This window comes from Streptomyces sp. NBC_00887, assembly GCF_045207585.1.
Window position 1 is genome coordinate 5,543,242 of the sequence record NZ_CP108788.1, and the last position, 54,929, is coordinate 5,598,170.

The window sequence follows — 54,929 nt, forward strand, 5'->3', positions numbered from 1 at the left end:
CCTGCAGCACCTCCCCGCCTGCTGTCCTGATGCTTTCGAAGGTGGCGTCGCAGTCGTCGGTGGAGAAGATCACGCCGCGCAGGTTGCCCTTGGCCAGCAGCTCGGCCATCGCCTGCTTGTCGGCCTCCGAGGCGTTGGGGTCGGCGAGCGGCGGCTCGAGGACGATCTCCACGCCGGGCTGCGTGGGCGAGCCGACGGTCACCCAGCGCATTCCCTCGAAGGCCACGTCCTTGCGTACCTCCAGGCCGAGGGCGTCGCGGTAGAAGGCGAGCGCCTTGTCGTGGTCGTCGACTGCGATGAAGCACTGCGAGAGGTTGATGTTCATGGCGTCGACGCTACGAGTCGGCGGCGGGATTCGCTTCTCCGTTCCTGACCGGTCTCGTGATGATCTTGGCGACGCACGCCGGGATCGCGGCGCCGGCCTCGTGGGGGCGTGCCCTGTAGGCACTGGGGCTCTCGCCGACCAGCTCGGTGAAGCGCGAGCTGAACGACCCCAGCGAGGTACATCCGACCGTGAAGCAGACGTCCGTGACGCTCAGATCGCCCCGCCGCAGCAGCGCCTTGGCCCGCTCGACACGGCGGGTCATCAGGTAGCTGTAGGGCGCCTCCCCGAAAGCGGCACGGAAGCTGCGGGAGAAGTGTCCGGGCGACATGAGGGCGACGTTCGCCAGTGCCGGAACGTCCAGCGGTTGCGCGTAGTCGCGGTCCATCATGTCCCGGACGCGGCGCAGCCGCACCAGGTCCTCCAGGGGGGTCATGCTCACCAGCATGGCACGGCGGATGTGCTCCGTCCCGGCGTTCGGCTCTCCTGGGCAGGGGTTCTGCCGACAGGCGATCCGCGGGTGCCGTTCCAGGTCCTGGATAGGCTGCGCCCATGAGTGAGGTCGTGCCGCTCCTGGTTCTCACGGGGGCACTCGCCGCGGTCCTGGGTTTCTTCACGTGGCTGGCGTCCCGTGTCCGTCGCCGCGGTGTCGCCGGCGCGGCGATCAGTGCCGCCATGGCCTCGTACGACGAGGCGTTCAGGGTGACCGCTCACGACGCCCACTACGAGATCCGGGCGCAGGCGGAGCGCAAGGTGCCGCTCCTGTCGCCCGACGAACCGTGGAGGCGCCGACGCGACGAGGGTCCGGGCGGGGCCGGTCCGCAGGCGTCACCGGTGCGGCCCCGCCGTCCGCGGCGCGGCATCCGTCGCCGCATCGGACGCCTGTGGCGCAGCCGCTGATCCGGACCCCTCGGAACCGGTGGGAAAACGACTCGAACGGGCCGGACCGAGCTCCTACGCTGCACTCATGCCCCATGGGAAGACCTCGTTCGTGTGCCTGCCCTGCCGGGCCTCGTACAAGCAGCCGTACGACAGGGACCGGGAGCGCGTCTGTCCGCGCTGCGCCGGGACGCTGATCCACGTCGGGTCCGCCTTCGCGCCGCCGCGACAGCGGGACATCGCGGCGTGGCGTGCGCTCTCGGTGCTCCTGAACGCGGGGATCCGCTTCCACAAGAGCTGCTGCGGCGGCCCTGGATACCGCCCGCGCACCCTGCGCGAGGTGAAGGAGCGGGTGGCCTACGCGGAGGCGAGCGGAGAGCCGTTCGCCCGCGCCCTTATTCGAGGCGCGATTCCCTAGCCGGCCGGACCCCGGACGACTAGTGCGTCTCTTCCGGACGATCCACCACGGAACGAATTGTTACGCTGGCTGACATGACCGCCATGACGCCCGCCCGCACCGCACCCGACCTCTCCTTCCTCCTCGACCACACCAGCCACGTCCTGCGGACCCGCATGGCCGCCGCCCTCGCCGAGATCGGGCTGACGGCACGGATGCACTGCGTCCTGGTCCACGCGCTGGAGGGGGAGCGCACCCAGATCCAGCTCGCCGAGATCGGCGACATGGACAAGACCACGATGGTGGTGACCGTGGACGCCCTGGAGAGCGCGGGGCTCGCCGAGCGGCGGCCGTCCAGCCGTGACCGGCGGGCCAGGATCATCGCCGTCACCGAGGAAGGCGCCCGGCTCGCGGAGCGGAGCCAGCAGATCGTCGACCAGGTGCACAAGGACGCCCTGTCGACCCTTCCCGACAGCGACCGCGTCGCGCTGCTGCGCGCCCTGAACCAGCTGGCCGAGGAGCACCTGGCCACCCCCGTCGAGAACCCCCGCCCGGTCCGGCGCGCGCGCCAGGGCCAGAGTTAGGCGCACCCAGTAGGGCCGTTAAATATAGTCTGCAACAAAACCATCTGCTACGGTCACTCCTGTCGACCCGTTCCGACAGGAGAAGACCGATGAATGTCACTGCGCCCCTTCCGCCGTGCGATACCGCCGGGCCCACCACCCGCACCCGCCGTCTGGCTCTCGGAGTGATCGCCTCCGGGATGCTGATGATGACCCTCGACGGCTCGATCGTGACCGTGGCGATGCCCGCCATCCAGCGCGACCTCGGATTCACCTCCGCCGGCCTCAGCTGGGTGGTCAACGCCTATCTGATCGGGTTCGGCAGCCTGCTCCTGCTGGCGGGCCGGCTCGGCGATCTGATCGGCCGCAAGCGCATGTTCGTCGCCGGGACCGTGGTCTTCACCGCGGCCTCCCTGCTGGCAGGCGCGGCAGTGACCCCCGGGATGCTGATCACCGCCCGGTTCCTGCAGGGGATCGGCAGCGCGATGGCCTCCGCCGTCGGCCTCGGCATCCTCGTGACCCTGTTCACCGAACAACGGGAACGCGCCAGGGCCATCGCCGTGTTCTCGTTCACCGGGGCGGCGGGAGCGTCGATCGGGCAGGTGCTCGGCGGCGGTCTCACCGACGCGCTCGCCTGGAACTGGATCTTCTTCATCAACCTGCCGATCGGCGTCGCGGCCCTCCTGATCGCCCGCCGCGTCCTGCCCTCCGACCGCGGCATCGGCCTCGCCGCCGGCGCCGACGTCCTGGGCGCGGCCCTCGTCACCGCAGGTCTGATGCTCGGTATCTACACCGTGGTCAAGGTCGAGGAGTACGGCTGGACCTCCGCGCCCACGCTCGGCCTCGGCGCACTCACCCTCGTACTCCTCGTCGGGTTCGTCGTCCGCCAGGGCACCGCCCGGACGCCGCTCATGCCCCTGCGGATCTTCCGGTCCCGCAGCGTGGCCGGAGCCAACCTGGTCCAGGTGCTCATGGTGGCCGCCCTCTTCTCGTTCCAGATCCTCGTCGCGCTGTTCCTGCAGAACGTGCTCGGTTACGGCGCCGCCGAGACCGGTCTCGCCATGCTTCCGGCCGCCGCCGTCATCGGAGCCGTATCGCTGGGCGTCTCGGCGAGGCTGAACGCCCGGTTCGGTGAACGCGCCGTCCTGCTGGCCGGGATTCTGCTGCTGATCGGCGCCCTCGGACTCCTCACCCGGGTTCCCGTACAGGCGCAGTACGTGACCGATCTCCTCCCCGTGATGCTCCTGGCCGCCGGTTTCGGGCTCGCCCTCCCGGCACTGACGGCGCTCGGCATGTCCGGCGCGGGGGACGACGACGCCGGGCTCGCCTCGGGCGTCTTCAACACCACGCAGCAGATCGGCATGGCCGTCGGCGTGGCGGTGCTGTCCACACTCGCGGCGGGCCGAAGTGAGCTGCTGCTGGCCGAAGGCCACAGCAGGGCCGACGCGCTGACCAGTGGTTACCAACTGGCCTTCGCCGTCGGTACGGGCCTGCTCGTCGCCGCCTTCGCCCTCGCACTCCTCGTCCTGCGCCCCACCTCCACCGCCGCCCGTCCCTGAAAGGTGAATTCCATGAACTCGGTCGAGACACCGAAGCCGAAGAGCGGGCCCGCGCCCCGCGTCCTCACCGACGAGGAGCTCTCCCGAATCCTGCAGGAGCAGCCGTTCGGCGTGCTCGCCGCCGTCCGCGCCACCGGGCACCCGCACCTGTCGACCGTGCTGTACCGCTGGAACAGCGAGGACCGCACGGTACGCGTCTCCACCACCGCCGACCGCCTGAAGGCGCGCATGCTGCGCCGGAATCCGCACGCCTCGCTGCACGTCCGGGGCGGCGACGACTGGTCGTTCGCGGTGGCCGAGGGCGAGGCGGAGGTGTCGCAGGAGTCGGTGATGGCCGGTGACGCGATCGGCCGTGAACTACTCTCCCTGACGCCGGGCTTCGACGACCCGGCGGACGAGGCCGCCTTCCTGGCCCAGGCCGTGGCGGAACGCCGCGTGGTGATCCGCCTCCGGGTCTCCCACCTGTACGGAACGGCCCTGGACATCCCCGCGGCGGAATGAGACCGGCCATGCAACTGCCCGGAAAGTACGTGCTGTTCGATATCGACGGCACCCTGATCGACGCGCTCGACAACCAGCGCGGGGTCTGGAGCGCATGGGCGCTGCGGCACGGCCTCGACCCCGACGAGGTCTACCGGACGGCGCTGCGCACGCGGCCCGTGGAGACCTTCGCCGAGGTCGCCCCGGACCGGGATCCGCGCGTCTGCCTGGACCTCCTGCACGAACTGGAGGACGAGGACGTCCGTACCGGCGACTACACCGCGTTCGACGGCGCCGCGGCACTGCTGGCCGCCCTGCCCGTCGGCTCCTGGGCCCTGGTCACGTCCAACTACGAGCACCGGGTCCGCGGCCGGTTCGCCCGTACGGGACTGCCGGTGCCCGAGGTGATCGTGGACGCCGCGTCGGTGCGGGAGGGCAAGCCGTCCCCGGTGCCGTACCTGCTGGCGGCCGAGCGGCTCGGCGCCCGGCCCGAAGACTGCCTGGTGATCGAGGACGCTCCGTCCGGGGTGCGGGCGGGCCTGCGGGCCGGGATGACGGTGTGGTCGGTCAACGCCCCGGCCGCCGGCAGCACGCAGGCGGGCCCGGCCGCCCCGGTCACGCAGCCCGGTCCGCACCGGCGCTTCGCCGCACTGGGCGATGCGGTACGCGACATCCTCGCGTTCGCCGCCGCTGCGCGGGAACCGGCCGACCGGCCCTGTGACGCGGTGCTGTGCGACCTCGACAACGTCATCCGCTTCTACGACACGACGCACCTGGCCTCGCTGGAACGGGCCGCGGGCCTCCCGGAAGGCACCACCGAGGACATCGCGTACGCCCCGGCGACCGACCTCCCGCTGCTCCTGGGCCGGATCTCCCCGGACGAGTGGGTCGAGGCCATCGTGTCCGGACTCGTCGGCCGGGTGGACGAGGCCCGGGCCCGTGAGCTGGGCCGGGCGCTCGCCCGGGCGCCGTTCCGGGCGGACGAGGAGGTCGTGGCCATGCTGCGACGGGTCAGGGCCCGGGTGCCGCTCGTCCTGGTCACCAACGCGACCCTCCGACTGGAGGACGACCTCGCCGCGTTGGGGATCGGCGACCTGGCCGACCACGTCGTCAGCAGCGCCGTGGAGGGGGTCGCGAAGCCCGACCCGGAGATCTACCGGATCGCCGCCGCACGCGCGGGGGTGCCACCGGACCGGTGCCTCGTGGTGGACGACCGCCAGGAGAACGTCGACGCGGCCGTCGCCCTCGGGATGACGGGAGTGCTCTTCCGCGAACCGGCGGATCTGCACGGCCCGTTCGGGTTCGCTCTCACCCCGGCGGAGGCGTGAGCGACGAGGGGCACCCCGTCAACGGCTGACCTGCTCCAGCCCCGTCCTCAGCTGGACGAAGGCGTTCTCGGCCGCCGCCACCGCGCCCCCGTACACCTGCCCGGCGCTCTCTCCGGCGTCGATCCGCCGCCAGTTCGCCTCGGCGAGGATCCGCAGGACGGCAACGATCTGCCCCGCCGCGAGCCGCGCCGGCATCCCGTTGCCCAGGGCGCGGGCGAGCGCCTTCTCGGAACGCCCCCGGTACGCGTGCAGCCGGGCGACGAGGGACGGGGTGCCGTACAGCAGCCGGTGGAACGCCAGCACCGCCGGGGTGTCGCAGAGCCCCGTCACCGGGTCGCGCCGGTCGAGACCGTCAAGGTGGTGGCGGCGCAGCGCGGCCAGGGGCGATTCGCCCGGGGTCCGGCCGGATACCACCCGGGCCGCCTCGTCCTCGTGCTCGGCGTACCGGTGCAGCACCAGGTCCTCCTTGGCCGGGAAGTACCGGAACAGCGTCGGCTTGGAGATGTCGGCCGCAGCCGCCACCTCGGCCACGGAGACCTTGCCGAAGCCCCGCTCCAGGAACATCTCGATCGCGGCATCGGAGACCGCCTCGCAGGTCAGCTGCTTCTTGCGCTCGCGCAGACCTGTGGGCACGAGCGCCACCGGGCCGGTCTTCTCTCCGCTCATGACCATGAAGCGTACGCCCCGGACCTCAACCGGACTTGATGTCCTGGCCCTCGGTGCGCTGCCGGTGGATCAGGGCCTCGGTCCCGTCGAGCAGCCGTGCGAGCCCGAACACGAACTCGTAGTCGGGGTCGTCCGGCTCGCTCATGACACCGCTGCCCATCAGCCGGGCGAGCGCGGGATGCCGTACGGGATCGACCAGCCGGCCCATGGTCCGCTCCCACCGCGCCATCACCTCGTCGGCGGGCACGCCCTTCGCCGCGACGGCCGCGGCGATATCGCTCATCAGCAGCGCCTCGTTCCGTACGAAACCGGAGACGAGGAGGATGGTGGAGATCTTGTCGCCCTCGCCCAGTCCGCTGTTCTCCAGCGCCTGGAGGCCCTGCTCCCACCAGGCCACCGAGTTCGGGCTGGCGGGCGGGCCCGAGATCGGCATGCGCAGCGCCCACAGGTTGCGGTGGAACATCTCCCGCTGGGCCCATGCCCACTGACCGATCGCCTCCCGCCAGCCCTCCCCCGCCTCCAGGGCGGGCAGCCGCGGGGGCTCGCCCATGGCCTCCTCCTGCATCAGGAGGTAGAGCTCCTCCTTCGCGGAGACGTACCGGTAGAGCGACATCGTGGACGCGCCGAGATCCTTGGCGACCCGCCCCATCGAGACGGCCGCGAGCCCTTCCGAGGCCGCCACGGCCACGGCCGCGGCGACGATGCGCTCCAGGGTCAGCCCGGGCTTCGGCCCCTTGACCGGGCGGTCCCGCAGACCCCAGGCGGCCTCGATGCTGGCCGGGAGGCCCGTGCCGCCCGATGCGCCGTTCTTCTCCGTCACCCGAAGCCGCCTCTCCCAGTCCTGCCTTGACCTTCATCCTAAGTTTGCGTAATGCTTACGCAGTAACGCGTATGCCATACGCAGAAGGGTGGACCCCCATGCCCGGCGCAATGATCGAGGCCCACGGCCTCACGAAGTCCTACGGAAGACCGGCCGCCCGGGTCCGCGTCCTGGACGGCATCGACCTCCAGGTCGCCCACGCCTCCGTCCTCGCACTGCTCGGCCCCAACGGCGCGGGCAAGACCACGGCCGTACGCATCCTCGCCACCCTCACCACCGCCGACTCCGGCACGGCACGCGTCGCCGGGTACGACGTCGTCGCCGACCGGAGCCGCGTGCGCCGCGCGATCAGCCTCACCGGGCAGTTCGCCTCCGTCGACGAGACCCAGACCGGCGAGGAGAACCTGCGGATGACGGCGAGACTGGCAGGCCTCTCCCGCAAACAGGCCAGGCAGCGGGCCGAGGAGCTCCTCGTCCGCTTCGACCTCAGCGAAGCCGCCCGCCGCCTCGCCCGCACGTACTCCGGGGGCATGCGGCGCCGCCTCGACCTCGCGGCGGGACTGGTCGGCTCGCCCGAGCCCGGCGTCTTCTTCCTCGACGAGCCCACCACGGGCCTCGACCCGCGCAGCCGCCGGGAGCTCTGGCAGGTCGTCGGCGACCTCGCGGGCCGGGGGGCCGCGGTGCTGCTCACCACCCAGTACCTGGAGGAGGCCGACAAGCTGGCCGACCGCATCGCCGTACTGGACAAGGGCCGGATCGTCGCCGAAGGCACCCCGGACACACTGAAGTCGCACACCTCCGGCCACCGCCTCGACGTGGTCCTCACCAGCCACGAGGCCTACCTCCGGCTCGCCACCGGCGCCGTCCACCACTCCCCCGGGACGCTGACCCTGGGCCTGCCCACCGACGGCACCGCAGCCCATGTCCGCGCACTGCTCGACGAGATCGACCCGCACCGCACGGAAGTGGACCGCTTCTCCGTGCACAGCGCGACCCTCGACGACGTGTTCCTGGCCCTCACCGCACAGACCACGGAGGCACCGGCCCATGTCTGACGCACCCGGAGTACTGACCCACGCCGCGGTCATGACCGGCCGCAGCCTGCGCATCAGCCGCCGCAACGTCGACGCCGTCATCACCTCGATGATGCTGCCGATCATGCTGATGCTGATCTTCGTCTACTTCTTCGGCGGCGCGATCGACACGGGCGCCGCCTACGACTCGTACGTCATGTACGTCGTCCCCGGAGTCCTGCTCCTGTGCGCGGGATTCGGCGCCTCCACCACGGCGGTCGCCGTGAGCGAGGACATGAAGGGCGGCATCATCGACCGCTTCCGCTCCCTGGACGTCGGCGGCACGCCGGTGCTCGCGGGGCACGTCGTGGCAAGCACCGTACGCAATGTGGTCTCCACCACCCTCGTCCTCGGCGTCGCCGTCCTGATCGGTTTCCGCCCGGCGGCCACCCCGGCCGGCTGGGCGGCCGTCGCCGCCGTGCTCCTCGCCTACATCACGGCGCTGTCCTGGATCTCGGCGGCCATCGGCCTCCTCGCCAGAACCCCGGAGGCGGCCGGCGGATTCACCTTCTTCATGTCGTTCCTGCCGTACCCCAGCAGCGCGTTCGTCCCGGTCGACAGCATGCCCGGCTGGCTCCACGGCTTCGCCGACCACCAGCCGATCACCCCGGCCGTCGAATCGCTGCGCGGCCTCCTGCTCAACCAGCCGGTGGGCAACACCCCGTGGATCGCGCTCGCGTGGGCGACGGGGATCCTGGTGCTGGCGGTGGGGCTCTCGGGGGTGCTGTTCAGGGTGCGGACGCGGTGACGGCGGGGCGCGACCCGAACCACTCCTCGTAGGCATCCATGACCTGCCGGCGCGTGAGGGCGGCCTGCGCCGCGAACAGCTGCTGCGCGGCCACCAACACCTGATGGACCTGCTCGGCCACACCTCGGAGCAGGTACCGGTTCGGGCCTGAGGTCCGGCACAGCCACCGCCCCTCAGAACACATCCGGGCACCACGGCCGCCGCGCCGTACGGAACACCGTCTCCGCCGTCGCCACGGCCCCCGCCCGGTTCTCCTCCACCTTGCCCAGCGCGGTGAGCCGCAGCGCCGACTCGTCGCCCAGGTACAGCGACGCCAGGTCCCGTACGTCCAGAGCGAGGTCGGCGCTCCGGGTCGTCGGGGTGCAGGAGGCACCGGACGGGGAGACGTCCAGCAGGAAACGGCCGCCCGCCGGCCCCGTCCCGTCGTGCACGTCCAGGACGAGCGTCTCCTCGGTCGCGTACGTGCGGGCCTCCAGGGCCCTGGGTACGTCCAGGAGACGCAGCCACAGCCAGTCCGCCTGCGTCACGGTGCGGGCCGCCCGGGGGTCCGGGAGGAGCAGGGGGAGCAGGTCGTCGGGGGCGCGGTGACCGGTGCGGACCGTGGTGATCCAGTCGATCGAGCAGACGTAGCTCCACAGGGCGCGTTCCGCCGCCGGGGTCACGGCGATCAGGCCGGAGACGGTGGCCTTGTTGAGCGGCTGCTTCGAGTCGCTCCATTCGGTGCCGGCGCGGTAGACGACCAGCCCGTCGACCTCGCCGTCCGCCGTGCGGTACACCCCGTAGAACGGCTCCGTCCACGCTTCGTGCGCCGGTACGCCGACGCCGGTGTGCCGCTCCCACCAGCGTTCGTCGCGGCTGATGACGCCCGGCTGCCGGGCCGCCAGACGGGCATGGAGCTCGGGGCCCAGCTTGCGTACGTCCGCGCCGTGGACGAGCGCGACGCTGCCGCCGTCCGCCTCGGAGAGCGCGGGCCGGTGCGGGTCCAGGCCCGCCCGGGGGACGTCGATCTCCCACTCGGTGGTCCAGGTCGCCGGTCCGAAGCCGTACCGCCCGTAGATCGGGTACTCGGCCGCGATGAGCGAGGCGACCACGTCGCCGCGCTCCTTCGCCGCCGCCAGGTCGGCGGCCATCATCCGGCGGAGCAGTCCGCGGCGGCGGTGCGTGGCCGTCACCGTCACGGCGGAGATCGCGTCGGCCCGCACCGTGGCGCCGCCCACGACGGTCAGCTCCTGGGCGAAGGAAAGGAAGGTGGCCACACAGCGCCCGTTGTCGAACACGCCCCGGACACGGGACAGATCGGTGTGCGCCAGACGCTCCGTGACCTCCTGCTCCGTGTCCGCGAGCGGCCGCAGGAACCCGTTGTTCACGGCGCGCAGCCAGTCGGGGTACTCGGACGCGGTGACGGTACGGAGTTCGGGGCTCATACCCACCACGCTAGGCAGACCGTGTCGGGAATGTCGCGCGGATTTCGGCCCTCTCGACGGGCCGCCCCTCAGAACGCCCCTCAGAACGCCGCGCGGATCCGGCCGACCTCCGCGGCACCGCCCAGAAGGGGTGCCCTGCCGATGCGGGACACCACCGGGGCGTCGACGCCGAGCATGTCCAGCGCGCGGGCCAGCACCGGGCCCAGCGCCCGCGTCGAACCGTCGTCGATCTTGAAGGCCATGGCCCTGCCGTCCGGGAGCGCCACCGCCTGGACCGCCTCGGCGCCCATCTTCGAGAGGGTTCCGGGCACTTCGCGCATCAGCCAGGTGTCCGGGCGACGCGTGCCGGCGACGAACTCCGGGTGCGCCCGCATCGCGTCGGCGACCCGTCGCTCCGCGGTGCCGGGCTCCGCCAGGACGAACGTGCGGAACGCGCGGGCCAGGCCCACCAGGCCGATCGCCATCAGCGGGGCCCCGCAGCCGTCCGTGCCGACCGCCGCGACCGGCTCGCCCGCCGCTTCCGCGACCACCTGGCCGACGAGCTGCTGCAGGGGATGCGCAGGGTCGAGGTACGTCGAGGTGTCCCAGCCGTTCTGTACGCAGACGGCGAGCATCGCCGCGTGCTTGCCGGAGCAGTTCATCGTGAGCGGCTCCCGCACCCGCCCGGCGGCGAGGTACGCCTCCGCCTCCACCGGGTCCAGCGGAAGGTCCGGCGGGGTCTGGAGGTCGTCCGGCTTCAGTCCGTGCTCGGCGAGCATCGTGCGGACGAGGTCGAGGTGGAAGTCCTCCCCCGAGTGGCTCGCGGCGGCCAGTGCCAGCCGCTCCCCCGACAGGTCCAGTCCGGCCCGCAGGATCGCGGCGGCCTGCATCGGCTTGTTGGAGGAGCGTGGGAAGACCGGGGCCGCAGGGTCTCCGAGCGCGTACTCGACACGTCCGTCGGCGGCCAGGACGACCAGCGATCCCCGGTGGTGGCCCTCGATGAAGCCGGACCGTACGACCTCGGCCAGGACCGGGAGCGCGGGGGACGCGGCGGGGGATATGGAGGTCATGGTGGCGGGTGGCCTTCCGGGGGCGGGGCGGGACCTGCCCCCGGAAGGGTCGCTTCAGGCGAGCAGATCGTCTACTTGTGCTTCTCCGTCACGGTACCTGCGGGCGATCTCCGCACTGCAATCGTCAACGGTGCGCTGGAGCCGGTGCCGGCGCCGGGAGACCTGCTGTTCGTAGCGGACGAGCCGTCCCATCGCGGTGAGCAGCTCTTCGTCCGTCCGGGCTTCGAGGTCGGACAGCTCGACCTCGGCGAGTGTGTCCGCGGCCAGCTGCCGGTACTCGTCGCTGCGCGGCGTGGTGAGGGTGACGTGCCGCGCCGAGGAGCGGTGGACGGACGGGGTGTCGGCGAGGATCTCCGAGAGCCGGTCCACCACCGGCGACTCCGGCCCGGAACGGCCGGCGAGCTCGGCGCGCAGGATGTCGATCCGGCCCTGGACCAGACGGCGTACGTAACTCAGGTCCGCCTCGTCGCGTTGCGCGTCACGGCGGAGCGTGCGCAGTTCCGGCAGCCTCAGTCCGCGGAACTCGGGCTGCGGACGCACCGAGGCGAGTCCTTCCCCGGCCCCGCCGCTCCCCGTCTGTCCCGGTACGGACACGGGTCCGGTCATCGTCGCGGGCAGCTGCGCGGGCAACGGGCCCTGTCCGGGCGACGCGCCGGTCCGCTGTACGGGCGGGCACACGGTACCGGCAGTACACGTCGGTACGACTCCGGGTGATGGCCCGGTTCCCTGTGTGGTCATGATGTTCCGTCCCCTCGACCGGTGCGTCGGCACACCGACATCGTGCATCGTGCCACTACGCACGGTGCTCACGCAGGTGCTCTGTACCCGTTCAGCCCAAGATAGGTTGGTCTGTATGCGTGCAGTGATACAGAGAGTGGACGGCGCGAGCGTCGCCGTCGCGGGGACCTCCGACGATCCGTCGGGGACGGGAACCGTCGGTGAGATCGTCGGCGAGGGACTGTGTGTGCTGGTGGGGGTCACTCACGGGGACACCGCGGAGAAGGCGGCGCAGCTCGCCCGCAAGCTCTGGACTCTGCGGATCCTGGAGGGCGAGAAGTCCTGCTCGGACGTGAATGCACCACTTTTGGTCATTTCGCAGTTCACCCTCTACGGGGACGCGAGGAAGGGCCGCAGGCCCACCTGGAACGCCGCCGCCCCCGGCGAGGTCGCCGAACCGCTGGTGGACGAGGTGGCGGCGCAGCTGCGCGCGCTCGGCGCCCAGGTGGAGACGGGCCGTTTCGGGGCGGACATGCGTGTCTCGCTCACGAACCACGGCCCGTTCACCGTCCTGATCGACGTGTAGCAGCGCGGGTGGACAGCCGCGCGTAGGGGGTCTACGGCTCGACGACCGTCTCCTGGGCCGCGGCGGTGTCACCCGCCATCAGTTCCGCGTCCACGGCCACGTTCCGCTTCACCAGTGCCAGGGCGATCGGGCCCAGCTCGTGATGGCGGGCCGACGTGGTGATGAAGCCGAGCTGACGGCCCTCCTCCCCGTCGGCGGCCAGCCGGACCGGCGTTCCGTGGCCGGGCAGGAACACCTCGCTGCCGTCCAGGTGCAGGAAGACGAGGCGGCGCGGCGGCTTCCCCAGGTTGTGGACACGGGCGACCGTCTCCTGCCCCCGGTAGCAGCCCTTCTGCAGGTGCACGGCGGTGCCGATCCAGCCCAGCTCGTGCGGGATGGTCCGGTGGTCGGTCTCGAAGCCGAGGCGCGGGCGGTGCGACTCGATGCGCAGCGCCTCGTACGCCAGGATGCCGACGGCGGGGCCGTTCCCGGCGGCGTACGTCTCCAGGTCGGCGCGCGGCAGGAAGAGGTCACGGCCGTGCGGCGTCTCCCGTACGGCGACGCCGTCCGGGACCTCGGCGATGGAACCGGCCGGCAGATGGACGACGGCGAAGTCCTCGGTGCGGTCGGCGACGTCGACCCGGTAGAAGAACTTCATCGACTCCAGGTAGGCGATCAGCTCGCCCTGCGTCTCCGGTTCGACGTGCATCCACACCGTCGTGCCGTCGTCGACGAGGTAGAGGGCGTGCTCGATGTGCCCGTTGGCGGAGAGGATCAGCGCCTCGGTCGCCTGGTTCGGCGCCAGGTCGCTGACGTGCTGGGTGAGCAGCAGGTGCAGCCAGGTCAGCCGGTCGTCGCCGGTGACCGTGACGACACCCCGGTGCGAGAGGTCGACGAGGCCGCGGCCGTCGGCAAGCGCGCGTTGCTCGCGGAACAGGTCACCGTAGTGCGCGGCGACACCTTCGTCGCGCCCTTCGGCGGGGACGGCGCCGGGCAGGGACAGCAAGGGGCTCTTCATGCGACCAGCGTACGACTCGGCTACGGCTCGCTACGGGGTGCCTCCGCCGGAGCGGCCCCCTCGGACCCGGCCTCCGCCCCGTTCGCCCCGTCCGCCGCCTTCGCCGCGCAGTCCTCGCACCGGCCGAAGATCGCGAAGTGCTTCATGTCGGTCTCGAAGCCGAACGCGCCGCGGAGCTTCGCGGTGAAGTCGGCGACCACGTCGACGTCGGCCTCGATGACGTTCGTACAGTCCCGGCAGACCAGGTGGATGTGGTGGTGGCGGTCGGCCAGGTGGTACGTCGGGGCCCCGTGCCCCAGATGCGCGTGGCTGACGAGCCCGAGCTCCTCCAGGAGCTCCAGGGTCCGGTAGACGGTGGAGATGTTCACGCCCGACGCGGTCCTGCGCACCTCGCAGAGGATGTCGTCGGGCGTCGCGTGCTCCAGCCGGTCGACCGCCTCCAGGACGAGCTGACGCTGCGGCGTCAGCCGGTAGCCACGCTGCCGAAGATCGGTCTTCCAGTCGGTGCTCACCACAGGCCCAGTGTAGGGCGGGGCCGGGCACCGGCACGTCTGTGCCGGAAAGCCGGTCAGCTCCTACTTGAAGAAGGCGATGCCGTCGTCCGGCAGGTCCCCGAGGCCCCTCGCCATCTCGGCGACCTCCTCCGGGGTGACGACCTTCTTCAGGTGTGCCGACATGTACGGCCGCAGCTCCACATCCGGGGTGGCCTTCTCGCCGACCCACATCAGGTCACTGTTCACATAGCCGTAGAGCCGCTTGCCACCGCTGTACGGGCCGGAGGCCGCGGTGCGGGCCACCGCGTCGGTGACCAGGTCGATCTGCGGCTTCTGCTTGGCCAGCTCGCCGTACCAGATCTCGACGATGCCCTGGTCGCGGACCATGACGATCTCGACCTTGCGGTCCTTGTCGACGCGCCAGTAGCCGGACTCGGTCTCCAGCGGCCTGACCTGCTTGCCGTCGGCGTCCAGCACCCAGGAGTGCGAGACGTACTCGAGGAAGTCCCGGCCGTCGTGGCTGAAGGTGACTTCCTGGCCGAAGTTGCACTTCTCGGCGCCGGGGAAGTCGGAGACGCCCGCACCCGCCCAGTTGCCGAGGAGGAAGGCCAGCGGCACGAGGTCCGGGTGGAGGTCGGACGGAATCTCGATCATGAGCGGCTCAGTCGATCTGTGAGGTGTGCGGGCAGGTGTTCGGCGAGGGTCAGCGCTGGCCCTGGTAGAGCTTCTTCACGGTCAGTACGGAGAAGGCGAGCACGCCGACGCAGACCAGGATCAGCAGGGCGGAGAAGAATGCCTCAAGCACGGGGAGCTCCTCGGGACTAACGACGTGACGGCGGTACAGGACCGGGCCCCCAGCCTAATGGGTGGGGGCCCGGCACGGCGGTCCGGGGTTTCCCCCGGGCGCGGTCAGCCCAGCAGCTGGTTCTGCAGGGCCACGGTCTGGTGGAACGGAACGGCCTCCGTACCCGCCGCGCCCTTTCGCGCGTGGACGACGAGGGCGACGGTGTCCCCGGCCAGGACGTACGCGTGGCGGACCTGCTCCGCGCCGTACGGCTTCGCCTCGGAGTACACGCGGGGCGTGGTGTACTCCACCCCGCCCGTACCCGGCCATTCGTCGTCGGTGGCGGCCTCGGTGAGCCCGGCGAGCGGCTGCGGGTACGACTCGTTCCCGAAGAGCTCGTCCTGGAACTCGGTGGAGTACGCGACCGAGTTGAACTGGAGCAGGTAGACGCGGGACGACGTGCCGTCCGGCATGGTCCAGCTGCGGGCCGCGATGTGCCGCAGGGCGGAGTCGTCCAGCCGCTGGGTGAGGTCCGCCCGGTCGTCCTTCGGGTACTCGGAGACGTACTGCGCGGTGGTGACCCAGCCGTCGGCCTTCTCGTCCACCTTCGCACCGGCCGGGGCCGGCAGGAGGAGGCGCCGCAGGTCGGCGTGGTGGACCTCCGCGGTGTTGGCGTCGCTGAACGGGCGGGGCGCGTCGGCCGGGAGCGCGGGCAGGGTCAGGCGGGGGTAGTCCCAGCGCCCGTCGCCCTCGGTGGCCAGTCCTGGTACGTCGGTGCGCTTCATCGACGTGATGCCCGCGGCCGTGCCCGCGCCGAGACCGCCGAGGACCAGCACGGCGGCGGTCCACCGCGCGACGGCCCGCAGCACCCGGCGCGGCGGCCGGGGCGGGGCGAGCGGGAGAGGCTGCTGCGCGAGGTCCTGCTGAGGTGCCTGCTGAGGTGCCTGCTGCGGAAGGTCCTGCGAGGGCGGGACCTGCGGCACCGGAGGCGGGGGCAGCGGGGGCAGCGGGGGGAGGTCCGCGGCGGGGGCGGGGGCGGCCTCGTCGGTCGGTTCCGCCGTCTTCTCGGTCATATGTACTCCCCCGGGGAGGTGATGTGCTCCAGCTGGTCCTTCAGCAGTTCGGCGACGGCGGCCTTGTCGAAGGGCTTGATGCCGGCCGCCGAGACGCTGATGACCAGCTCGCCCTCGTACGCCGTGCAGACCATGTTCTCGAGCTTGTCCTTGCTGTCCACGGGCATCAGGAAGCACGTGGCCTTGCGCGTCTGCCCCTTGATCTTCGGCCCGTCGCGGAAGATCCCGATGGCGTCGAAGAGCCCCTTCTTGAAGGTGTAGAGATCCCGGACGGCCTTCTTGTCCTTCATCCGCATGATCTGGGTGTCCACGACCAGGTCGTTGGACTCCGACACGTACGAACGGGCGGCGAAGCCCTGCACGCGGAGCTTGTCCACCCGCTTGTCGAGCTCCCGGCGCTGCTTGCCCGCGAGCCCACGGTTGGACTGCTTCATCGCGGCGGCGGCCTCCTTGCCGCTGACCTCGCCGTCGTTGCCGAGATCCTCGACATCGGGTCCGAGCCGGTAGCCGGCGGGAACGGGCAGCATCAACTTGCTGAGTTCGGTGTCGGCCCGGCCCCGGCCGGTGTCGGTTGCCGGGTCCTTGAGGGGCCCGTGATCGGCCACGTCCCAGACGGTCGTCTCCACGGTCCGGTCCGCGCCGTCGACCGTGATCGTCGTGTACGTGGCCGCGCCGCCGACGGCACCGATCACCAGGACGGCGGGAAGCGCGGTGAGAAGGATCCTGCGGACCTTCCCCGGTCGTGCAGGGGCGTCCTGGAGCGGAGGCGCGGCGGGCGCGGCGGGCGCGCCGGCAGCGGGCGGGAGGACGTCGTTCACAGGAGCTCCAGCTGTCGCTCGGCCAGCGTCCGGATGTCCCTCTTGCTGATCGGCTCGGTGTCGAACATATTGACCTCGATCATGATGTCGCCGCGGTGCATGACAGCCCTGGCGCGGTAGGACGGCATGTAGCCGGGCTCCCGGTCGACGGGGTACACGTAGTAGCGGCCGCTTCCGCTGCCCTTGACCGGGTCGCCGTCGTTGCCGGCGCCGTTCTCCTTCGAGGGCATGTACGAGCGCTGGCCGTCGGCGTACGACGACGCCTCGGCGAACTCCCCGGAGCGGAACTGGACGAGCCGCACGTTGGCCTGACGGTGCGCGCCCTTCTTCCAGGCGGCGGCCGCGATCCGGCGGACGTCGGACTCCAGGAGGTACTCGAGCTGGGAGTCCTCGTTCTTGTAGTCCCGCGCGTAATCGTCCACGCTCACCCAGCCGTCGATCAGCCAGTCCGTGTCCTTGTCGTCGCTCCAGCCGGCCGGCCGCTTCATGATCAGCTTGCGCAGATCGCCGTCCGTCCGCACCTGGCGGTCCTGCGAGGCGGGCAGGGGGGCCGGGACCTTGTCCGCGGGCAGCGACGTCGCCGGGTAGGCCAGCTCCGCCTGCGACAGCGCGGGCAGCGCCGTCGGGGGCCGCTCGGCCTGGACGCCGTAGCCGACAGCCGTGCCGCCCGCGATGCCCAGCAGCGCCGCCGCGGCGATCAGCAGGGTCGTACGCCCGCGCGGGCGTACGCGTACGGACAGGGCGGGCGCGGCGGGCGCGGCGGGCGCGGCGGGCGCGGCGGGCGCGGCGGGCGGGGCGAAAGGATCGGCGACGTCGGCGGGCACGGCGGCCAGGGCGGGTGCTGCGGGCGCTGCAGGGGATGCCCATTCGGCAGCCCCTGCGGGTCCTGCAGGCACTGCCGGTTCGGCAGGCACTGCGGGAACGGTGTCGTTCGCTTCCAAAAGGGTCCCCCCATAGAGACCTGAGGCGCAGGTTCCATTACCTGCGCACACAACTGACCCACAGGTCCCGGGGGAGGTTGCCCGCCCGACGATTACAGTTCGGTACATGTCGAAGAAGCTCGTGATCAAGGTGACCGCCGGGGCCGATTCAGCCGAGCGCTGCTCACAGGCCTTCACCGTGGCGGCCGTGGCCGTCGCCAGTGGGGTCGAGGTCTCGCTCTGGCTGACCGGCGAATCCGCCTGGTTCGCGCTGCCGGGTCGTGCCGCCGAGTTCGAACTGCCGCACGCCGCGCCGCTGCCCGATCTGATCGAGTCGATCATGGCCGGCGGCCGGATCACGCTCTGCACACAGTGCGCGGCCCGGCGCGACATCACGGAGAAGGACGTCCTGGAGGGCGTACGCATCGCGGGCGCCCAGGTGTTCGTGCAGGAGGCCATGGCGGACGGCACGCAGGCCCTCGTCTACTGATCCTCGTACGGAAGCACTGACTCGCGCGGAAGCGGTCCGCGCCGGGAGCGGGGCGCGGAGCGGCTCTACGGGCGGTGCTTCTTGTTGTCGAGTTCGTCCCACCACTCGTCCGACTTCGGATCACCGGAGGGATCGTCCCACCAACGGTCATCCGGCCCCCGCCGGTTGGCGACCATGGCCGCGACGGGCGGGATGACCATGGCGACCACGCACATGCCGACCGCCGCGGGGACGGACCAGAGGCGCACGAAGGCCCAGGCGGAGACGAAGAGGACGAGGCATCCGCCCATCAGCAGGAAGTAGGCGCGACGGCGTCGGGCGTACATGCCTCCAGCGTAGAACGGATCCGGCCGTCCGGCGGGAGCCCGGACGGCGCGAAGGGCCGCACCCCTGCTCAGGTGGCGTCCAACCCCCTGGGGTGCGGCCCTCCGGCCGGTCGTGAGCGTGAACTACACGGCGATGGCGACCTCGGCGAGGCCACCCGTCTGCGCCACGACCGTGCGGTCGGCGGTGCCGCCCGGGACCAGGGCGCGGAGCGTCCACGTGCCCTCGGCCGCGTAGAAGCGGAACTGTCCGGTCGCCGAGGTCGGAACCTCTGCGGTGAACTCACCGGTCGAGTCCAGCAGACGGACATAGCCGGTGACGGGCTCGCCGTCACGGGTCACGCTGCCCTGGATGGTCGTCTCGCCCGGCTTGATCGTCGAAGCGTCGGGGCCACCGGCCTGTGCTCCACACATGGTGTTCTGTCCTTCTGGTCGGGTGCTGATCAGGTCCTGCGGACTTACTTGTTGGCGCCGAGCTCGATCGGCACACCGACGAGGGAGCCGTACTCGGTCCACGAACCGTCGTAGTTCTTGACGTTCTCCTGGCCGAGCAGCTCGTGCAGCACGAACCAGGTGAGCGCGGAGCGCTCACCGATGCGGCAGTAGGCGATGGTGTCCTTGGACAGGTCCACCTGCTCGTCCTCGTAGAGCGCCTTGAGCTCGTCGTCCGAACGGAACGTGCCGTCGTCGTTGGCGTTCTTCGACCACGGGATGTTGCGGGCGCTCGGCACGTGGCCGGGGCGCTGCGACTGCTCCTGCGGGAGGTGCGCCGGGGCGAGCAGCTTGCCGCTGAACTCGTCGGGCGACCGCACGTCGACCAGGTTCAGGCTGCCGATGGCCTTCACGACGTCGTCGCGGTAGGCGCGGATCGACTCGTCCTGGGCCTTGGCCTTGTACTCGGTGGCCGGGCGCGTCGGGACGGCGTCGGTCAGGTCGCGGGAGTCGAGCTCCCACTTCTTGCGGCCGCCGTCGAGCAGCTTGACGTTCTCGTGGCCGTACAGCTTGAAGTACCAGTACGCGTACGAGGCGAACCAGTTGTTGTTGCCGCCGTAGAGGACGACGAGGGTGTCGTTCCCGATGCCCTTCTCGGACAGGAGCTTCTCGAAGCCGGCCTGGTCGACGAAGTCACGGCGGACCGGGTCCTGGAGGTCCTTCGTCCAGTCGATCCGGATCGCGTTCTTGATGTGGTTCTTCTCGTACGCCGAGGTGTCCTCGTCGACCTCGACGATGGCTACCTGCGGGTCGTCGATGTGGGCCTCGACCCAATCGGCGTCGACCAGAACGTCTGCGCGGCTCATGTGTTTCTCCTCCGGGGCAGTCTGCGGCGGGGTGGTGCGTGTGCGAAGTGCGAGGTGTACGCGCAGGTGCTGGGAGCGGACGCGTACGGGAAGGCACGGGGTTCGGCCCTGACGTCGTCGAAGGGCCGGGCGAAACGGGAGAACGTCCCGCTCAGAAAGTGCGACAGAGCATGGCGGCGACGCGGCACAGGTCTACTGCCCGCCGCTTCGTGAGGTCCGCCTGTCGCTTCATGTGTCCGATCGTAGGGAGGTACGGGCGGAGATGTCACCGTCGTGTCGGATGATGAGACACGATCGTCCGCGATGCGAGACGAGGTATCGATCAGCAGCGCGCCGGACGGGTGTACGGGCGGTTCGGGCCGCACAGTCATCTACGGGTCGGACGGGGCCGTCTCAGTATCTGGATCGGCCGTCACATCCGCCCGGGGTCCCCCTACCCCGCCCGCCCGCGGCTGTCCGCCGCTGTTCCAAGTGGGGCCGTCACCCGGCGAGTTCGACGTCCGAGCCCGTCACCGAGATCTTCAGGCCGTCCTCGGCCACCTCGATCTTCTCCAGCTTCAGCCCGGCAGGCAGACCGCCGATCTCGCGCTGAAAGTCGGTCTTCCTGCGGACCAGCTCCTCCAGACCGGGGATGCCCTCACCCGGTACCTCGTCCGCGCGCACCTTGACGGTGTCGCCGTCGACGAGGGTGACGGTGGAGAGGACGCTGCGCGAGACCGAACGGCCCAGCAGCGGGATCTCGACGGAGCCGGAGACCTTCACCTTGCCGTTGCCGCCGTACGCGACGGTGACACCGTTGTCCGCCGCCTCGGTGAGGTCCTCGTACGAGACGACGGCCGTCCCGGTCGCCCTGGAGGCCGTCGCACTGGTGTAGCCGGCGCCGAGCTTCACCTGGTGCAGCTGGGCCTCGATCTCACTGATCCGTATGGAACGCCCGCCCGCGCTGGTCCGTACGCCGCTGACCTTGACGTCGACCTGGTCGAGCTCCGATCCGGCGATCTGGGTCAGGAAGGGGAAGCCCTTGATGTCGACCTCGGTCGAACCGGTCTCCGCTCCGCCGAACGAGACCCGGTCAGCGGCCTCGGACTCCGCGAAGTGCACCGCCGCCCTGTCCAGGGCGACGAATATGCCACCCAGCACCACAGCCATGATCAGCAGTATTCGCAGTGCGCGCATGCTTGTTGCTCCCCCACTCCACCGTCCGGATCCCTCGTGTCCGTGAGCCTACTGCCGCTGCGCGGCGCGCCCGGAGTGATCGACGAGCGAGGGGCCCGGCCGGTCCCCCCGCCCGGGGACGGGAGGGGGGACATGAGCGGAATCAGGCGATCGCACGGCCGATCAGATAGACGGCGGGGGCCGCGGCGGTGAGCGGCAGCGCCACTCCGGCCGTCATGTGCACGAACTTCGAGGGGTAGTCGTAGCTCGCCACCCGCAGACCGATGAGCGCACAGCCGCCGGCCGCGAGCCCGAGGAACGCGCCCTGCGTGCCGATACCGGTCAGCCCGCCCACAGCGGCTCCGGCGCCCGCCGCGACGAGCAGCGCGACGACGACCGAGGCCGGGCCCGGCAGCGGAAGGGCCCTCACGAGCACGGCCACCGCGACCGCGATCGCGCCCACCGTCACCGCGTCCGGGGCCGCCGCGAGATGCCCGGCGGCCAGGACGGCGAGAGCGGCCGAGGCGACGGTGGCGGTCAGGCCGTACATCCGCTCGTCGGCCCCGGCATGACTGCGCAGCTGGAGTACGAGGGTGAGCAGCACCCACACGCCGAGCGTGCCGAGGATGGCCGCCGGGGCGTTGTCCCGGCCCGCCACGAGCAGGACGACGTCCGCGACGAACCCACCGGCGAACGCGAGCGCGATGCCCTGCCGGGCAGGCCACATGCCGTTGAGCCGGAACCAGCCGGCGGCTGTCACGGCCTGGAGCAGGACCAGCGGCACGAGCAGGGCGTAGGGCCCGATCGCGGCACCGAGCGCGATCAGGAGGCCGAGGCCCGCCGTGATGGCGGCGGGCTGCATCCCGGGCGCGATGATCGGCGAACGCCCCTCGGCGCGGGCCCGCTGGGCGTCGGTGACCCGGCTGTTGCCCAGCGTGGTGGGCGAGCTGTAGCCGGAGGCTCCCTGCACAGGGGCGCCCGTCGGGTCGGCCGGGGCCTCGGGGACGAACGGGACCTCGGGCGGCAGCGGGTACGAGCCCGAGGTGCTGCTCTGCGAGGCGAACTGCGAACCGGACTGCGGGGCCGGCTGCGGAACGGGCTGCGCGGCCGGCCGGTAGGCCGCCTGCTGCTGGTACGGGTCGGCGTGCGGCGCCTGGTACGCGGCCTGCTGCTCCGGCCGGATCGTCGGCTGGTACTGGGTGTCCCAGGTCTGGCCCTGCCACGTCTGGGTCGCGCCCTGGTCGGTGTGTCCGGGCGCGCCGCCCTGCGGGTTCACCGGCTCCTGGGGAACCACGGGCTGCTGCGGCGCCTGACCGGCCGGCCACGCGGAGCCGTCCGGAGCGACGCCGTACGGCAGGGAGTCGTAGGGGGCGGCGTCGTAGGACGCCTGGTCACCGTACGGCGCCTGCTGCCCGTACTGAGAGGGCTGCTGCCCGTACGGATACTGCTGATCACTGTTGCTCATGGTCTGCGGTTCACCCTCCTGCGAACGGCGGGAGCACCTCGACCGTGCCGCCCTCGGCAAGCCGTACGGTCTCATGGCCACGGGTCCCGACGGGGTTTCCGTCGATCAGGAACGAGCACCTCTGCAGTACCCGCGTCAGCTCGCCCGGGTGCCGCTCCCGCACCCCGTCGAGCGCCTCGGCCAGCGTCGCCGCCGCGTACGGCTCCTCCGCGGTTCCTGCGGCGGCCTTGGCCGCGGCCCAGTAGCGGATCGTCCCCGCTGCCATGGCGACACCCCTTTCCTCGTGCGTCAGCTCTCCATCATGAATCACGCCGCCGCCGTCCAGTCGGCGATACGGGTGAGCAAGCTCTCGTCCGCCGCGTTCTCCGCGTGCCCCATCCCGCGCTCCAGCCACAGCTCCGCCGTGCCCCGCGCGGCCTCGGCCAGCATCCGCGGGTGGTCGAGCGGGAAGTACGGGTCCTGGTCGCCGTGCACGATCAGCAGCGGGGCCGGTGCGATCAGCGGGACCGCCTCGACCGGGGAGAGCGGGATCGGGTCCCAGTCCCTGCGGTCGATCCGGGTGCGGAAGCCGTAGCGGCCGACGAACCTGCCGGCCGGGCGGGTGACCACCCAGTGCAGGCGCCGCATCGGAGCCGTACCCCGGTAGTACCAGCGGGCGGGGGCGCTCACGGAAACCACCGCGTCCGCGTGCGCTTCCGTGCGCCCTGCGTGCGCCCCAGTGCGCCGGACCACTCGTTCGGCTCCCGCCGTGGAACCCGTCCGGACCGGATCCGGTACGTCCTGCGCCGTATACAGAGCAGCGTGCCGAAGCACCACGGAACCACCCATCGAGAAGCCGACCGTAACGATCCGCCCGTGCCCCAGGGACCTCGCCCAGGCCACCGCGGCGGCCAGGTCCAGCACCTCGCGATCGCCCACCGTGGACCGCCCGCCGGACCTCCCGTGCCCCCGGAACGAGAACGTGATCACAGCCGCACGCTGGGCGAACACCTCGGCGGCGCGCCGTACGGCCGGCCGGTCGACGGAGCCGGTGAAGCCGTGCGCGACGACGATCGCCGTACCGGCGGAGCCCTCGTCGACGGCTGCCCCGGAACCTCGCGTACACGGCGTGTACACCGCCTCGATACGGACGCCGTCACCGGTCAGCAATGTCGTGCGCCGGGCGGTCGGCGTGATCGAGGGAACAAAAGAACTCATGAATCGACCCTCGGACACAGAACTCATGTGGGCTATTCTGCTGCGAAGAGGATCCGGGCAGAGTTGCCCCCGGGTCCTTTTGTGCTTTCCGCGCGTTGTTACGGAGACGTTTCAACAAGCTCAGCGGTCCCGGGGCTCGGGGCCGCACCGTAAAAACCGCATGACGGCCGCCGCAGGGCGATCGTCGTACGGGAGTACGAAGTAGTGCCGCATACTCCCCCGGGTCCACCCGGGAGTGCCCCTCTCGCAGGGAACGAGGAGGACCGACGTAATGGGCGAGCGAACCGTGCACGATCGACCGACGACCCAGGCAGGTGGGCGGCGATGAGTTCACTGCTGCTTCTGACGAATGCCCTTCAACCGTCGACGGAGGTGCTCCCCGCCCTCGGCCTTCTGCTGCACAGCGTGCGGGTCGCTCCCGCCGAGGGACCCGCTCTCGTCGACACCCCTGGTGCCGACGTCATCCTCATCGACGGCCGCCGAGACCTCCCTCAGGTGCGCTCGCTGTGCCAGCTGCTGCGGTCCACCGGACCCGGCTGTCCGCTGATCCTCGTCGTGACGGAGGGCGGCCTCGCGGCCGTCACCGCCGACTGGGGCATCGACGACGTCCTGCTGGACACCGCGGGCCCCGCGGAGGTCGAGGCCCGGCTGCGGCTGGCCACCGGCCGCCAGCAGATCACCGCCGACGACTCCCCGATGGAGATCCGCAACGGCGATCTGTCCGTCGACGAGGCGACCTACAGCGCCAAGCTGAAGGGCCGGGTCCTCGACCTGACCTTCAAGGAATTCGAACTGCTCAAGTACCTCGCGCAGCACCCGGGCCGGGTCTTCACCCGCGCCCAGCTGCTGCAGGAGGTCTGGGGCTACGACTACTTCGGAGGTACGCGCACGGTCGACGTCCACGTACGGCGGCTGCGCGCCAAGCTCGGCCCCGAGCACGAGGCGCTGATCGGCACCGTCCGCAACGTCGGCTACCGCTTCGTCGCACCGGAGAAGGTCGAACGGGGCGCCGAGGAGGCCAAGGCGAAGGCGGCAGCGAAACCGGTGGAGGACGACGTAACCCGTTCGGAGCAGTCCACGGAAGCCGGGATCACGGAAGAAGCCCCGGTCCGACCTGCCAAGCGGTAGGTCGATCCGCGTAGACTGCCGCGCGTGGCCAAGGTGACGCGGGACGATGTGGCGAGACTGGCGGGGACGTCGACCGCGGTCGTCAGCTACGTCATCAACAACGGACCCAGGCCGGTTGCCCCGGCCACGCGCGAGCGGGTACTCGCCGCGATCAAGGAGCTGGGGTACCGGCCCGACCGGGTCGCCCAGGCCATGGCCTCGCGGCGGACCGACCTCATAGGCATGATCGTGCCGGACGCACGCCAGCCCTTCTTCGCGGAGATGGCGCACGCAGTCGAACAGGCCGCCGCCGAGCGCGGGAAAATGGTGCTCGTCGGCAACTCCGACTACCGCGACGAGCGCGAGGTCCACTATCTGCGCGCCTTCCTCGGCATGCGGGTCTCCGGACTGATCCTCGTCAGCCAGGGCCCCAGCGAGCGGGCGGCGGCCGAGATAGAGGCCTGGGACGCCCGCGTCGTCCTCCTGCACGAGCGGCCCGAGGCGATCGACGACGTCGCGGTCGTCACGGACGACATCGGCGGCGCACAGCTCGCCACCCGCCACCTCCTGGAGCACGGAAACGCCTATGTGGCGTGCCTCGGCGGCATGGAGTCGACCCCGGTGGTCGGTGACCCGGTCGCCGACCACATCGAGGGCTGGCGCCGGGCGATGCACGAGTCGGGGCGGTCCACGGACGGCCGGCTCTTCCACGCCCCGTACAACCGCTACGACGCCTACCAGGTGGCTCTGAAGCTGCTCGCGGGCCCGGACAGGCCGCCGGCGATCTTCTGCTCGACGGACGACCAGGCGATCGGTGTGCTGCGGGCCGCACGCGAGCTCCGGATCGATGTGCCCGGGGAGCTCGCGGTCGCAGGCTTCGACGACGTGAAGGAGGCGGGCCTGACGGATCCGCCGCTGACGACCGTCTTCTCGGACCGTCCCGCGATGGCACGGGCGGCCGTGGACCTGGTCCTCGACGACTCCCTGCGGGTCTCGGGGTCCCGGCGCGAGCGTCTGAAGCAGTTCCCGTCGGCGCTCGTGGTGCGGCGCTCGTGCGGCTGCGGGGAACCGACGGTCGCGGCGCCGTAGCCGCACGCCCCTTATATGGGGCATACACGGTTCTGCCGGGCTTCTCAGGACGTACTCAGGTCCCTCTCATGTTCGCTGTCCACTCTCGTAGACATGACCGACAGCCACCGCCCGAGCGGCGAGTACCCGTACCCGACGTATCCCTCGTCCGGCAACGGCGAGGCGGCCTACCCGCCGCCGCCGGCGTACGAACCCACGCAGCAGAACGCCACGGAGCCCGGCCCCCACGCCTGGCCCGCCCCCGCCCCCGCTCCGGAGCCGGCCCAGGACCCGGCGCCGGCCCCGGAGCGCAGGGTCAAGCGGCCCCTCGCCCTCCTCGCGGCCGTGGCGATCGCCGCGGCGGCGATCGGCGGCGGCACCGCGACCCTCATCGGCGGGCTCGCGGACACCAGCACGAGCAGCACCGGCTCCGGCAGCGTCGTCAGCGGCACCAACGTCTCGCAGGGCAGCGCGGGCACCGTCTCCGGCGTGGCGGCGGCCGCGTCACCGGCGATCGTCGAGATCAGCGCGAGCTCCTCGGCGGGTGACGCCACCGGCTCCGGCGTCGTCATCACCTCGGACGGCGAGATCATCACCAACAACCACGTGATCTCGGGGGCCTCGCAGATCAAGGTGGCCCTCAGCACCGGCAGGACGTACACCGCCGACGTCGTCGGCACCGACGCCGACAAGGACCTGGCGCTCATCAAGCTCCAGGACGCGAGCGGGCTGAAGACCGCCTCCCTCGGCGACTCCTCCGCGGTGAAGGTCGGCGACCAGGTCGTGGCGATCGGCTCGCCCGAAGGCCTCACCGGCACGGTCACCAGCGGCATCGTCTCGGCACTGGACCGCGATGTCACGGTCGCCAAGGACGAAGACAGTTCCGGTCAGGAACAGCAGCAGCAACAGGGCGGCGGGAACTGGCCGTTCGAGTTCGGCGGGCAGCAGTTCAACGGCGACACGGGTACGTCCAAGACCACGTACAAGGCCCTCCAGACCGACGCCTCCCTCAACCCCGGCAACTCCGGCGGTGCGCTCATCAACATGAACGGCGAGATCATCGGCATCAACTCCGCGATGTACTCCCCCAGTTCTGCGAGCGGATCGGGCAGCTCGGCGGCGGGCAGCGTGGGCCTCGGCTTCGCCATCCCGGTCGACACCGTCAAGGCCGACCTGGACACCCTGCGGGCCGGCAACGGCTCCTGACGAGGAGGTCCGGAATGAGCCCCGGCACCGACACCGCGGCACCGGCTCGTCGGGCCCGGCCCTCCCCCTCGCCCTGGAAGCCGAATCGGCACCCCGCCCCGCCGAGGTCGCCACGGCCACCGCCACCGGCCGCGGGCGCCGTGCCGCGCGACGCCGTGCGACGGCCGTGCGAGGCTGAGAGCACAGCACACAGGAACCGTCACGTGAAGGAAGAGGACGAGGTGGCGATGAGCCCCGCCGAAGACGATCCGCAGCGCGTTCTGATCGTCGACGACGAGCCCGCCGTGCGCGAGGCCCTGCAGCGCAGCCTCGCCTTCGAGGGGTACGGCACCGAGGTCGCCGTGGACGGTTACGACGCCCTCGCCAAGGCGGAGTCGTACGCCCCCGACCTGATCGTCCTGGACATCCAGATGCCCCGCATGGACGGCCTCACCGCCGCCCGGCGCATCCGGGCCACCGGCACGACCACCCCCATCCTGATGCTCACCGCCCGCGACACCGTCGGCGACCGGGTCACCGGCCTCGACGCGGGCGCGGACGACTACCTCGTGAAGCCCTTCGAGCTGGACGAGCTCTTCGCCCGCATCCGGGCCCTGCTGCGCCGCAGCTCGTACGCGGTCGCGGCGGGCGGGGCGGTTCCCGACAACGACGTGCTGGCCTTCGCCGACCTCCGGATGGACCTGAACACCCGTGAGGTCACCCGGGGCACCCGCCGGGTCGAGCTGACCCGCACGGAGTTCACCCTGCTGGAGATGTTCCTGGCGCACCCCCGGCAGGTGCTGACCCGTGAGCAGATCCTCAAGGCCGTCTGGGGTTTCGACTTCGAACCCAGCTCCAACTCCTTGGACGTGTACGTGATGTACCTGCGCCGCAAGACCGAGGCGGGCGGCGAGCCCCGGCTCGTCCACACGGTGCGGGGCGTGGGGTACGCGCTGCGGTCCGGCGGCGGTGAGGCGTGACCGGCCTGCTCCGCCGCCTCCGCACGCTGCCGCTCCGCTCCCGCCTGGCCCTGCTGGTCGCCACGGCGGTCGCGGTGGCGGTCGCGGCGGTGGCCACTGCCTGCTGGTTCGTGACGCGTCAACAGCTGGAACAGCAGCTGGACACATCGTTGCGCAGTTCCAAGGTCGACCAGCCCTACCTCATGAACCTGTACGCGTACTGCAAGGGCGGCACCTCTCAGGAGCCGCCGCCCTTCACCGGTGTGACGGTTCAGCTCATCGACTCCCAGGGCACGGTCTGCGTCGCTCCCGGCACGTCGAAGTTGCCGGTGAGCGACGAGGACCTGGAGGTGACCGATCAGGATCGTCCCTACGCCCTGCACTCGGCGACGGCCGAGAACGGAACGGACATGCGGGTCTTCACCTCCCGACTGGAGGTGCGGGGCGGCCCCGGGGCGGAATCCGGGAGTCTCGCGGTCTCCATCGCCCGCCCCATGAGCGAGGTCACCGCGCCGCTCTCCACGCTGGCCTGGGTGCTGGTCCTCGTCGCCGGCATCGGTGTCGTCGGCGCCGGCGCGGCCGGGCTCTGGATCGCCCGTACCGGCCTGCGCCCCGTGGACGACCTCGCGCACGCCGTCGCGCACGTCGCCGAGACCGAGGACCTCACCGTCCGGATCCCGGTCGAGGGCGAGGACGAGATCGCCCGGCTCTCCCGCTCCTTCAACTCGATGACCAGCTCGCTGGCCACCTCGCGCGACCGCCAGTCCCAGCTCATCGCGGACGCCGGTCACGAGCTGCGCACCCCGCTCACCTCGCTCCGTACGAACATCGAGCTGCTCGCCCGGAGCGACGAGACCGGCCGGGCCATCCCGCCCGACGACCGCAAGGCCCTGATGTCCTCGGTGAAGGCCCAGATGACCGAGCTGGCCGCCCTCATCGGCGATCTCCAGGAGCTCTCCCGCCCGGACGCCGCCGAGCCCGGCCCCCTCCAGGTCGTCGCCCTGCACGACATCACCCGTGCCGCCCTGCAACGCGCCCGGCTGCGCGGCCCCGAGCTGACGTTCACCGCCGAGCTGGCCCCCTGGTACGTACGGGCCGAGCCGGCCGCGCTGGAGCGGGCGGTCGTCAACGTCCTGGACAACGCGGTGAAGTTCAGCCCGTCCGGCGGGACGATCGAGGTCGCCCTGCACCGCGGTGAGCTGACCGTGAGGGACCACGGCCCCGGCATCCCGGCCGAGGAACTCCCGCACGTCTTCGAACGCTTCTGGCGCTCCCCCTCGGCCCGCCAGCTCCCCGGCTCCGGCCTCGGACTGTCCATCGTGGCCCGCACGGTCCAGCAGGCGGGCGGCGAGATCATCCTGAGCCCCGCCTCCGGCGGCGAGGGCACGGTGGCCTCGATCCGTCTGCCCGGCGCACCGCAGCCGCCGCCGGAGCTGTGAGCGCGCCTCAGGCCGCCGGGTTGTGCCGGATCAGCGATTCGACCAGGCCGGAGCGGGTCGCCGGGTAGTCCAGCGGGACGATGCCGAGCCCGCTCCAGCCCGACGCCTCCGCCCCGTCGAGGAACGAGTGGACCTGCGGGTTGAGCCGGTCGGAGTTCCAGCGCGGCGGCATCAGGGCGGCGGTGCTCACGTAGTTCATGAACAGCTTGCCGGGCTGCAGCGCGGCCTTGCGGAACTGCGCCTCGATCTTGGGGTACTTGCCGAACGGCTCGGCCATGTAGTCGTCCTGGATGTCGAAGACCGCCGGGTCGGCGTACCGCACGCCCGGCAGCCCGCCGTTGTCGGCGAGCACCACGACCTTGCCCCGGGCCCCGCCGAGGTCCGGGAGCACGGGGTCCAGGCGCAGGAGCGGGCGCCATCCCTTGGCGTCGAGGTAGAGGTCGAAGATCCGCCGGAACGCGGCGTCGCTCTCCTGCGAGTACTCCTGCTTGACCCTCATCAGTACGGTCTCCGACGGCCGCTGGGCCAGGAAGTCCCGGCAGGCGCCGAGCACGTCGTCGAAATTCAGGTTCTGGTACGAGGCCCCGTGATGGATGGCGTACGCGTCGCCGCTGATCCGGCAGCGTATGTCGAGGAAGCGGACGCCGCTGTTGAGCTGCTCGGCGATCGTGGTGTTCTGGCATGCCGTCCAGGGGCCGCCGTAGCGCGCCCCCGAGTTGTGGGTTCCCGGGATCGTGAGGCGTCGCAGCGGGGTGGCGTCGGCGATGCCGCGCATCCAGTCCTGGGTACCGAGGGCCCGCTCGGCGGCTGCCCCGGCGGGCGCCGCCCCGACGATGACACCGGCGGTGGCGGCGAGGGCACCGGTGAGGAAGGTCCGGCGGCTGGCGGCGTAAGGGCTCATGCGGGAAGGCCTCCGTCGGCTGTGGGGGAGGCCTGAAATTATGTCGGGTACACCTCAATTCGGGAACAGGGCCTGCTCTCGGAACCACCGCCGGAAACGGCGGGAGCGGGGCGGTGGGCCCTTCCGGCCCACCGCCCCGCTCCCGTGCACTGCTGCTGACTACTGGACGACCGTGATCCGGTCCGTGGCCGGCGGGGCCAGCGGCGCGGTGGCCGTGGAGTGCGCCGCCAGGTAGGCGTTGAACAGGTCCAGGTCGGACGGGCCGACCAGCTTGTTCGTGCCCTGACCGAGGGCCGCGAAGCCGTCGCCGCCGCCCGCGAGGAACTCGTTCATCGCGACGCGGTACGTCTTCGCCGGGTCGATCGCCTCACCGTTCAGCAGGATCGAGGAGGCGACCACGCGGTCGGCGCCCGACTTGGTGAGGTCGAGCGTGTAGGTGAGGCCCTTCGAGACCTGGAGGATCTTCGGCGAGGCCGCGTTGGAGCCGCTGACCTGCTGCTGGAGCGCGGTGACGAGCTGCGCGCCGGTCAGGTCGACGACGTTCATCATGTTGGTGAACGGCTGGACTGTGAACGCCTCGCCGTACGTCACCACGCCGGCGCCCTCGCTGCCGGACGCCGCGTACACGAGGTCGGAGCGGATGCCGCCCGGGTTCATGAACGCGACGACCGCACCGCCCTTGTCCGCCGGGGCCAGGCCCTCCAGCTGGGCGTCCGCGATCACGTTGCCGAGCGGCTTCTCGGGGGCCGTGGAGCCGCGGCCGTTGATGTCGGCGGAGATGTAGCCCTGCGGGCGGTTGGAGATCGGCGCCGCGATGGTGTTCCAACGGGCGATCAGCGCCGTCATGTCCGTGGCCTTGGCCTGGTCCCGGGTGACGACGTGGTTCTGCGACTTCGCCGACTTCACCGACGTACGGACGATGTCCTTGGTCCGGCGGTCGTAGGTGAGCGTCGTGTCCGTGTAGACCTTGCCGAACGAGGAGGCCGAGGTGACCATGCGCGGGTTGCCCGCCGGGTCCGGGACGGTGCACGCGTACGCCTGGTGGGTGTGGCCCGTGACCAGGGCGTCGACCTTCGGCGTGATGCCCTTCGCGATGTCGACGATCGGCCCGGAGATGCCGTCGCCGGCGCCCGGGCTGTCGCAGTCGTAGTTGTACGAGGAGGAGGCCGGGGCCCCGCCCTCGTGGATCAGCGCGACGATGGACTTGACGCCCTGGCGGTCCAGTTCCTTGGCGTACTTGTTGACCGTCTCGATCTCGTCGTGGAACTTCAGACCCTTGACGCCGTTGGCCGTGACGATGTTCGGCGTGCCCTCAAGGGTCACCCCGATGAAGCCGATCCTGACGCCGTTCTTCTTCCAGACCGTGTACGGCTTGAGGATCGGCTTGCCGGTCTTCTCGGCCGTCACATTGGCCGCGAGGTACGGGAAGTCGGCGCCCTCGAACTTCTTGCCCTGCTCGTAGCAGCCCTCGACGGGGTGGCAGCCGCCGTTCTGCAGACGGGCCAGCTCGGTGGCTCCCTCGTCGAACTCGTGGTTGCCGACGGCCGTCACGTCGAGGTCGAGGCCGTTGAGCGCCTCGATCGTGGGCTCGTCGCGGAAGAGCCCGGAGAGCAGCGGGCTCGCGCCCACCATGTCGCCACCGGCCGCGGTGACGGAGTACGGGTGGCCCTTGCGCGCGGTGCGCAGCGAGGTCGCCAGGTACTCGACGCCACCGGCCGGGATCGACTTCACGGTGCCGTCGGCCTGCTTCTCGCTGACCGACCCGGCGGAACCGGCCGGCGGCTCCAGGTTGCCGTGCAGGTCGTTGAAGGAGAGCAACTGGACATCGACGGTACGGGTGTCGTGACCGTGGCCGTGGCCCCGGTCATGGGCGCCGGCCGGCATCGCGGCGACGAGCGCGCCGACGGTGGCCAGCCCGGCCGCGGCGGCGAGCACCCGCCTGGACGCGCGGTTCTTCTGCGGAGTCGCTGACATCGGTCCCCTTGTGAGTTCAGCGGGAGGTCGGTGAGTGTGACAGGTCTGGAGCCTGCTGCCGCAGCCTAGAGTCAACGCGCGTAGCGCGACAGAGTTACGGGGTTACGAGCTGGTTGCTTCCATGCCGGAAAGCGGCAGATCACCCATATCGCACATCGTCACTGACGGTGTATCACTGTCACGGTTCCTGCACAGCAGCGCCACAGGTCGATCAGTCCGTCCGCCCGGCACGAGGACTCAGCCACCGCAGCACGCCGCTTTCGCCCCGCCATATCCCTTGAAGTCACCCACCATTGCCCCTCGGTGCCCGTCCGGCCCTGCATACGGCGTGTCAGTGACGGCCCTTACAGTCTGCTCATGAGAAATTCGAAGGTTATGGTCGGTCTGGTCGCGGCCGGCCTGCTCACCGCCGGCTGCGGCTCCGACGGCAGCTCTTCCGCCTCCGGCGGAGACAAGGCACAGAAGGCCCTGCCGGTCGCTGTCGACGGCCCGCAGAAAGACGTACGCAAGCGTGGCGACGACAACATCAAGGTCACCCCGGCTCCCAAGCCCGGCGCACCGCTCACCGAGCAGGTGGAGCACAGGCTGCGCGAGGCCGTCCTCCTCGACGTGAAGGTGCCGGGCGAGACCAGTGCCACGTGCCCGGGCGGCGTGACCCAGAAGGCCGGGGCGGTCACCCAGTGCACCGTGACGTACGCGGGGGCCGAGATCCCCTACGAGGTGAAGATCAGCGACTCGTACACCAAGGGCAGCATGATCACCTCGTACACCACCACACCCCAAAAGGTCGTGCTGGTGGCGAAGGTCATGTACGACTTGCTCTACGAGCGGTACGGGGCCGAATCGGGGCGCGACGACGCCAGCAGACTCGCCTGTGAGGAGCTCCCCGTCGCGAAGGCGGTGGACTGGGAGTCCGACACCGGCTACACGTGCCAGTACTGGAACAAGCACGCCAACGGGGGCGACGGCGGCTACCGGACGCTGCGGATCACGACCGGCCCGGCCGGCTACAACACCCCCGGCTTCGAGGAAGTGGAAGCCGACTGACACCCACTCACGCGGTACCGGGCGGGGCACCCCTTCACGGGGCGGCCCCGTCAGTCACAACGGCCACGACCGGTCGCGACGGCATGGAACGCCCCACCCCTCCGTCGTACGCTCGTACCCATGACGACTGACGTACCCCTCCCCGCCCCCGGCCGTGCGATCGAGACCCTCGACGCGCTCACCTCCGAGCAGGCCGACGCCGTCCTGGCCCTCCTCGGCGAGGCGGCCGGCACCGACGGCAGGGAGGCGGTCTCCGAGCAGGGGCGGCTCCAGCTCCGGGGCGGGCACCGCGAGGGCGTCCGGCACTTCCTGCTCACCGCCGACGGGACGCTCGCCGGGTACGCGCAACTGGAGGACACCGACCCGGTGGAGGCCCCCGCCGCCGAGCTCGTCGTCCACCCCGCCCACCGCGGCCACGGGCACGGCCGGGCCCTCGGCGCCGCCCTCCTCGCTGCGACCGGGAAGCGGCTGCGGGTATGGGCGCACGGCGGCAAGTCGGCGGCCCGGCACCTCGCCCAGGTCCTCGGCCTCTCCCTCTTCCGGGAGCTGCGCCAGCTCCGCCGGCCCCTGGAGTCGATCGACATCCCCGAGCCGGCCCTGCCCCCGGGCGTCACCGTCCGCACCTTCGTGCCGGGCCAGGACGACACGGCCTGGCTCGCCGTCAACCACGCGGCCTTCGCCCACCACCCCGAGCAGGGCTCCCTCTCCCAGCGGGACCTGGACGACCGCAAGGCCTCGCCGTGGTTCGACCCGAAGGGCTTCTTCCTCGCCGAGCGGGACGGCGAGATCATCGGCTTCCACTGGACGAAGGTGCACGCCGAGGAGCAGCTCGGCGAGGTGTACGTCGTCGGCATCCTGCCCGAGGCCCAGGGCGGCGGCCTCGGCAAGGCGCTCACCGCGATCGGCCTGCGCCACCTCGCGGCGCAGGGACTGCCGAACGCGATGCTCTACGTCGACGCCGACAACCCGGCGGCCCTGTCGGTGTACGAGCGGATGGGCTTCGCCACGCACGAGGTCGACCTGATGTACCGCACGGAGTCCTGACACCCGGGCAGCACCCTCACGAGCCTTCGGGGCGGCGTCGCTTGACGCCGCCCCTTCTTTGCGACACCCTTTCACTACTCAATTAGTGAAAGGGTGGTGAAGATGGCAGAGTCCGCAGCGGTCGAGTACCGCATCGACCGGCGCAGCGGCGTCGCCACCTACCTGCAGATCGTGCAGCAGACCAAACAGGCCCTGCGTCTGGGCGTGCTGGAACCCGGCGACCGGCTGCCCACGGCCCGCGAGGTCGTCGAGGCGACAGCCATCAACCCCAACACCGTCCTGAAGGCCTACCGCGAACTCGAGCGCGAAGGCCTCGTCGAGGCCCGTCGCGGCCTCGGCACCTTCGTCCGCCGGACCCTCGGCAGCGCCGCGGCCGCGGGCGACGCACCACTGCGGGCCGAACTCGCCGACTGGGCCCGCAGAGCCCGCACCGCGGGACTGGACAAGGACGACGTGAGCGCTCTCTTCACCGCCGTACTGGACAGCACATTCAAGGGGGACCAGGACTCATGACAGGCGCCGCGATCGAGGCGACCGGCCTCGGTATGAAGTACGGGCGAAAGGCCGGGTGGGCGCTGCGCGACTGCACGTTCCGGCTGCCCGCCGGACGGGTGTGCGCCCTCGTCGGGCCCAACGGTGCCGGGAAATCCACCCTGCTCACCCTCGCGGCGGGCCTGCTCCGGCCCACCGAGGGAACGGTGCGGGTCCTCGGCTCCGCCACCCCCGCCGAGGCCCGGCCGCGCATCGCGTACGTGTCCCAGGACAAGCCCCTGTACCCGCAGTTCACCGTGGCCGACACCCTGTGGGCCGGCCGGGAGCTCAACCCCTCGACCTGGGACGGCGCGGCCGCCGAACGGATAGCCGGACCGCTCCCGCAGGACGCGAAGGTCCGCACGCTCTCCGGCGGGCAGCGCACCCGGCTCGCCCTCGCCCTCGCGCTGGGCAAGCGGCCCGAACTGATGCTGCTGGACGAGCCGATGGCCGACCTCGACCCGCTCGCCCGGCACCAGCTGATGGGCGTCCTGATGGCCGAGGCCGCCGAGCACGCCACCACCATCGTGATGTCGTCGCACATCCTCACCGAGCTGGAGGGCGCCTGCGACTACCTCCTGCTCGTCGACGGCGGCACGGTCCGGCTCGGCGGCGAGAGCGAGGACATCGTCGCCGCGCACGCCGTACTCACCGGCCAGGTCCGCGACCTCGCCCCGCACACCGTCGTCGAGTCCCGCACGACGGGGCGTCAGCTCACCGCACTCGTACGGAAGGAGGGCCCGGTGGACCTCGCCGCCTGGGACGTCACGGAGCCTTCGCTGGAGGAGCTCCTGCTGGCCCATCTCCGCTCGCCGGAGGCCCCGCCGCTGCTCACTCCGAGCGCGTGCGGCGGGCCGAGCAAGGCGGAGGCCGCCGCATGAGCACCCTCGCCCTCCTGCGCGGCCCCGCCCGCGTGGCCGTACGCCAGCACCGGCGCACCCTGCAGATCGCGGGTCTGGTCGCCGTGGCCGGAATCATCGTGCTGATCGGCTTCGCGCTGCGGACGTCCCACCTCATCGACACCTTCGCGGCGGGTACCTGCAAGGCCTCAGGCGTCCACGGCCCCGCGTGCGACCAGCGGATCGTGGACTTCAACGGGTCGATGTCCCTGTACAGCACCCTGCTCATGTACGCGCAACTGGCCCTGATGGTCCTTCCCGCGGCCGTGGGCGCGTTCTTCGCCGGTCCCGTGATCGCCAGGGAGCTGGAGAGCGGTACCTACCGCATGGCGTGGACCCAGTCCGTGACGCCCACCCGATGGCTGGCGGCCAAGCTCGCCGCACCCGCCGTGCTGCTCGTCACCGGTGTGACCGTACTGTCCGCCACCCTCTCCTGGGCACAGACGCGGACGGCCGACGCGTTCACGGTCGACTGGTTCGACGCCCCGGTCTTCGTCGCGACGCTGCCCGTGGTCCTCGGCTACACCCTGCTCGGCATCGCGGTGGGCGCGCTCACCGGCCTGCTGGTACGCCGCACCGTGGCCGCGATGTCGGTGGCCGCACTCGTCATGGGCACGGTGATGGCCACACTCGTGAGCCTCCGCAGCGGCCTCTGGCCCCAGGAGACCAGGATCAGCCCCACCGAGGGGAACTCAGGCGTTCCCGACACCGCGTGGGTCGTCGACGTCGGCCGTGTCACCAGCAGTGGTGAGCGGCTGCCGCTCGACGTGTGCTGGCCGCAGGCCGAGGAGGCCCGGGTGACCAGGTGTCTGGCCGAGCGCGACGTCACCGGCATGTTCGTCGACTACCACCCCGCCTCGCACCTCTGGCCCCTCCAGCTCGTCGAGACCGGCATCCTCCTCGCCCTCGCCGCCGTGGCCCTCGCACTCGCCTTCCGCGTACTGCGCCGCCGCCACGGCTGAGAGACCTCCCTGTCCGGGCCCGGGGGAGCCCGGACAGGGAGAACGCATACGGTGAACGGGGACACCCTCGCAGTCACACCGCTTCCTGCATGTCATGTCGCCGTTACCAGCCATTCAGACACGCTTGCGACCCTCACGGGATGCAGCCAGCTCTGCCCACCCCCCGCAACGGGAGCGACCCCGGTTCTCCGGCCTCTCCCGCATCTTCCGTGATCTTTAACGGCTCCGACGCGCCCCTGGAGCCGAAGGCACGGAAGAATAGGTCCATGAGCCAGCAGCCCAGCTCCGAGGTCCCCGTCCAGCCCGCCCAGCCGTCGGTCGGCTCCCTCGCCGCGCACCGGCCGAATGCCGTCGCCGGCTCGTCGTCCGCGCCCGCCGGTCTGTCCACAGCCGCTGACCTGGACCCCGATCTGGACAACGACGCCGACGCGTACGAGCCGGACACGGACGGTGACGAGCTGCCGCAGGGCCGGTTCCTCGACCGGGAGCGCAGTTGGCTCGCGTTCAACGAACGAGTGCTGGAACTGGCGGAGGATCCCGCCACGCCCCTCCTCGAACGGGCTAATTTCCTCGCCATCTTCGCCTCGAACCTGGACGAGTTCTTCATGGTCCGGGTGGCCGGGCTCAAGCGCCGCATCGCCACCGGCGTCGCCACCCGTTCCGCGTCCGGGCTCCAGCCCCGCGAGGTCCTCGACCTGATCTGGACCCGCTCGCGCGAGCTCATGGCCCGGCACGCCGCCTGCTACCAGCAGGACATCGCGCCCGCGCTCTCCGACGAGGGCATCCAGCTCATCCGCTGGCCCGAGCTGACCGAGAAGGAGCAGGCCCGCCTGTTCACCTTCTTCCGGCAGCGCGTCTTCCCCGTCCTGACCCCGCTGGCCGTCGACCCGGCGCACCCCTTCCCGTACATCTCCGGCCTCTCGCTCAACCTCGCCGTCGTCGTACGCAACCCGGTCAGCGGCCACCGCCACTTCGCCCGCGTCAAGGTGCCGCCGCTGCTCACCCGCTTCCTGGAGGCGTCGCCGCAGCGCTACGTCCCCATCGAGGACATCATCGCGGCCCACCTCGAAGAGCTCTTCCCCGGCATGGAGGTCCTCGCCCACCACATGTTCCGGGTCACCAGGAACGAGGACCTGGAGGTCGAGGAGGACGACGCCGAGAACCTCCTCCAGGCCCTGGAGAAGGAGCTCATGCGGCGCCGCTTCGGCCCGCCGGTCCGCCTGGAGGTCGAGGAGTCCATCGACCCGTACGTGCTGGACCTGCTCGTACGCGAGCTGAAGATCTCCGAGACCGAGCTCTACCCGCTGCCCGGCCCGCTCGACCTCACCGGACTGTTCGGCATAGCCTCCCTGGACCGGCCGGAACTGAAGTTCCCCAAGTTCATCGCGGGCACCCACCGCGATCTCGCCGAGGTCGAGTCCGCCTCCGCGCCCGACATCTTCGCCGCCCTGCGGGAACGCGACGTACTGCTGCACCACCCGTACGACTCGTTCTCCACGTCCGTCCAGGCCTTCCTGGAACAGGCGGCGGGCGACCCGGACGTCCTCGCGATCAAGCAGACCCTCTACCGGACCTCGGGCGACTCCCCGATAGTGGACGCCCTGATCGACGCCGCCGAGTCCGGCAAGCAGGTCCTCGTGCTCGTCGAGATCAAGGCCCGCTTCGACGAACAGGCCAACATCAAGTGGGCCCGCAAGCTGGAGGAGGCCGGCTGCCACGTCGTCTACGGCCTCGTCGGCCTCAAGACCCACTGCAAGCTGTCGCTCGTCGTACGCCAGGAGGGCGACACGCTGCGCCGCTACTCCCACGTCGGCACCGGCAACTACCACCCCAAGACCGCCAGGCTGTACGAGGACCTCGGCCTGCTCACCGCCGACCCGCAGGTCGGCGCGGACCTCTCCGACCTCTTCAACCGGCTCTCCGGCTACTCACGCCGCGAGACCTACCGCCGGCTGCTGGTCGCCCCGAAGTCCCTGCGTGACGGACTGATCGCCCGCATCAACAAGGAGATCACCCACCACCGCGCGGGCCGCTCCGCCTACGTCCGCATCAAGGTCAACTCGATGGTCGACGAAGCGATCATCGACGCCTGCTACCGGGCCGGGCAGGCCGGCGTGACGGTCGACATCTGGGTACGCGGCATCTGCGCGATCCGCCCCGGCGTCAGCGGGCTCTCCGAAAACGTCCGGGTCCGCTCGATACTGGGCCGCTTCCTCGAACACTCCCGGGTCTTCGCCTTCGGCAACGGCGGCGAGCCCGAAGTCTGGTTCGGCAGCGCCGACATGATGCACCGCAACCTCGACCGCCGGATCGAAGCACTGGTCCGGGTCACCGACCCCGCGCATCGCGCCGCCCTCTCGAGGCTCCTCGAGACAGGCATGTCCGACACCACGTCCTCCTGGCACCTGGGTCCCGACGGAAACTGGACCCGGCACGCCTCGGACGCGGACGGCCAGCCTCTGCGGCACGTACAAGAGATGCTCATCGACGCACGGAGGCGCCGGCGTGCGACGCCCTGACCACCTGACGACGACGCAGGCACCGGACCTCCCCGCCGAGGCCGTCCTCGCCCCCTACCTGCGGGAACAGGCCGCCGACTTCCTGCGGAGCCTGCGCCTGCACCGCGAGCACGGCGCCCCGACGGACGCCGGCACGCAAGGGGCCGAGAAGGCCGCCGGTTCGCTGCGCCGCTCCGCACGCCGCATCAGCGGCACACTGCACACCTTCCGGGGCGTGCTCGACCCGGTCTGGGCCGACCAGCTCCGCACGGAACTGGCCTGGCTCTCCGGCACGCTGGCCCGCGAACACGGGTACGCCACCCGGCTGGCCCGGCTGCTGGAGGCACTCCACCAGCTCTCGGGCGCCTCGCTTCCGGCAGCGCGGGCGGCAACCCCCGCAGCCGACGGTGACCCCGGCGACACCCGCGACAAGGAGCGAGCAGCGCTCGGCGTCGGTGCGGCGCGGGCCGGGGCCCTCCTCGAACGCCGGCTGACCCTCGCCAGGACCCGCGCCCACTCTGCGGCGCTCCAGGCGCTCGGCTCCTCCCGCTTCCACGCGGTCGCCGACGCCGTCGCGCTCCTCGCCTCCGAGGTCCCCCTGGCCCCCGCCGCCACGGCCCCGGCCGCCGACGTGCTGAACGGCCCCGCCGAGCGGGCCGAGCAGCGGATGCTCGGTGCGGTGGCCGCGCTGCCGCCCGACGAGACGACGGAGCCGTACAACGACGCGCAGGACGCGCTCTGGCACCAGGCCCGCCTGCTGCTGAGGCTGCACCGGTACGCCCACGAGGTGGTCCAGGGCGCCCCCGATCCGGTCCTGGCCGGGGCGGGGCACGCTCTCGACCTGCACCGGGACGCGGCGGAGGCCGCCGCAGCCGCGGCAGCCGCGGCCCGCACCCCGCGGATCGCCCCGGCGACGGCGTACGCCCTGGGGGTGCTCCACGCCGACCAGCGGCACGAGGTGGAGGCGGCCCGCAGCGTGTTCCGGGAGACCTGGCCGTACGCGACAGCTGCCGTGACGACATCGTGAGCCACCACCCCGGCAGCCCCGCCGACGGCCCCGTTCTGGCCGCGGGCTGCGTGCTGTGGCGCCGGTCCCCGTACGACGGAGGACTGGAGATCTGCCTGGTCCACCGGCCCCGCTACGACGACTGGTCCTACCCGAAGGGGAAGCTGAAGCGCGGCGAGACCGCGCTGGAGGGCGCCCTGCGCGAGGTCCTGGAGGAGACGGGCCACCACTGCACCCCGGGCCCCCGGCTGCCCACGTCCCGGTACCTGGTGAACGGGCGTCCGAAAGAGGTCACCTACTGGGCGGCCGAGGCGGCCGGCGGCACGTTCGTACCCAACGACGAGGTGGACCGGCTGATCTGGCTCTCGCCGACGGCCGCCCGCAACCGCCTCACCCGCCCCCGCGACCGCGATCAGCTGGACGCGTTCCTGGAGACGCCCACCGCCTGACGGCGAGCTGTCCGAGCTGCCCTCGGGCGGGGCCGCGCGTCCCGGCCCGGGGCACCGGTCCGGCGGCGAGGGCACCGCCCCGCCGGGCCTTCAGCACCGGAACCAGCCCGCCCGGCACGGTTCACCTTCCGTTCACTCTGCCCCGTAGGGCGCTTCACCTGTTCTGCCTAATTTCGGACGTACACGGTGCACGGCGCCAAGCCACGCACCATTCCTCATCGCACGCCGCCTCGCACCACCAGCCGCGGCGGCTCCTGGAAGGAACACCCCGAAAGTGAAGCTTCAGCGCAAGAACCGGCTTCGTGCCACCGCGCTCGGTGCCCTCGCCGTCTCCGGCGCCCTGGTCCTCACGGCGTGCGGTTCGGACGACAACACCGGTGCCGACGCGAACGGCGGCACCAAGACCAGCGCCGCCGCGTCGAACATCAAGTGTGACGGCGCCGAGGGCCAGCTGCGCGCCTCCGGGTCGAGCGCCCAGAAGAACGCCATGGACCTCTGGGTCAAGAACTACATGGCGGCCTGCTCGGGTGTGGAGGTCAACTACAACTCCTCCTCCTCCGGCGAGGGCATCGTGGCCTTCAACCAGGGCACCGTCGGCTTCGCCGGCTCGGACTCGGCCCTGAAGCCCGAAGAGGTCGCCGAGTCGAAGAAGATCTGCAAGACCGGCCAGGGCATCAACCTCCCCATGGTCGGCGGCCCCATCGCGATCGGCTTCCACGTCGAGGGCGTCGACAAGCTCACGCTGGACGCCCCCACGCTCGCCAAGATCTTCGACACCAAGATCAAGAAGTGGAACGACCCGGCGATCGCCAAGCTCAACGACGGCGTCAAGCTGCCCGACAAGGCCATCCAGCCCTTCCACCGCTCCGAGGACTCCGGCACCACGCAGAACCTCGGCAAGTACCTGAACGCCGCGGCCCCGAGTGACTGGAAGTACGAGGCCGAGAAGAAGTGGCCCGCGCCCGGTGGCCAGGCCGCCTCCGGCTCCTCCGGTGTCGCCACCCAGGTCAAGCAGGTCGACGGCTCCATCGGCTACTTCGAGCTCTCCTACGCCGCCTCGCAGGACATCACCACCGTGGACATCAACACCGGTGGCGCCGCCCCGGTCGAGGCCACCTCGGAGAACGCCTCCAAGGCCATCGCCGCAGCCAAGGTCAAGGGCACCGGCAAGGACCTGGCGCTCGACCTCGACTACACGACCAAGGCCGAGGGCGCGTACCCGCTGGTCCTGGTGACGTACGAGGTCGTCTGCGACACCGGCAACAAGGCCGAGACCCTCGGCACGGTCAAGTCCTTCCTGACCTACGCCGCCTCCGAGGACGGCCAGAAGGTCCTCTCCGAGGCCGGCTACGCGCCGATCCCCGCGGAGATCAACGCCAAGGTCCGCGAGACGGTCGCCGCCCTCTCGTAACCCGTACCGCGCACGACGGCGGGCCGGTCCGGCGCACTCCTCCGGACCGGCCCGCCACCAGCCCCATCCGGTGCACCGCCGCCAGGGGAGCCGCCGCTCCCCCACACAGACCGGAAAGACCATGGCTTCCACGACACCGCTCGACATCCCACCGGCTCCGCCGGCAACGCGCGGCCGCCCCAGGACCACCGGGCGCGCCGGCGACAAGATCTTCCTGGGCCTCTCGCGGGGCTCGGGCATCCTGCTGCTCGTGATCATGGCGTCGATCGCCGTGTTCCTCACCTACCGCGCCGTCATCGCGATATCGAAGGACGAGGGCAACTTCCTCACGACCCTCGACTGGAACCCGGCCGGCGACCCGCCGGTCTTCGGCATCGCGGTCCTCCTCTTCGGCACGGTCGTCAGCTCGATCATCGCGATGCTCATCGCGGTTCCGATCGCTGTCGGCATCGCCCTCTTCATCTCGCACTACGCGCCGCGCAGGCTGGCGGCGCCGATCGCCTACGTCATCGACCTGCTCGCCGCCGTGCCCAGCATCGTCTACGGCATCTGGGGCGCGCTCGTCCTCGTGCCGTACCTGGAGGGCCTGAACCTCTGGCTCGACCAGTTCTTCGGCTGGACGTACCTCTTCGAGAAGACCGAGATCGGCGTCGCCCGCTCGCTCTTCACCGTCGGCATCCTGCTCGCGATCATGATCCTGCCGATCGTGACCAGCGTCAGCCGCGAGGTCTTCCTCCAGGTCCCGAAGATGAACGAGGAAGCGGCCCTCGCACTCGGAGCCACCCGCTGGGAGGTCATCCGCCTCTCGGTACTGCCCTTCGGCCGCTCCGGGATCATCTCCGCCTCGATGCTGGGCCTGGGCCGGGCGCTCGGCGAGACGATGGCCGTCGCCACGGTCCTGTCGCCGAGCTTCCTCATCTCGCTGCACGTGCTCAATCCGGGCGGCGGGACCTTCGCGCAGAACATCGCGGCCAAGTTCGGCGAGGCCGACGAATTCGGGCGCGACGCCCTGATCGCCTCGGGCCTCGTCCTCTTCGTCCTCACCCTGCTGGTCAACGGCGCGGCCCGGCTCATCATCGCCCGCCGCAAGGAGTACTCGGGGGCCAACGCATGAGCCACGCCACCACCACCGACGTCCAGGACAAGCGTCCGCGGACCTCGCCGGACCACCGCAAGGGCAGCCTCAGCAGCCGCAGCCTCCCGCGGTGGGCGCCGCTCGGATTCGCCGCCGTCGCGATCGCGCTCGGCGTCGGCATCAGCGTCGCCGCCGGCTGGCACAGCCGGGTGCAGTGGGGCCTGATCTCCGCCCTGCTCTTCCTGGCCGTCTCCTACGTCGTGACCACCGCGGTCGAGAACAAGCGTCAGGCCAAGGACCGCCTCGCCACCAGCATCGTCTGGGTGTGCTTCGTCGTCGCCGTCGTCCCGCTCGCCTCGCTGCTGTGGACCACCATCAGCCGCGGCTCCGAGCGCCTCGACGGATACTTCCTGACCCACTCCATGGCCGGAGTCCTCGGCTCGGAGGACAGCGGCGGCGTCTACCACGCGCTGATCGGCACCCTGGAGCAGGTCGGCATCGCCACGGTGATCTCCGCCCCGCTCGGACTGCTGACCGCCGTCTACCTCGTCGAGTACGGCAAGGGCGCGCTCGCCAGGTCCGTGACCTTCTTCGTCGACGTGATGACCGGGATCCCGTCGATCGTCGCCGGTCTCTTCATCCTGTCGATCATGCTGATCGCGAACATCGAGCCGTCCGGCCTGATGGGCGCGCTGGCCCTGACGATCCTGATGATCCCGGTCGTGGTCCGCTCCACGGAGGAGATGCTCAAGCTCGTCCCGAACGAGCTCCGCGAGGCCTCCCTCGCCCTGGGCATCCCCAAGTGGCGCACCATCCTGAAGGTGGTCCTCCCCACAGCGATCGGCGGCATCACCACGGGCGTCATGCTCGCCATCGCACGTATCGCGGGAGAGACGGCACCGATCATCCTGCTCGTCTTCGGCAGCCAGCTGATCAACACGAACCCCTTCGAAGGCGCCCAGTCCTCGCTGCCGTTCTACATCTACGAGCAGTACAAGGTCGGCGAGGCCGCGTCCTACGACCGCGCCTGGGCCGCAGCCCTGGTCCTGATCGCCTTCGTCATGATCCTCAATCTGGCGGCGCGCGGTATCGCCCGCTGGAAGGCCCCGAAGACCGGTCGCTGACGCGGCCCCGCAGCGACCTCCGAAAGAAGCAGTGATTTCCATGGCCAAGCGAATCGACATCGGCGGACTCACCGCCTACTACGGCTCCCACAAGGCGATCGAGGACATCTCGATGACCGTGGAGCCCCGCTCCGTGACCGCCTTCATCGGCCCGTCCGGCTGCGGCAAGTCCACCTTCCTGCGCACCCTGAACCGCATGCACGAGGTCACCCCCGGCGGCCGCGTCGAGGGCAAGGTGCTGCTGGACGACGAGAACCTGTACGGCCCCGGGGTCGACCCGGTCACCGTGCGCCGCACCGTCGGCATGGTCTTCCAGCGCCCGAACCCGTTCCCGACCATGTCGATCTTCGACAACGTCGCCGCGGGCCTGAAGCTGAACGGCTCGTACCGCAAGAACCAGCTGTCGGACGTCGTCGAGAAGTCCCTGCGGGGCGCCAACCTCTGGAACGAGGTCAAGGACCGCCTGAACAAGCCCGGCTCCGGCCTCTCCGGCGGCCAGCAGCAGCGCCTGTGCATCGCCCGCGCCATCGCGGTCGAGCCGGACGTGCTGCTGATGGACGAGCCGTGCTCGGCGCTCGACCCGATCTCGACCCTCGCGATCGAGGACCTGGTCGGTGAGCTGAAGGAGCGCTTCACGATCGTCATCGTGACGCACAACATGCAGCAGGCGGCGCGCGTCTCGGACCGTACGGCGTTCTTCAACCTCTCCGCGGTGGGCAAGCCCGGCCGGCTGATCGAGATCGACGAGACGGAGCGGATCTTCTCCAACCCGTCGGTCCAGGCGACCGAGGACTACATCTCGGGCCGCTTCGGATAACCACAGACGGCCTTGGGGTGCTGCATGGCGGTGCCACCACAAGGCAAAGGGTCCGCCCCCGCTCCCGATCTTCCGATCGGAGCGGGGGCGGACCCATGCCACACGGTCACCCGGTACTCGCCGTCATCGCGGTTCGGCCCTCAGGCCGTCACCCGAAGAGCAGGGCCACGACGCCGTAGCTCAGCGCGGCGACCAGCGCCGCGGCCGGCATGGTGATGAACCATCCCAGGATGATGTTCTTGGCCACGCCCCACCGCACGGCGTTCACCCGCTTGGTGGCGCCCACACCCATGATCGCCGAGGTGATCACATGCGTCGTGGAGATCGGTGCGTGGAACAGGAACGCCGAGCCGAACATGATCGACGCACCCGTGGTCTCCGCCGCGAAGCCCTGCGGCGGGTCCAGCTCGATGATCTTCCGGCCGAGCGTACGCATGATGCGCCAGCCGCCCGCGTACGTACCGAGCGAGAGCATCAGCGCACAGGCGATCTTCACCCAGACCGGGATCTCGTCGTTGGGTCCCTCGACATCGGCGATGACCAGCGCCATCACGACGATGCCCATCGTCTTCTGCGCGTCCTGGAGGCCGTGCCCGAGCGCCATGCCCGCCGCCGAGACCGTCTGCGCGATACGGAAGCCGCGCTTGGCCTTGTGGGGGTTGGACTTCCGGAACATCCACATGATCGCGACCATCACCAGATAGCCCACGACCAGACCGATGATCGGCGAGAGGAACATCGGGATGACGATCTTGTCGAGGACGCCGTCCCAGTGCACCATCGTCCCGCCGGCCAACGCCGCGCCGACCATGCCGCCGAACAGGGCGTGCGAGGACGAGGACGGCAGACCGTAGTACCAGGTGATGAGGTTCCAGATGATCGCGCCGACCAGCGCCGCGAAGAGGATTCCCATCCCCTTCTGCCCCTCGGGCGTGGCGATGATCCCTTCGCTGACGGTCTTGGCGACCCCCTGGCCCAGGAAGGCACCGGCGAGGTTCATCACAGCGGCCATCGCCAGAGCCGCACGCGGGGTCAGCGCCCGGGTGGAGACCGAGGTGGCGATGGCGTTCGCCGAGTCGTGGAAGCCGTTCGTATACGTGAAGCCGAGCGCGACGCCGATGGTCACGATCAGCGCAAAGGTGTCCACGAGGTTCAGGACTCCTTGACCGCGATGGTCTCCACGGTGTTCGCAACGTGCTCGAACGCGTCAGCGGCCTCTTCCAGCACATCCACGATCTGCTTGAGCTTCAGCACTTCCATGGCGTCGTACTTGCCGTTGAAGAGCTGGGCGAGCAGCTTGCGGTGGATCTGGTCAGCCTGGTTCTCGAGACGGTTGACCTCGATCCAGTACTCGGTGAGGTTCTGCATGGTCCGCAGGCTCGGCATGGCCTCGGCGGTCAGCTCCGCAGCGCGGGCCAGCACCTCGATCTGCTGCTCGACACCCTTGGGGAGCTCGTCCACCTGGTACAGCACGACCAGGTCGACGGCCTCCTCCATGAAGTCCATGATGTCGTCGAGCGACGACGCGAGGTTGTAGATGTCCTCGCGGTCGAACGGCGTGATGAAGGAGGAGTTCAGCTGGTGGAAGATCGCGTGGGTGGCATCGTCCCCCGCGTGCTCCGCTGCCCGCATACGCTCCGCGATCTCGACTCGGGAGGCAGAATCCGCCCCGAGCAGTTCCATCAGGAGTTTCGAGCCCGTGACGATGTTGTCCGCGGATGCGGAAAACATGTCGTAGAAGCTCGTCTCCCTGGGGGTCAGACGAAAGCGCACGTGGGGTCCTCGGGGTGCTTTGGATTCGGTCAGGCTGATGCTAGGCGCATCATCCGGCCACGGCTAACCGGCGTTATTCAGTGTCGCGCATCGGGCACAGTGATCAGCACGGCCCCCCGGTCACGTTTCGGCTGGATTCGCTACGATATACCCGGCAGGGGTATACAGACTGGGCAGACAGGTCTACGGACGCAGAGCAAGAGGACAACGGAGGACCCCATGACCACGACCGAGGCCACCGAATCAGCCGACGCAGCCGGTACGGAAGAGGTCGTCACCGACCATGACCGCGGCATTCACGGCTACCACGACCAGAAGGACGAGCACCTGAAGCGGCTGCGCCGCATCGAGGGCCAGGTCCGTGGCCTGCAGCGCATGGTGGACGAGGACATCTACTGCATCGACATACTCACCCAGGTCTCGGCGTCCACGAAGGCCCTGCAGTCCTTCGCGCTCCAGCTGCTGGAGGAGCACCTGCGCCACTGCGTCGCCGATGCCGCGGTCAAGGGCGGCGCGGACGTCGACGCGAAGGTCGAGGAGGCCACGAAGGCGATCGCCCGCCTCCTGCGTACCTGAGGTGGCCGGAAACGTATGGACTCCGACGAGGTCCGTGAAATGCCCGACAGAGCCGGAGCCGGAGCTCATCCCCCGTGGGTGCACTGCCGAGGGATCGTCGGCGGCCGCTCGGCCAGGGCAGTCGTGACGTTGAGCACCTCGTCGATGCGGTCCGGACTCAGCCGGTCCTCACACGTGGCCGAAGCCGCGATCATGAGCTCGCCACACAGTTCGATCTCGGCGAGAGCCACACGGTCCTGAGCGTACGGAGCGCTGAGCGTCACCACCTGCGTCACCTCTCTCTGCCGTCGCCGACTCCTGGCGCACCGACTTCCTAGGGTAGGCAGCGCAACACCCACCGCGCATGGCACGGACGGACCATTTCAGCCCCCTCCCTACGGTGTTTCCGGGCCACCCCGCCCCTGTTGGACGCTGCCCGTGTAGATGTCCCCGGCGGGCGGAAGCTCCACGGTGACCGGTGCCCCGAACCCGTACAGCAGCATCGTCGACACCACCGACACCGCCGGCCCCTCCGAGGCGAAGCTGAAGCGGTGGCGCACCTTCCGCAACAGACCCTTGTCGTCGAGATACACGTCGAAGGGCACCGCGTCCGAGCTGAACCCTTTCGCCGCGGCCGTCAGCGCGCCGCGCGAGGACGGCGAAGCCGCTCCCGCCGCGCGCCCGATGTCCGAGGTCCCCCGGTAGTGACGGACCGCCACCCCGGCGAGCTCCGTCCTGCCGACGTACGTCACCTCTCCCGCACCGCGCAGGAGTTCGGCGGCGGCCATGGGATCGGTGACGCCACCGGTGACGAGATTGCCGTCCTCCAGAGCCGTCGTGTCGATCCTGACCCACTTGTCGTCGGGCACTCCGGCACCGCGGTTCTTCATGTACAGCGCCCCGGGCGCCAGCAGCTCGGTGATGGGCCGGTGCCCGTCCGCCCCTGCGGCGTCCTTGGGCAGTACGACCTTGATCCGGCCCAGCTGCCTGCGGAAGTCGTACACTCCCTGGCCCCGGATCGTCACCCGCGTTCCGCCAGCCGCGGCCTCCATCGACGTACGCGTCTCGGCGCTGCCCGCGCCGGTCAACCGGTCGGCGGCCCGCCGGACCACGGCCGCCGGGTTGCCGGCCGGTCCGCCGTCACCGGCCACGGACCGCTCCCCGGCCCCGTCACCGTCGCTCCTTCCGGAGCACCCGGTACTCACCGCCATCACACCCGCCACGACCAGGGCGCACACAGCCAGTGCCCCGCCTCCGCACCTGTGCTGCTGCACCACCATCGCCTGCCAACCCCCAACGACGTACCCCTGACCGAGCTCCCGCCCGCCTCGCCTAACGACCACCGGGGCGCCCCGTCACGCCACAAGGGCCCGCCCGGCGCTTCAGGAAGCCGATCGGCCCACTCGCAGACGTCGCCGGCCGGCCCCAGTACCGTGGACGCGTGTATGAGGACCCTCCGGACTCCGCCGTCCATGCCCCCGCCCCGGCACACACCACCACGACCGTCGAACGAGGCTCCTTCTGCCTGGCCCGCTGCACCTGCGGCTGGTCGGGACCGGCCAGACGCTCTCGCGACCGGGCCCGCACCGACGCCGAACACCACAGTGCCGCGCCGGGCCGCCGAGAGGCGCCCGGTCTCTGAGGAGTGCCGGCCGGGAGCTGTCGCCGGCTAGGGGGCGTCCGGCCGCCCGAGGATCTCGTCCAGCCGCCGCACGAAGGCGTCCGTGTCCGGGACTGTCTCCGGCAGGAGCTTCCCGAGAAGCGCCAGGTCCTCCCCCAATTCCCGGATCAGGCTCCGGGCGGGCGCACGGCCGAGCAGGGCGTCGAACAGTGCGGCGGCCCCGTCCGGGTCCGGCAGCGCGCACGTCATGACGAACAGGCACTCGTGCGCCCACGCGGCCCTCGGGCCCTCGCTCCCCGCTTCGGCGGCGGACACCCGGACAGCGCGCCGGAACTGCTCCGTGGCCGCCTCCTCGTCACCGGTCATGCGCAGCGCCACGGCGTGGAGACCCAGGTTCCAGCCGTCCTCGGAGTCGAGTTCGAGGGCCCGGACACAATCGGCGAGCGCCTCGTCGTGACGGCCCATGAGAAGGAGGACCTGGCCGCGGCCGTTGATGATCCATTCGGAGCGTGGGGCGATCCCGAGGGCTCGGGTGTAGTCGGCGAGCGCCTCCTCGTAACGCCCCATCGCCTGGTACGTCTGCGCGCGGCTGCCCAGGGCCCAGGCGTACTGGGGGCTGATGTCGAGGGCGCGCGTGTAGTCGACGAGTGCCTCGTCGAAACGGGCCAGTTCCCGGTACGTCTCCCCGCGGTTGGCGAGGGCCCACGCATAGTCGGGGTCGAGCTCGATCGCGCGGGTGTACTCGGCGAGCGCCTCCTCGTACCGGCCCATCACCTGGTACGTCTGCGCGCGGCTGCCCAGGGCCCAGCCGTAGTGAGGGTTGATGCCCAGGGCACGCGAGTACTCGCCGAGCGCCTCCTCGTAACGCCCCATCACCTGGTAGGTCAGCCCACGGCTGCCCAGGGCCCAGGTGTACCGGGGGTTGATGTCGAGGGCGCGCGAGAACTCGGCCAGGGCCTCGTCGAAACGCCCCATGCGCCGGTACGTCTCCGCGCGGCTGGCGACGGCCCACTCGTACCCCGGGTCGAGCTCGATCGCCCGGGTGCAGTCGGCGAGAGCCTCCTCGTGCCGGCCCATGGCCAGATATGTCTGCCCGCGGCTGGCGATGGCCCACTCGTAGTCGGGTTCGAGCTCGATCGCGCGGTTGCAGTCGGCCAGAGCCTCCTCGTACCGGCCCATGAGCCGGTACGTCTCACCGCGCGCGGCGTGGTTGCGCGCGGTGTCCGGCGCGAGGCCCAGGGCCGCGGCGCAGTCCGCCAGCGCGCTCTCGTGGTCGCCCACCGCCCGGTGCTCGCGGGAGCGGACGCGGTACGCCAGACTCCGTCCCTCCGTGGCCAGTTCGGTCGCGGCCAGCAGCAGCGTCAGCACGGCGACGCCTGCCGCGTCCTGCTCCCCTGCGACTTCCAGGCGCTGCCCCCAGGACGTGAGGACGGCGGCCCCGGTGTCCTCCCCGGCCTGGCCGAGGATCTGGGCCCAGCGACGCAGCGTCGCCACATCGAGATCGACGGCGTGAACCGCCTGGTGCAGGGCGTCCGGCAGCGCGGTACGCGGGTTCGCGCAGAGCCGGTGGTACGTCTCGTTGAGCCGGTGCTCGCGCCAGGCGGCGTCCTCCCAGTGCCCGTCGGCCTCGGTACCGAGATCGTCCTCCGCCGCCAGCCGCCACTGCTCGAACGTGTCGGCGAGGCGGGTGTGCGCCTGCTGCCACCGGGAAGGGGACCGGGTGCGCTGCAGGCGCAGCATCGCGGCGCGGACGACGTCGTGGTAGCGGCAGCGGCCCGCCTGCGAGGAGACGAAGGCCAGGCCGCGGAGCCACGGGTAACCGTCGGCGGCTGCTTCCGGAACGGCACAGCGGTAGATGTCCTCGTTCAACTGCAGAGGCAGCGCGCAGGCCAGCGCCGCCGCGCGGCGCTCCGCATCCGGTTCCCACCTCAGGAACCTCTCGACCGCCGTCTCGGACGGATCACCGATGCTGTCGCCGGTGCCCGGTTCGCTCCGGGCCAGCATGTCGACCAGCAGCGGAAGCCGCCCGGACAGGCGCAGGACCAGCTCGATGCTGGGCTCGTCGGCGACGCCGTGCGTGGCGAGGAGCGTACGGGCCTCCTCCTCGGTGAACACCTCCAGGCGCACCTCGGTGACCTGCCCCAGCCAGTCGCCCCAGACCCGGGCGTCCAGGCGCAGCTGCCCGGACAGCACGACCTGCACATTGACGGGAAGTCCCCCGTACTCCTCACCGAAGACGATGCTCCGCAACCAGGCGTCGAGCACCGGTCCGGTCCGCTCGTACACGTCGAAGAACAGCACCACCCGCTCGCACCGCTCGGCGACGTCCGCCAGGTCCTCCAGGAAGACCGGGGCGAGACTCGCCACCGGATTCATCACCAGCTGCACATCGTCATGGCTCCGCAGCCGCATGTTCAGCATGGTCCGCATCCGGTCGGCGCCCAGCGCCACCTGCTGCGGATCGACCGCCCCGACGAACGCCCCGACACCGGGCAGCATCCCCAGCCCGACCAGACCCACCTGCGCGGCCACCGTGCTCGACGGCGAGGCGGCAGAGGCGGGTACGGCCTGGGTCGCACCCGCCTCACCCTGCGCGGCCTGCGGAACGGGAGCCGCGTTCTCGGCCTGGTGCCGACGCTGACGGTAGGTCGCCAGCTGCTTGTCGAAACGCTTCAGCGGGTGCCCCTGCTGGCCCAGCCGGGCACTGACCGCCTCCATCGCCTCGAGCGCGTCGTGCACGTCGTCGTCGACGAACGCCGTGACCACCGAAGTCTGCTCGCGCGCCGCGGCCTCCCACTGCCGTACGAGGGTCGACTTGCCCACGCCGCCGTTGCCGCGCACATGGAACAGGAACGGAAAGTCGACCTCTTCCGGATCGCGGGCGAAGGTCTCGCGGAAGACCGCCAGTTCACCGCGGCGCCCCACGAACCCCGCACGCCCGTGCCGCCGATTGACTTCCTGCCGTGACGGCCGACGCCCAGCCACACCGCATCACCCCCGCACGGTGAACATGATGCCCCGTCAACACGCTTGCCGGAACCAGGTCAACGAGGGACGGCCGCAGAGGGACGCCCCCTGCGGGCACCTCTCTGCGGCCGTCGACACCACACCGCACTGCGCGGTCCCGCTACGCTGCGAGGTCCTTCTCGTCGGGCGAGGCGCCACGCCCCGAGCCGGGACGCGGCTCGGGAATCCCGCGCGACTCACCCAGGTCGTCGGCCGAGGAGGCCACCGGCCGGCGTGAGCGGACGAGCCACCCGACCGACCCGGAACGCGACACGGCCGTCACCAGCGGAGTCAGCAGCATCATCGCCAGCGGGGCCAGCAGCAGAGCCACCGAGGTGCCGAGAGCGAAGCCGCCGATCACATCGGTCGGGTAGTGCACGCCCATGTACACGCGGCAGAAGCCCTCCAGGAGCGCCAGCGCGATCGCCGCCAGGCCGAACTTCCGGTTGGCCACGAAGAGCCCCACCGCGATCGCCATAGCCATCGTCGCGTGGTCGCTCACGAAGGAGAAGTCGGTCTTGCCCGCCACCAGGACATCGAGTCCCTCGTGGTCGTAGAACGGACGCCGCCGCTCCACGAAACCCCGGATCGGGATGTTCACGAGCAAGGCGATTCCGGCCGCGAGGGGTGCCCACACGAGCCCGGCGACCGCCGTCACCGAATCGTCGGCCGTCCCACGTCGGCGCACGCTCCACCAGCACCACAGGACCGCCAGGACCATGCCGAGCATGATCCCGTATTCACCGACGAACTCCATGACCCGGTCGAACCAGGCAGGAGCGGCCTTCGCCAGCCCGTTGATGTCGTAGAGCAGGCTGACGTCGGGGTTCGACCCATCGAGTGCGAGTCCAGCCATCTGCTGCGGCCCCTTGCCTTGTCTGCTGCTGCGACGCACAGCGCTGTGCGTCGCCTTTCGGACCCCCGTGGTCGGTGCGATTCAGTACTGCGTGACGCCGTCGGCGCCGTGCCGCGTGACTGTCCTGGCCAGTGCCGCATGGTCAGTGCGCATGCTGTCCCAGTCCAGGGAACGGCCTGTTGGCTGCGTACGTTCCACTCTCCACCGAATGATCACCATGACGTTATCGAAGAGTGACTCATCGTCGCTGCTCAGGGCCTGGACCCTACGGAGAGTTCCGGCCACGGTCCGTCAGCCCTGCGGGAGAGCGGTCGGAAGAGCCGCCGCTCCGTCCTCTGTGACTCTCGTCGCACCGAAGTAGTCAGGAGTGTCGATCTTGTCGAACCGGATCACGGACCCGGTGAACGGCGCGTTGATCATGTACCCGCCTCCGACATAGAGCCCCACGTGCCGGATGGCCCGCGAGTTGTTCAGGTCGTCCGAGAAGAACACCAGGTCACCGGGGAGCAACTCGTCCCGCGAGGGATGCGGCCCGGCGTTGTACTGATCATTGGCCACCCGCGGCAGCTCGATGTCGACGGTCCGGTAGGCGGCCTGCGTCAGCCCCGAACAGTCGAACCGGCCACCCTGGGCCGCCGTTCCGTTGCCGCCCCAGAGGTAGGGCGTACCGAGCTTCTTCTGCGCGAAGTAGATCGCCCCGGCCGCCTGCTGCGACGGCGCGACCCGGCCCACGGGCCTGGCGAAACTCTTCTCCAGCGACCGGATGATTTTGACGTAATTCCGCGTCTCCGAGATCGCGGGAACCCCGCCGGCCCGGATCACCCGGTAGGCCCCGGCGTTGTAGGCGGCGAGCATGTTGTCGGTCGGATCGCCCGGCACCTTCTTGACGTACCCGGCGAGTTCGCAGTCGTACGAAGCGGCGGACGGAATCGCATCGGCCGGATCCCACACGTCCCGGTCCCCGTCGTTGTCACCGTCGACACCGTGCGCGGCCCAGGTGCCGGGGATGAACTGCGCGATGCCCTGCGCGGCGGCATGGCTCTGGGCGCGGGGGTTCCAGCCGCTCTCCTGGTACAGCTGGGCAGCCAGCAGGGCGGGGTTGATGGCCGGGCAGAGGTTGCCCCACTTCTCCACGAGCGGCTGATACCGCGCGGGTACGGCACCCTTGGCCAGCCCTACGGCACCGCCCGCCCCGGAGATACCGGCGGCGGCGGAGTACGTACCCACGACGAGCAGAGCGATGAAGCACAGGCCCAGCCCGATGCCGCCGCCGAGGAACACCCAGTATTTCCGCACCCCACAACCATCCCCCATTCGGGCGGGGTTCACGACGCGATTCGCTGGTGTGTACGGGTGGATGGGGGCATGAGGGGGCGTCAGGGGCGGTTACGGGGGGTCAGGGGGCGCCGGCGGACCAGAAGGCGGAGCGGATGTTGGGGCGGGGGATGTGCTCCATGCCCTCGTAGGTGGGCGCGGTCGGCTTGGTGGTGGACTCGGCGACGTCTGATTCCTGGACGCAGGGGCTGTCGACCTCGAAGAACACTTGCCCTTCGCCTCCGACGATCAGGCTGACGCCGAACCCGTCCTTTGTCTGAGCGAAGATTGCCGGCACTTCTAAATCATTGTTGATGGCCTTGATCCTGTACCCGCTCTTTCGCCAGGAGCGATCGACTACGCCTAGGAAGCTGCCTCGACGGTCCGCGGACACGATGGTCATGACTGCGCGCCTTCGGGTTACGTCACAGCTGCCAACACTAGTCGTATCGTGCGTCCACTTAACTTCTGGATCAATTTCCTCCAAGACGCCGTCCAGGATTTTGTCAGCTCGCTCAGCAGCTTCCTGCATGTCCATATCGATTCTCTCGCTCCCACCCAACGAGTGAGCACCTCTCGCGCACCCTGAAATCAAAACAAATGCAACGAGAGCGGCAACCATTCCATTAAATTTGCACACTACCGATACTCCTCAGCCTTGACTTTTTCGGATCGTCCCGCTG

At 70.6% G+C, this 54,929-nt stretch carries 62 protein-coding genes and 1 pseudogene (2 of these 63 only partly in view); 30 read left to right on the forward strand and 33 right to left on the reverse strand.

What is annotated here, in order from left to right; genetic code table 11:
• Both OG844_RS25300 and OG844_RS25305 read right to left on the reverse strand, forming a co-directional pair.
• Positions 1-325, reverse strand: the 5' portion of a protein-coding gene (locus OG844_RS25300) for a VOC family protein (RefSeq protein WP_406393315.1). It extends 92 nt beyond the left edge of the window; 325 of the gene's 417 nt are visible here — the first part of the coding sequence; its start codon is at positions 323-325; its stop codon lies off the left edge, out of view.
• 10 nt (positions 326-335) lie between these two features.
• Positions 336-758: a helix-turn-helix transcriptional regulator gene (locus OG844_RS25305; protein ID WP_406393317.1), complete on the reverse strand. Its 423-nt coding sequence runs from the start codon at positions 756-758 to the stop codon at positions 336-338.
• A gap of 116 nt (positions 759-874) precedes the next feature.
• Here OG844_RS25305 and OG844_RS25310 point away from each other — a divergent pair, with 116 nt between their 5' ends.
• The 7 genes and pseudogenes from OG844_RS25310 (at position 875) to OG844_RS25340 (ending at position 5,528) form a co-directional block, all read left to right on the forward strand.
• Positions 875-1,222 (forward strand): hypothetical protein, encoded by a 348-nt coding sequence (locus tag OG844_RS25310; RefSeq protein ID WP_406393319.1) that lies wholly within the window; start codon positions 875-877, stop codon positions 1,220-1,222.
• 67 nt (positions 1,223-1,289) lie between these two features.
• On the forward strand, positions 1,290-1,619 hold the full coding sequence (locus OG844_RS25315; RefSeq protein ID WP_406393321.1) for a deoxyxylulose-5-phosphate synthase: 330 nt from the start codon (positions 1,290-1,292) through the stop codon (positions 1,617-1,619).
• Between the two features lie 74 nt (positions 1,620-1,693).
• Positions 1,694-2,182, forward strand: coding sequence for a MarR family winged helix-turn-helix transcriptional regulator (locus OG844_RS25320; RefSeq protein ID WP_406393322.1), 489 nt, complete (start codon positions 1,694-1,696; stop codon positions 2,180-2,182).
• 89 nt (positions 2,183-2,271) lie between these two features.
• Positions 2,272-3,720: an MFS transporter gene (locus tag OG844_RS25325; RefSeq protein ID WP_406393323.1), complete on the forward strand. Its 1,449-nt coding sequence runs from the start codon at positions 2,272-2,274 to the stop codon at positions 3,718-3,720.
• A 12-nt stretch (positions 3,721-3,732) separates the two neighbouring features.
• Positions 3,733-4,221 carry a TIGR03618 family F420-dependent PPOX class oxidoreductase gene (locus OG844_RS25330; RefSeq protein ID WP_406393324.1) on the forward strand — a complete coding sequence of 163 codons (489 nt, stop codon included), beginning with the start codon at positions 3,733-3,735 and terminating at the stop codon, positions 4,219-4,221.
• A pseudogene (locus tag OG844_RS25335) lies at positions 4,218-4,889 on the forward strand (HAD-IA family hydrolase); the annotation flags it as partial. The gene OG844_RS25330 and the pseudogene OG844_RS25335, both read left to right, overlap by 4 nt.
• A gap of 36 nt (positions 4,890-4,925) precedes the next feature.
• Positions 4,926-5,528, forward strand: coding sequence for an HAD family hydrolase (locus OG844_RS25340; RefSeq protein WP_406396248.1), 603 nt, complete (start codon positions 4,926-4,928; stop codon positions 5,526-5,528).
• Positions 5,529-5,546: 18 nt separating this feature from the next.
• On the opposite strand, the gene OG844_RS25345 is transcribed toward OG844_RS25340, so the two are convergent.
• Both OG844_RS25345 and OG844_RS25350 read right to left on the reverse strand, forming a co-directional pair.
• Positions 5,547-6,200: a TetR/AcrR family transcriptional regulator gene (locus OG844_RS25345; protein ID WP_406393326.1), complete on the reverse strand. Its 654-nt coding sequence runs from the start codon at positions 6,198-6,200 to the stop codon at positions 5,547-5,549.
• Between the two features lie 19 nt (positions 6,201-6,219).
• Entirely contained in the window at positions 6,220-7,014 is a 795-nt protein-coding gene (locus OG844_RS25350; RefSeq protein ID WP_406393327.1) for a TetR/AcrR family transcriptional regulator, read from the reverse strand.
• Between the two features lie 98 nt (positions 7,015-7,112).
• Between OG844_RS25350 and OG844_RS25355 the strand changes: the two genes are divergently transcribed.
• Entirely contained in the window at positions 7,113-8,069 is a 957-nt protein-coding gene (locus tag OG844_RS25355) for an ATP-binding cassette domain-containing protein (RefSeq protein ID WP_406393329.1), read from the forward strand.
• The gene (locus tag OG844_RS25360; protein WP_406393331.1) at positions 8,062-8,835 is read left to right on the forward strand and encodes an ABC transporter permease; all 774 of its coding nucleotides are present in this window, start codon (positions 8,062-8,064) and stop codon (positions 8,833-8,835) included. The genes OG844_RS25355 and OG844_RS25360 overlap by 8 nt, the downstream gene beginning before the upstream one ends.
• On the opposite strand, the gene OG844_RS25365 is transcribed toward OG844_RS25360, so the two are convergent.
• From OG844_RS25365 to OG844_RS25380, 4 genes are all read right to left on the reverse strand, one after another.
• A complete protein-coding gene (locus OG844_RS25365; protein WP_406393333.1) occupies positions 8,816-8,956 on the reverse strand; it encodes a hypothetical protein in 141 nt (46 codons plus the stop codon). The two genes, OG844_RS25360 and OG844_RS25365, sit on opposite strands and share 20 nt — an antisense overlap.
• A gap of 52 nt (positions 8,957-9,008) precedes the next feature.
• Complete coding sequence (locus tag OG844_RS25370; protein WP_406393334.1) at positions 9,009-10,259, reverse strand: GNAT family N-acetyltransferase; 1,251 nt, start codon at positions 10,257-10,259, stop codon at positions 9,009-9,011.
• Positions 10,260-10,339: 80 nt separating this feature from the next.
• Positions 10,340-11,308 carry an asparaginase gene (locus OG844_RS25375; protein ID WP_406393335.1) on the reverse strand — a complete coding sequence of 323 codons (969 nt, stop codon included), beginning with the start codon at positions 11,306-11,308 and terminating at the stop codon, positions 10,340-10,342.
• Between the two features lie 54 nt (positions 11,309-11,362).
• A complete protein-coding gene (locus tag OG844_RS25380; RefSeq protein ID WP_406393337.1) occupies positions 11,363-12,046 on the reverse strand; it encodes an ABC transporter substrate-binding protein in 684 nt (227 codons plus the stop codon).
• A gap of 115 nt (positions 12,047-12,161) precedes the next feature.
• Between OG844_RS25380 and dtd the strand changes: the two genes are divergently transcribed.
• The gene (gene dtd, locus OG844_RS25385) at positions 12,162-12,611 is read left to right on the forward strand and encodes a D-aminoacyl-tRNA deacylase (RefSeq protein ID WP_406393339.1); all 450 of its coding nucleotides are present in this window, start codon (positions 12,162-12,164) and stop codon (positions 12,609-12,611) included.
• A gap of 31 nt (positions 12,612-12,642) precedes the next feature.
• Here the strand turns inward: dtd and OG844_RS25390 are convergent, their stop codons facing one another.
• From OG844_RS25390 to OG844_RS25415, 6 genes are all read right to left on the reverse strand, one after another.
• A complete protein-coding gene (locus OG844_RS25390; protein WP_406393341.1) occupies positions 12,643-13,608 on the reverse strand; it encodes a YgfZ/GcvT domain-containing protein in 966 nt (321 codons plus the stop codon).
• A 20-nt stretch (positions 13,609-13,628) separates the two neighbouring features.
• A complete protein-coding gene (locus OG844_RS25395) occupies positions 13,629-14,123 on the reverse strand; it encodes a Fur family transcriptional regulator (RefSeq protein WP_406393343.1) in 495 nt (164 codons plus the stop codon).
• 60 nt (positions 14,124-14,183) lie between these two features.
• Positions 14,184-14,756, reverse strand: a complete 573-nt coding sequence (locus OG844_RS25400; protein ID WP_384614147.1) for an FABP family protein — start codon at positions 14,754-14,756, stop codon at positions 14,184-14,186.
• A 255-nt stretch (positions 14,757-15,011) separates the two neighbouring features.
• Positions 15,012-15,959 (reverse strand): hypothetical protein, encoded by a 948-nt coding sequence (locus tag OG844_RS25405; protein WP_406393344.1) that lies wholly within the window; start codon positions 15,957-15,959, stop codon positions 15,012-15,014.
• Entirely contained in the window at positions 15,956-16,777 is an 822-nt protein-coding gene (locus OG844_RS25410; protein ID WP_406393346.1) for a hypothetical protein, read from the reverse strand. Before OG844_RS25410 ends, OG844_RS25405 begins: the two co-directional genes overlap by 4 nt.
• Positions 16,774-17,601, reverse strand: coding sequence for a hypothetical protein (locus OG844_RS25415; protein ID WP_406393348.1), 828 nt, complete (start codon positions 17,599-17,601; stop codon positions 16,774-16,776). The genes OG844_RS25410 and OG844_RS25415 overlap by 4 nt, the downstream gene beginning before the upstream one ends.
• Before the next feature lie 223 nt (positions 17,602-17,824).
• On the opposite strand from OG844_RS25415, the gene OG844_RS25420 reads away from it, so the two are divergent.
• A complete protein-coding gene (locus tag OG844_RS25420; protein WP_351166661.1) occupies positions 17,825-18,187 on the forward strand; it encodes a DsrE family protein in 363 nt (120 codons plus the stop codon).
• A 65-nt stretch (positions 18,188-18,252) separates the two neighbouring features.
• Here the strand turns inward: OG844_RS25420 and OG844_RS25425 are convergent, their stop codons facing one another.
• The 8 genes from OG844_RS25425 to OG844_RS25460 all read right to left on the reverse strand — a co-directional run bounded on the left by OG844_RS25425 (position 18,253) and on the right by OG844_RS25460 (position 23,652).
• Positions 18,253-18,585 carry a DUF3099 domain-containing protein gene (locus tag OG844_RS25425; protein WP_406396250.1) on the reverse strand — a complete coding sequence of 111 codons (333 nt, stop codon included), beginning with the start codon at positions 18,583-18,585 and terminating at the stop codon, positions 18,253-18,255.
• A gap of 51 nt (positions 18,586-18,636) precedes the next feature.
• A complete protein-coding gene (locus tag OG844_RS25430; RefSeq protein ID WP_014154938.1) occupies positions 18,637-18,924 on the reverse strand; it encodes a DUF1416 domain-containing protein in 288 nt (95 codons plus the stop codon).
• Between the two features lie 44 nt (positions 18,925-18,968).
• Positions 18,969-19,808 carry a sulfurtransferase gene (locus tag OG844_RS25435; RefSeq protein WP_383187402.1) on the reverse strand — a complete coding sequence of 280 codons (840 nt, stop codon included), beginning with the start codon at positions 19,806-19,808 and terminating at the stop codon, positions 18,969-18,971.
• Positions 19,809-19,959: 151 nt separating this feature from the next.
• Positions 19,960-20,040 (reverse strand): putative leader peptide, encoded by an 81-nt coding sequence (locus tag OG844_RS25440; RefSeq protein ID WP_350310325.1) that lies wholly within the window; start codon positions 20,038-20,040, stop codon positions 19,960-19,962.
• 248 nt (positions 20,041-20,288) lie between these two features.
• Positions 20,289-20,984, reverse strand: coding sequence for a DUF2993 domain-containing protein (locus OG844_RS25445; protein ID WP_406393350.1), 696 nt, complete (start codon positions 20,982-20,984; stop codon positions 20,289-20,291).
• 142 nt (positions 20,985-21,126) lie between these two features.
• Positions 21,127-22,428, reverse strand: a complete 1,302-nt coding sequence (locus OG844_RS25450; RefSeq protein WP_406393352.1) for a hypothetical protein — start codon at positions 22,426-22,428, stop codon at positions 21,127-21,129.
• A 10-nt stretch (positions 22,429-22,438) separates the two neighbouring features.
• Positions 22,439-22,693 carry a MoaD/ThiS family protein gene (locus OG844_RS25455; RefSeq protein ID WP_406393353.1) on the reverse strand — a complete coding sequence of 85 codons (255 nt, stop codon included), beginning with the start codon at positions 22,691-22,693 and terminating at the stop codon, positions 22,439-22,441.
• Between the two features lie 41 nt (positions 22,694-22,734).
• Positions 22,735-23,652 carry an alpha/beta hydrolase gene (locus OG844_RS25460; RefSeq protein ID WP_406393355.1) on the reverse strand — a complete coding sequence of 306 codons (918 nt, stop codon included), beginning with the start codon at positions 23,650-23,652 and terminating at the stop codon, positions 22,735-22,737.
• A gap of 297 nt (positions 23,653-23,949) precedes the next feature.
• Between OG844_RS25460 and OG844_RS25465 the strand changes: the two genes are divergently transcribed.
• The 5 genes from OG844_RS25465 to OG844_RS25485 all read left to right on the forward strand — a co-directional run bounded on the left by OG844_RS25465 (position 23,950) and on the right by OG844_RS25485 (position 29,383).
• A complete protein-coding gene (locus OG844_RS25465) occupies positions 23,950-24,753 on the forward strand; it encodes a response regulator transcription factor (protein WP_406393356.1) in 804 nt (267 codons plus the stop codon).
• A 24-nt stretch (positions 24,754-24,777) separates the two neighbouring features.
• Positions 24,778-25,821, forward strand: a complete 1,044-nt coding sequence (locus OG844_RS25470; protein ID WP_385489341.1) for a LacI family DNA-binding transcriptional regulator — start codon at positions 24,778-24,780, stop codon at positions 25,819-25,821.
• A gap of 93 nt (positions 25,822-25,914) precedes the next feature.
• Positions 25,915-27,006 (forward strand): S1C family serine protease, encoded by a 1,092-nt coding sequence (locus tag OG844_RS25475; protein ID WP_406393357.1) that lies wholly within the window; start codon positions 25,915-25,917, stop codon positions 27,004-27,006.
• A 227-nt stretch (positions 27,007-27,233) separates the two neighbouring features.
• Complete coding sequence (locus OG844_RS25480; protein ID WP_356426187.1) at positions 27,234-27,965, forward strand: response regulator transcription factor; 732 nt, start codon at positions 27,234-27,236, stop codon at positions 27,963-27,965.
• Entirely contained in the window at positions 27,962-29,383 is a 1,422-nt protein-coding gene (locus OG844_RS25485; RefSeq protein ID WP_406393359.1) for a sensor histidine kinase, read from the forward strand. The genes OG844_RS25480 and OG844_RS25485 overlap by 4 nt, the downstream gene beginning before the upstream one ends.
• A gap of 7 nt (positions 29,384-29,390) precedes the next feature.
• Here OG844_RS25485 and OG844_RS25490 read toward each other — a convergent pair whose 3' ends face one another.
• Both OG844_RS25490 and OG844_RS25495 read right to left on the reverse strand, forming a co-directional pair.
• Entirely contained in the window at positions 29,391-30,284 is an 894-nt protein-coding gene (locus OG844_RS25490; protein ID WP_406393360.1) for a phosphatidylinositol-specific phospholipase C, read from the reverse strand.
• A gap of 159 nt (positions 30,285-30,443) precedes the next feature.
• The gene (locus OG844_RS25495) at positions 30,444-32,258 is read right to left on the reverse strand and encodes a bifunctional metallophosphatase/5'-nucleotidase (protein WP_406393362.1); all 1,815 of its coding nucleotides are present in this window, start codon (positions 32,256-32,258) and stop codon (positions 30,444-30,446) included.
• A gap of 357 nt (positions 32,259-32,615) precedes the next feature.
• On the opposite strand from OG844_RS25495, the gene OG844_RS25500 reads away from it, so the two are divergent.
• From OG844_RS25500 to pstB, 12 genes are all read left to right on the forward strand, one after another.
• Entirely contained in the window at positions 32,616-33,305 is a 690-nt protein-coding gene (locus OG844_RS25500; RefSeq protein WP_406393364.1) for a hypothetical protein, read from the forward strand.
• A 120-nt stretch (positions 33,306-33,425) separates the two neighbouring features.
• Positions 33,426-34,349, forward strand: coding sequence for a mycothiol synthase (gene mshD, locus OG844_RS25505; RefSeq protein ID WP_406393366.1), 924 nt, complete (start codon positions 33,426-33,428; stop codon positions 34,347-34,349).
• Between the two features lie 102 nt (positions 34,350-34,451).
• Positions 34,452-34,862, forward strand: a complete 411-nt coding sequence (locus tag OG844_RS25510; protein ID WP_406393368.1) for a GntR family transcriptional regulator — start codon at positions 34,452-34,454, stop codon at positions 34,860-34,862.
• Positions 34,859-35,761, forward strand: coding sequence for an ABC transporter ATP-binding protein (locus OG844_RS25515; protein ID WP_406393369.1), 903 nt, complete (start codon positions 34,859-34,861; stop codon positions 35,759-35,761). Before OG844_RS25510 ends, OG844_RS25515 begins: the two co-directional genes overlap by 4 nt.
• Positions 35,758-36,741 (forward strand): hypothetical protein, encoded by a 984-nt coding sequence (locus OG844_RS25520; RefSeq protein ID WP_406393371.1) that lies wholly within the window; start codon positions 35,758-35,760, stop codon positions 36,739-36,741. The genes OG844_RS25515 and OG844_RS25520 overlap by 4 nt, the downstream gene beginning before the upstream one ends.
• Before the next feature lie 266 nt (positions 36,742-37,007).
• Entirely contained in the window at positions 37,008-39,260 is a 2,253-nt protein-coding gene (locus tag OG844_RS25525; RefSeq protein WP_406393372.1) for an RNA degradosome polyphosphate kinase, read from the forward strand.
• On the forward strand, positions 39,247-40,266 hold the full coding sequence (locus OG844_RS25530) for a CHAD domain-containing protein (protein ID WP_406393374.1): 1,020 nt from the start codon (positions 39,247-39,249) through the stop codon (positions 40,264-40,266). The genes OG844_RS25525 and OG844_RS25530 overlap by 14 nt, the downstream gene beginning before the upstream one ends.
• The gene (locus OG844_RS25535; protein ID WP_406393376.1) at positions 40,263-40,694 is read left to right on the forward strand and encodes an NUDIX hydrolase; all 432 of its coding nucleotides are present in this window, start codon (positions 40,263-40,265) and stop codon (positions 40,692-40,694) included. The genes OG844_RS25530 and OG844_RS25535 overlap by 4 nt, the downstream gene beginning before the upstream one ends.
• A gap of 274 nt (positions 40,695-40,968) precedes the next feature.
• Positions 40,969-42,105: a phosphate ABC transporter substrate-binding protein PstS gene (gene pstS / locus OG844_RS25540; RefSeq protein ID WP_406393378.1), complete on the forward strand. Its 1,137-nt coding sequence runs from the start codon at positions 40,969-40,971 to the stop codon at positions 42,103-42,105.
• A 121-nt stretch (positions 42,106-42,226) separates the two neighbouring features.
• Entirely contained in the window at positions 42,227-43,219 is a 993-nt protein-coding gene (pstC, locus tag OG844_RS25545) for a phosphate ABC transporter permease subunit PstC (protein ID WP_406393379.1), read from the forward strand.
• Positions 43,216-44,304 (forward strand): phosphate ABC transporter permease PstA, encoded by a 1,089-nt coding sequence (gene pstA / locus OG844_RS25550; RefSeq protein WP_406393380.1) that lies wholly within the window; start codon positions 43,216-43,218, stop codon positions 44,302-44,304. Before pstC ends, pstA begins: the two co-directional genes overlap by 4 nt.
• A gap of 40 nt (positions 44,305-44,344) precedes the next feature.
• Positions 44,345-45,121, forward strand: coding sequence for a phosphate ABC transporter ATP-binding protein PstB (gene pstB, locus OG844_RS25555; protein WP_356426124.1), 777 nt, complete (start codon positions 44,345-44,347; stop codon positions 45,119-45,121).
• A gap of 148 nt (positions 45,122-45,269) precedes the next feature.
• Here the strand turns inward: pstB and OG844_RS25560 are convergent, their stop codons facing one another.
• Both OG844_RS25560 and OG844_RS25565 read right to left on the reverse strand, forming a co-directional pair.
• Complete coding sequence (locus OG844_RS25560; RefSeq protein WP_406393381.1) at positions 45,270-46,268, reverse strand: anion permease; 999 nt, start codon at positions 46,266-46,268, stop codon at positions 45,270-45,272.
• 5 nt (positions 46,269-46,273) lie between these two features.
• Positions 46,274-46,894 (reverse strand): DUF47 family protein, encoded by a 621-nt coding sequence (locus tag OG844_RS25565; protein WP_329208774.1) that lies wholly within the window; start codon positions 46,892-46,894, stop codon positions 46,274-46,276.
• A 219-nt stretch (positions 46,895-47,113) separates the two neighbouring features.
• On the opposite strand from OG844_RS25565, the gene OG844_RS25570 reads away from it, so the two are divergent.
• Entirely contained in the window at positions 47,114-47,470 is a 357-nt protein-coding gene (locus OG844_RS25570) for a metal-sensitive transcriptional regulator (RefSeq protein ID WP_406393383.1), read from the forward strand.
• 65 nt (positions 47,471-47,535) lie between these two features.
• Here the strand turns inward: OG844_RS25570 and OG844_RS25575 are convergent, their stop codons facing one another.
• Positions 47,536-47,745 (reverse strand): hypothetical protein, encoded by a 210-nt coding sequence (locus tag OG844_RS25575; RefSeq protein WP_406393384.1) that lies wholly within the window; start codon positions 47,743-47,745, stop codon positions 47,536-47,538.
• A 99-nt stretch (positions 47,746-47,844) separates the two neighbouring features.
• On the reverse strand, positions 47,845-48,729 hold the full coding sequence (locus tag OG844_RS25580; RefSeq protein WP_406393385.1) for a hypothetical protein: 885 nt from the start codon (positions 48,727-48,729) through the stop codon (positions 47,845-47,847).
• Positions 48,730-48,890: 161 nt separating this feature from the next.
• Between OG844_RS25580 and OG844_RS25585 the strand changes: the two genes are divergently transcribed.
• Positions 48,891-49,091, forward strand: a complete 201-nt coding sequence (locus OG844_RS25585) for a hypothetical protein (RefSeq protein WP_406393387.1) — start codon at positions 48,891-48,893, stop codon at positions 49,089-49,091.
• A 27-nt stretch (positions 49,092-49,118) separates the two neighbouring features.
• Here OG844_RS25585 and OG844_RS25590 read toward each other — a convergent pair whose 3' ends face one another.
• The 5 genes from OG844_RS25590 to OG844_RS25610 form a co-directional block, all read right to left on the reverse strand.
• Positions 49,119-51,995 (reverse strand): tetratricopeptide repeat protein, encoded by a 2,877-nt coding sequence (locus OG844_RS25590; protein ID WP_406393388.1) that lies wholly within the window; start codon positions 51,993-51,995, stop codon positions 49,119-49,121.
• Positions 51,996-52,197: 202 nt separating this feature from the next.
• Positions 52,198-52,932 carry a phosphatase PAP2 family protein gene (locus tag OG844_RS25595; protein ID WP_406393389.1) on the reverse strand — a complete coding sequence of 245 codons (735 nt, stop codon included), beginning with the start codon at positions 52,930-52,932 and terminating at the stop codon, positions 52,198-52,200.
• A gap of 291 nt (positions 52,933-53,223) precedes the next feature.
• The gene (locus tag OG844_RS25600) at positions 53,224-54,213 is read right to left on the reverse strand and encodes an NlpC/P60 family protein (RefSeq protein WP_406396252.1); all 990 of its coding nucleotides are present in this window, start codon (positions 54,211-54,213) and stop codon (positions 53,224-53,226) included.
• Positions 54,214-54,328: 115 nt separating this feature from the next.
• Positions 54,329-54,784: a hypothetical protein gene (locus OG844_RS25605; RefSeq protein WP_406393391.1), complete on the reverse strand. Its 456-nt coding sequence runs from the start codon at positions 54,782-54,784 to the stop codon at positions 54,329-54,331.
• A 101-nt stretch (positions 54,785-54,885) separates the two neighbouring features.
• Positions 54,886-54,929: the 3' end of an alpha/beta hydrolase gene (locus tag OG844_RS25610; RefSeq protein WP_406393393.1), read on the reverse strand. 1,747 nt of this gene lie beyond the right edge of the window; only the last 44 of its 1,791 coding nucleotides appear in the window; the start codon falls outside the window, past its right edge; it ends in the stop codon at positions 54,886-54,888.

Excerpts from the sequence above, each read along its gene's own strand:
- pstB (WP_356426124.1), top strand. The coding sequence starts at position 44,345 with ATGGCCAAGCGAATCGACATCGGCGGACTCACCGCCTACTACGGCTCC.
- OG844_RS25520 (WP_406393371.1), top strand. The coding sequence starts at position 35,758 with ATGAGCACCCTCGCCCTCCTGCGCGGCCCCGCCCGCGTGGCCGTACGC.
- OG844_RS25370 (WP_406393334.1), bottom strand. The coding sequence starts at position 10,259 with ATGAGCCCCGAACTCCGTACCGTCACCGCGTCCGAGTACCCCGACTGG.
- OG844_RS25465 (WP_406393356.1), top strand. The coding sequence starts at position 23,950 with ATGAGTTCACTGCTGCTTCTGACGAATGCCCTTCAACCGTCGACGGAG.
- OG844_RS25490 (WP_406393360.1), bottom strand. The coding sequence starts at position 30,284 with ATGAGCCCTTACGCCGCCAGCCGCCGGACCTTCCTCACCGGTGCCCTC.
- OG844_RS25525 (WP_406393372.1), top strand. The coding sequence starts at position 37,008 with ATGAGCCAGCAGCCCAGCTCCGAGGTCCCCGTCCAGCCCGCCCAGCCG.
- OG844_RS25450 (WP_406393352.1), bottom strand. The coding sequence starts at position 22,428 with ATGAGCAACAGTGATCAGCAGTATCCGTACGGGCAGCAGCCCTCTCAG.
- OG844_RS25325 (WP_406393323.1), top strand. The coding sequence starts at position 2,272 with ATGAATGTCACTGCGCCCCTTCCGCCGTGCGATACCGCCGGGCCCACC.
- OG844_RS25480 (WP_356426187.1), top strand. The coding sequence starts at position 27,234 with ATGAGCCCCGCCGAAGACGATCCGCAGCGCGTTCTGATCGTCGACGAC.
- OG844_RS25360 (WP_406393331.1), top strand. The coding sequence starts at position 8,062 with ATGTCTGACGCACCCGGAGTACTGACCCACGCCGCGGTCATGACCGGC.
- OG844_RS25345 (WP_406393326.1), bottom strand. The coding sequence starts at position 6,200 with ATGGTCATGAGCGGAGAGAAGACCGGCCCGGTGGCGCTCGTGCCCACA.
- OG844_RS25390 (WP_406393341.1), bottom strand. The coding sequence starts at position 13,608 with ATGAAGAGCCCCTTGCTGTCCCTGCCCGGCGCCGTCCCCGCCGAAGGG.
- OG844_RS25330 (WP_406393324.1), top strand. The coding sequence starts at position 3,733 with ATGAACTCGGTCGAGACACCGAAGCCGAAGAGCGGGCCCGCGCCCCGC.
- OG844_RS25310 (WP_406393319.1), top strand. The coding sequence starts at position 875 with ATGAGTGAGGTCGTGCCGCTCCTGGTTCTCACGGGGGCACTCGCCGCG.
- OG844_RS25495 (WP_406393362.1), bottom strand. The coding sequence starts at position 32,258 with ATGTCAGCGACTCCGCAGAAGAACCGCGCGTCCAGGCGGGTGCTCGCC.
- OG844_RS25510 (WP_406393368.1), top strand. The coding sequence starts at position 34,452 with ATGGCAGAGTCCGCAGCGGTCGAGTACCGCATCGACCGGCGCAGCGGC.
- OG844_RS25445 (WP_406393350.1), bottom strand. The coding sequence starts at position 20,984 with ATGCGCGCACTGCGAATACTGCTGATCATGGCTGTGGTGCTGGGTGGC.
- OG844_RS25605 (WP_406393391.1), bottom strand. The coding sequence starts at position 54,784 with ATGGACATGCAGGAAGCTGCTGAGCGAGCTGACAAAATCCTGGACGGC.
- OG844_RS25515 (WP_406393369.1), top strand. The coding sequence starts at position 34,859 with ATGACAGGCGCCGCGATCGAGGCGACCGGCCTCGGTATGAAGTACGGG.
- OG844_RS25355 (WP_406393329.1), top strand. The coding sequence starts at position 7,113 with ATGCCCGGCGCAATGATCGAGGCCCACGGCCTCACGAAGTCCTACGGA.
- OG844_RS25305 (WP_406393317.1), bottom strand. The coding sequence starts at position 758 with ATGACCCCCCTGGAGGACCTGGTGCGGCTGCGCCGCGTCCGGGACATG.
- pstC (WP_406393379.1), top strand. The coding sequence starts at position 42,227 with ATGGCTTCCACGACACCGCTCGACATCCCACCGGCTCCGCCGGCAACG.
- OG844_RS25580 (WP_406393385.1), bottom strand. The coding sequence starts at position 48,729 with ATGGTGGTGCAGCAGCACAGGTGCGGAGGCGGGGCACTGGCTGTGTGC.
- OG844_RS25500 (WP_406393364.1), top strand. The coding sequence starts at position 32,616 with ATGAGAAATTCGAAGGTTATGGTCGGTCTGGTCGCGGCCGGCCTGCTC.
- OG844_RS25430 (WP_014154938.1), bottom strand. The coding sequence starts at position 18,924 with ATGTGTGGAGCACAGGCCGGTGGCCCCGACGCTTCGACGATCAAGCCG.
- OG844_RS25570 (WP_406393383.1), top strand. The coding sequence starts at position 47,114 with ATGACCACGACCGAGGCCACCGAATCAGCCGACGCAGCCGGTACGGAA.
- OG844_RS25320 (WP_406393322.1), top strand. The coding sequence starts at position 1,694 with ATGACCGCCATGACGCCCGCCCGCACCGCACCCGACCTCTCCTTCCTC.
- OG844_RS25400 (WP_384614147.1), bottom strand. The coding sequence starts at position 14,756 with ATGATCGAGATTCCGTCCGACCTCCACCCGGACCTCGTGCCGCTGGCC.
- mshD (WP_406393366.1), top strand. The coding sequence starts at position 33,426 with ATGACGACTGACGTACCCCTCCCCGCCCCCGGCCGTGCGATCGAGACC.
- OG844_RS25380 (WP_406393337.1), bottom strand. The coding sequence starts at position 12,046 with ATGACCACACAGGGAACCGGGCCATCACCCGGAGTCGTACCGACGTGT.
- OG844_RS25440 (WP_350310325.1), bottom strand. The coding sequence starts at position 20,040 with ATGAAGCGACAGGCGGACCTCACGAAGCGGCGGGCAGTAGACCTGTGC.
- OG844_RS25475 (WP_406393357.1), top strand. The coding sequence starts at position 25,915 with ATGACCGACAGCCACCGCCCGAGCGGCGAGTACCCGTACCCGACGTAT.
- OG844_RS25435 (WP_383187402.1), bottom strand. The coding sequence starts at position 19,808 with ATGAGCCGCGCAGACGTTCTGGTCGACGCCGATTGGGTCGAGGCCCAC.
- OG844_RS25460 (WP_406393355.1), bottom strand. The coding sequence starts at position 23,652 with ATGAGTTCTGTGTCCGAGGGTCGATTCATGAGTTCTTTTGTTCCCTCG.
- OG844_RS25375 (WP_406393335.1), bottom strand. The coding sequence starts at position 11,308 with ATGACCTCCATATCCCCCGCCGCGTCCCCCGCGCTCCCGGTCCTGGCC.
- OG844_RS25420 (WP_351166661.1), top strand. The coding sequence starts at position 17,825 with ATGTCGAAGAAGCTCGTGATCAAGGTGACCGCCGGGGCCGATTCAGCC.
- OG844_RS25455 (WP_406393353.1), bottom strand. The coding sequence starts at position 22,693 with ATGGCAGCGGGGACGATCCGCTACTGGGCCGCGGCCAAGGCCGCCGCA.
- dtd (WP_406393339.1), top strand. The coding sequence starts at position 12,162 with ATGCGTGCAGTGATACAGAGAGTGGACGGCGCGAGCGTCGCCGTCGCG.
- OG844_RS25595 (WP_406393389.1), bottom strand. The coding sequence starts at position 52,932 with ATGGCTGGACTCGCACTCGATGGGTCGAACCCCGACGTCAGCCTGCTC.
- OG844_RS25405 (WP_406393344.1), bottom strand. The coding sequence starts at position 15,959 with ATGACCGAGAAGACGGCGGAACCGACCGACGAGGCCGCCCCCGCCCCC.
- OG844_RS25315 (WP_406393321.1), top strand. The coding sequence starts at position 1,290 with ATGCCCCATGGGAAGACCTCGTTCGTGTGCCTGCCCTGCCGGGCCTCG.
- pstA (WP_406393380.1), top strand. The coding sequence starts at position 43,216 with ATGAGCCACGCCACCACCACCGACGTCCAGGACAAGCGTCCGCGGACC.